This window comes from Enterobacter sp. BIGb0383 (assembly GCF_003751845.1).
GTDB lineage: Bacteria > Pseudomonadota > Gammaproteobacteria > Enterobacterales > Enterobacteriaceae > BIGb0383.
In genome coordinates this window covers 1,434,149-1,490,840 of the sequence record NZ_RJKQ01000002.1, presented here as the reverse complement: position 1 = coordinate 1,490,840, position 56,692 = coordinate 1,434,149, and the positions used below count along the sequence as shown (strand labels likewise).

At 54.9% G+C, this 56,692-nt stretch carries 55 protein-coding genes and 1 pseudogene (1 of these 56 only partly in view); 35 read left to right on the top strand and 21 right to left on the bottom strand.

Annotated features, from left to right (window positions below; translation table 11 throughout):
• Positions 1-888, top strand: the 3' portion of a protein-coding gene (locus EDF81_RS15435; protein ID WP_123348984.1) for a carbohydrate-binding protein. Its footprint begins 219 nt before the window's first position; only the last 888 of its 1,107 coding nucleotides appear in the window; its start codon lies beyond the left edge, outside the window; it ends in the stop codon at positions 886-888.
• 105 nt (positions 889-993) lie between these two features.
• Positions 994-1,299, top strand: coding sequence for a putative holin (locus EDF81_RS15430; RefSeq protein WP_123348983.1), 306 nt, complete (start codon positions 994-996; stop codon positions 1,297-1,299).
• Between the two features lie 69 nt (positions 1,300-1,368).
• Here EDF81_RS15430 and EDF81_RS15425 read toward each other — a convergent pair whose 3' ends face one another.
• Positions 1,369-1,926, bottom strand: coding sequence for an Ail/Lom family outer membrane beta-barrel protein (locus EDF81_RS15425; RefSeq protein WP_123348982.1), 558 nt, complete (start codon positions 1,924-1,926; stop codon positions 1,369-1,371).
• 241 nt (positions 1,927-2,167) lie between these two features.
• Entirely contained in the window at positions 2,168-2,680 is a 513-nt protein-coding gene (locus EDF81_RS15420) for a GNAT family N-acetyltransferase (protein ID WP_123348981.1), read from the bottom strand.
• Positions 2,681-2,798: 118 nt separating this feature from the next.
• Between EDF81_RS15420 and psiE the strand changes: the two genes are divergently transcribed.
• Positions 2,799-3,209 carry a phosphate-starvation-inducible protein PsiE gene (gene psiE / locus EDF81_RS15415; protein ID WP_123348980.1) on the top strand — a complete coding sequence of 137 codons (411 nt, stop codon included), beginning with the start codon at positions 2,799-2,801 and terminating at the stop codon, positions 3,207-3,209.
• An 83-nt stretch (positions 3,210-3,292) separates the two neighbouring features.
• On the opposite strand, the gene malG is transcribed toward psiE, so the two are convergent.
• The 3 genes from malG to malE all read right to left on the bottom strand — a co-directional run bounded on the left by malG (position 3,293) and on the right by malE (position 7,002).
• On the bottom strand, positions 3,293-4,183 hold the full coding sequence (gene malG, locus EDF81_RS15410) for a maltose ABC transporter permease MalG (protein ID WP_123348979.1): 891 nt from the start codon (positions 4,181-4,183) through the stop codon (positions 3,293-3,295).
• Positions 4,184-4,195: 12 nt separating this feature from the next.
• Positions 4,196-5,740 (bottom strand): maltose ABC transporter permease MalF, encoded by a 1,545-nt coding sequence (malF, locus tag EDF81_RS15405; RefSeq protein WP_123348978.1) that lies wholly within the window; start codon positions 5,738-5,740, stop codon positions 4,196-4,198.
• A gap of 71 nt (positions 5,741-5,811) precedes the next feature.
• Positions 5,812-7,002, bottom strand: coding sequence for a maltose/maltodextrin ABC transporter substrate-binding protein MalE (gene malE, locus EDF81_RS15400; protein WP_123348977.1), 1,191 nt, complete (start codon positions 7,000-7,002; stop codon positions 5,812-5,814).
• Between the two features lie 370 nt (positions 7,003-7,372).
• On the opposite strand from malE, the gene malK reads away from it, so the two are divergent.
• The 6 genes from malK to EDF81_RS15365 all read left to right on the top strand — a co-directional run bounded on the left by malK (position 7,373) and on the right by EDF81_RS15365 (position 13,545).
• Positions 7,373-8,509 carry a maltose/maltodextrin ABC transporter ATP-binding protein MalK gene (malK, locus tag EDF81_RS15390; RefSeq protein ID WP_123349075.1) on the top strand — a complete coding sequence of 379 codons (1,137 nt, stop codon included), beginning with the start codon at positions 7,373-7,375 and terminating at the stop codon, positions 8,507-8,509.
• A gap of 13 nt (positions 8,510-8,522) precedes the next feature.
• Positions 8,523-9,860, top strand: coding sequence for a maltoporin (locus EDF81_RS15385; protein WP_123348976.1), 1,338 nt, complete (start codon positions 8,523-8,525; stop codon positions 9,858-9,860).
• A 99-nt stretch (positions 9,861-9,959) separates the two neighbouring features.
• Positions 9,960-10,871 carry a maltose operon protein MalM gene (gene malM, locus EDF81_RS15380; protein WP_123348975.1) on the top strand — a complete coding sequence of 304 codons (912 nt, stop codon included), beginning with the start codon at positions 9,960-9,962 and terminating at the stop codon, positions 10,869-10,871.
• A gap of 189 nt (positions 10,872-11,060) precedes the next feature.
• On the top strand, positions 11,061-11,558 hold the full coding sequence (gene ubiC / locus EDF81_RS15375; protein ID WP_123348974.1) for a chorismate lyase: 498 nt from the start codon (positions 11,061-11,063) through the stop codon (positions 11,556-11,558).
• Positions 11,559-11,571: 13 nt separating this feature from the next.
• The gene (gene ubiA / locus EDF81_RS15370; RefSeq protein ID WP_123348973.1) at positions 11,572-12,441 is read left to right on the top strand and encodes a 4-hydroxybenzoate octaprenyltransferase; all 870 of its coding nucleotides are present in this window, start codon (positions 11,572-11,574) and stop codon (positions 12,439-12,441) included.
• 150 nt (positions 12,442-12,591) lie between these two features.
• Positions 12,592-13,545, top strand: coding sequence for a DKNYY domain-containing protein (locus tag EDF81_RS15365; RefSeq protein ID WP_123348972.1), 954 nt, complete (start codon positions 12,592-12,594; stop codon positions 13,543-13,545).
• Between the two features lie 48 nt (positions 13,546-13,593).
• Here EDF81_RS15365 and plsB read toward each other — a convergent pair whose 3' ends face one another.
• The gene (gene plsB, locus EDF81_RS15360; RefSeq protein WP_123348971.1) at positions 13,594-16,017 is read right to left on the bottom strand and encodes a glycerol-3-phosphate 1-O-acyltransferase PlsB; all 2,424 of its coding nucleotides are present in this window, start codon (positions 16,015-16,017) and stop codon (positions 13,594-13,596) included.
• A 129-nt stretch (positions 16,018-16,146) separates the two neighbouring features.
• Here plsB and EDF81_RS15355 point away from each other — a divergent pair, with 129 nt between their 5' ends.
• From EDF81_RS15355 to EDF81_RS15345, 3 genes are all read left to right on the top strand, one after another.
• Entirely contained in the window at positions 16,147-16,512 is a 366-nt protein-coding gene (locus tag EDF81_RS15355; protein WP_123348970.1) for a diacylglycerol kinase, read from the top strand.
• A 90-nt stretch (positions 16,513-16,602) separates the two neighbouring features.
• The gene (lexA, locus tag EDF81_RS15350) at positions 16,603-17,217 is read left to right on the top strand and encodes a transcriptional repressor LexA (RefSeq protein ID WP_123348969.1); all 615 of its coding nucleotides are present in this window, start codon (positions 16,603-16,605) and stop codon (positions 17,215-17,217) included.
• Positions 17,218-17,449: 232 nt separating this feature from the next.
• Positions 17,450-17,659, top strand: coding sequence for a CsbD family protein (locus tag EDF81_RS15345; protein ID WP_123348968.1), 210 nt, complete (start codon positions 17,450-17,452; stop codon positions 17,657-17,659).
• 85 nt (positions 17,660-17,744) lie between these two features.
• On the opposite strand, the gene zur is transcribed toward EDF81_RS15345, so the two are convergent.
• Positions 17,745-18,260: a zinc uptake transcriptional repressor Zur gene (gene zur / locus EDF81_RS15340; RefSeq protein WP_123348967.1), complete on the bottom strand. Its 516-nt coding sequence runs from the start codon at positions 18,258-18,260 to the stop codon at positions 17,745-17,747.
• Between the two features lie 335 nt (positions 18,261-18,595).
• Here zur and traF point away from each other — a divergent pair, with 335 nt between their 5' ends.
• The 4 genes from traF to dusA all read left to right on the top strand — a co-directional run bounded on the left by traF (position 18,596) and on the right by dusA (position 21,697).
• Positions 18,596-19,813 carry a conjugal transfer protein TraF gene (traF, locus tag EDF81_RS15335; RefSeq protein WP_404851476.1) on the top strand — a complete coding sequence of 406 codons (1,218 nt, stop codon included), beginning with the start codon at positions 18,596-18,598 and terminating at the stop codon, positions 19,811-19,813.
• A gap of 183 nt (positions 19,814-19,996) precedes the next feature.
• The gene (locus tag EDF81_RS15330; protein WP_123348966.1) at positions 19,997-20,314 is read left to right on the top strand and encodes a type II toxin-antitoxin system RelE/ParE family toxin; all 318 of its coding nucleotides are present in this window, start codon (positions 19,997-19,999) and stop codon (positions 20,312-20,314) included.
• Between the two features lie 34 nt (positions 20,315-20,348).
• Positions 20,349-20,645, top strand: a complete 297-nt coding sequence (nadS, locus tag EDF81_RS15325; protein WP_123348965.1) for a NadS family protein — start codon at positions 20,349-20,351, stop codon at positions 20,643-20,645.
• A 26-nt stretch (positions 20,646-20,671) separates the two neighbouring features.
• Positions 20,672-21,697 (top strand): tRNA dihydrouridine(20/20a) synthase DusA, encoded by a 1,026-nt coding sequence (gene dusA, locus EDF81_RS15320; protein ID WP_123348964.1) that lies wholly within the window; start codon positions 20,672-20,674, stop codon positions 21,695-21,697.
• Between the two features lie 298 nt (positions 21,698-21,995).
• Here dusA and EDF81_RS15315 read toward each other — a convergent pair whose 3' ends face one another.
• Positions 21,996-22,982, bottom strand: coding sequence for a quinone oxidoreductase (locus tag EDF81_RS15315; RefSeq protein WP_123348963.1), 987 nt, complete (start codon positions 22,980-22,982; stop codon positions 21,996-21,998).
• 60 nt (positions 22,983-23,042) lie between these two features.
• On the opposite strand from EDF81_RS15315, the gene dnaB reads away from it, so the two are divergent.
• The 6 genes from dnaB to EDF81_RS15285 all read left to right on the top strand — a co-directional run bounded on the left by dnaB (position 23,043) and on the right by EDF81_RS15285 (position 29,755).
• Positions 23,043-24,449, top strand: a complete 1,407-nt coding sequence (gene dnaB / locus EDF81_RS15310) for a replicative DNA helicase (RefSeq protein ID WP_123348962.1) — start codon at positions 23,043-23,045, stop codon at positions 24,447-24,449.
• Positions 24,450-24,601: 152 nt separating this feature from the next.
• Positions 24,602-25,681, top strand: coding sequence for an alanine racemase (gene alr / locus EDF81_RS15305; protein ID WP_123348961.1), 1,080 nt, complete (start codon positions 24,602-24,604; stop codon positions 25,679-25,681).
• Between the two features lie 114 nt (positions 25,682-25,795).
• Positions 25,796-26,989: an aromatic amino acid transaminase gene (gene tyrB, locus EDF81_RS15300; RefSeq protein ID WP_123348960.1), complete on the top strand. Its 1,194-nt coding sequence runs from the start codon at positions 25,796-25,798 to the stop codon at positions 26,987-26,989.
• Positions 26,990-27,205: 216 nt separating this feature from the next.
• The gene (aphA, locus tag EDF81_RS15295) at positions 27,206-27,919 is read left to right on the top strand and encodes an acid phosphatase AphA (RefSeq protein WP_123348959.1); all 714 of its coding nucleotides are present in this window, start codon (positions 27,206-27,208) and stop codon (positions 27,917-27,919) included.
• A gap of 13 nt (positions 27,920-27,932) precedes the next feature.
• Positions 27,933-29,315: a Xaa-Pro peptidase family protein gene (locus EDF81_RS15290; RefSeq protein ID WP_123348958.1), complete on the top strand. Its 1,383-nt coding sequence runs from the start codon at positions 27,933-27,935 to the stop codon at positions 29,313-29,315.
• 86 nt (positions 29,316-29,401) lie between these two features.
• Positions 29,402-29,755 (top strand): MmcQ/YjbR family DNA-binding protein, encoded by a 354-nt coding sequence (locus EDF81_RS15285; RefSeq protein WP_123348957.1) that lies wholly within the window; start codon positions 29,402-29,404, stop codon positions 29,753-29,755.
• Between the two features lie 9 nt (positions 29,756-29,764).
• On the opposite strand, the gene uvrA is transcribed toward EDF81_RS15285, so the two are convergent.
• A complete protein-coding gene (gene uvrA, locus EDF81_RS15280) occupies positions 29,765-32,593 on the bottom strand; it encodes an excinuclease ABC subunit UvrA (protein ID WP_123348956.1) in 2,829 nt (942 codons plus the stop codon).
• Between the two features lie 243 nt (positions 32,594-32,836).
• Here uvrA and ssb1 point away from each other — a divergent pair, with 243 nt between their 5' ends.
• The 7 genes and pseudogenes from ssb1 (at position 32,837) to EDF81_RS15245 (ending at position 38,929) form a co-directional block, all read left to right on the top strand.
• The gene (gene ssb1 / locus EDF81_RS15275) at positions 32,837-33,379 is read left to right on the top strand and encodes a single-stranded DNA-binding protein SSB1 (protein WP_123348955.1); all 543 of its coding nucleotides are present in this window, start codon (positions 32,837-32,839) and stop codon (positions 33,377-33,379) included.
• Positions 33,380-33,776: 397 nt separating this feature from the next.
• Complete coding sequence (locus EDF81_RS15270; RefSeq protein WP_123348954.1) at positions 33,777-35,153, top strand: hypothetical protein; 1,377 nt, start codon at positions 33,777-33,779, stop codon at positions 35,151-35,153.
• Between the two features lie 9 nt (positions 35,154-35,162).
• The gene (locus EDF81_RS15265) at positions 35,163-35,567 is read left to right on the top strand and encodes a hypothetical protein (RefSeq protein WP_123348953.1); all 405 of its coding nucleotides are present in this window, start codon (positions 35,163-35,165) and stop codon (positions 35,565-35,567) included.
• 2 nt (positions 35,568-35,569) lie between these two features.
• Complete coding sequence (locus EDF81_RS15260; RefSeq protein ID WP_123348952.1) at positions 35,570-35,917, top strand: hypothetical protein; 348 nt, start codon at positions 35,570-35,572, stop codon at positions 35,915-35,917.
• A gap of 980 nt (positions 35,918-36,897) precedes the next feature.
• Complete coding sequence (locus tag EDF81_RS15255) at positions 36,898-37,233, top strand: type II toxin-antitoxin system PrlF family antitoxin (RefSeq protein ID WP_123348951.1); 336 nt, start codon at positions 36,898-36,900, stop codon at positions 37,231-37,233.
• A 17-nt stretch (positions 37,234-37,250) separates the two neighbouring features.
• Positions 37,251-37,702: pseudogene (locus tag EDF81_RS15250) on the top strand (type II toxin-antitoxin system YhaV family toxin).
• 102 nt (positions 37,703-37,804) lie between these two features.
• Positions 37,805-38,929, top strand: coding sequence for a cupin domain-containing protein (locus EDF81_RS15245; protein WP_123348950.1), 1,125 nt, complete (start codon positions 37,805-37,807; stop codon positions 38,927-38,929).
• Between the two features lie 2 nt (positions 38,930-38,931).
• On the opposite strand, the gene EDF81_RS15240 is transcribed toward EDF81_RS15245, so the two are convergent.
• From EDF81_RS15240 to EDF81_RS15230, 3 genes are read right to left on the bottom strand one after another with little or no spacing between them, the layout of a single operon-like run.
• Complete coding sequence (locus EDF81_RS15240; protein WP_123348949.1) at positions 38,932-39,693, bottom strand: inositol monophosphatase; 762 nt, start codon at positions 39,691-39,693, stop codon at positions 38,932-38,934.
• A 10-nt stretch (positions 39,694-39,703) separates the two neighbouring features.
• Positions 39,704-40,717 carry a LacI family DNA-binding transcriptional regulator gene (locus EDF81_RS15235; RefSeq protein WP_404851493.1) on the bottom strand — a complete coding sequence of 338 codons (1,014 nt, stop codon included), beginning with the start codon at positions 40,715-40,717 and terminating at the stop codon, positions 39,704-39,706.
• 8 nt (positions 40,718-40,725) lie between these two features.
• The gene (locus EDF81_RS15230) at positions 40,726-41,496 is read right to left on the bottom strand and encodes an MBL fold metallo-hydrolase (protein WP_123348947.1); all 771 of its coding nucleotides are present in this window, start codon (positions 41,494-41,496) and stop codon (positions 40,726-40,728) included.
• 163 nt (positions 41,497-41,659) lie between these two features.
• Here EDF81_RS15230 and EDF81_RS15225 point away from each other — a divergent pair, with 163 nt between their 5' ends.
• The 4 genes from EDF81_RS15225 to EDF81_RS15210 all read left to right on the top strand — a co-directional run bounded on the left by EDF81_RS15225 (position 41,660) and on the right by EDF81_RS15210 (position 45,579).
• Entirely contained in the window at positions 41,660-42,673 is a 1,014-nt protein-coding gene (locus tag EDF81_RS15225; protein WP_123348946.1) for an ABC transporter ATP-binding protein, read from the top strand.
• Positions 42,674-42,705: 32 nt separating this feature from the next.
• Positions 42,706-43,854: an extracellular solute-binding protein gene (locus EDF81_RS15220; RefSeq protein ID WP_123348945.1), complete on the top strand. Its 1,149-nt coding sequence runs from the start codon at positions 42,706-42,708 to the stop codon at positions 43,852-43,854.
• A gap of 70 nt (positions 43,855-43,924) precedes the next feature.
• A complete protein-coding gene (locus EDF81_RS15215; RefSeq protein WP_123348944.1) occupies positions 43,925-44,758 on the top strand; it encodes an ABC transporter permease in 834 nt (277 codons plus the stop codon).
• A complete protein-coding gene (locus tag EDF81_RS15210; RefSeq protein ID WP_123348943.1) occupies positions 44,755-45,579 on the top strand; it encodes an ABC transporter permease in 825 nt (274 codons plus the stop codon). The genes EDF81_RS15215 and EDF81_RS15210 overlap by 4 nt, the downstream gene beginning before the upstream one ends.
• 142 nt (positions 45,580-45,721) lie before the next feature.
• Here the strand turns inward: EDF81_RS15210 and fecE are convergent, their stop codons facing one another.
• The 8 genes from fecE to EDF81_RS15170 form a co-directional block, all read right to left on the bottom strand.
• A complete protein-coding gene (gene fecE, locus EDF81_RS15205) occupies positions 45,722-46,489 on the bottom strand; it encodes a Fe(3+) dicitrate ABC transporter ATP-binding protein FecE (RefSeq protein ID WP_123348942.1) in 768 nt (255 codons plus the stop codon).
• Positions 46,490-47,446, bottom strand: coding sequence for a Fe(3+) dicitrate ABC transporter permease subunit FecD (fecD, locus tag EDF81_RS15200; RefSeq protein WP_123348941.1), 957 nt, complete (start codon positions 47,444-47,446; stop codon positions 46,490-46,492).
• The gene (gene fecC, locus EDF81_RS15195; protein ID WP_123348940.1) at positions 47,443-48,441 is read right to left on the bottom strand and encodes an iron-dicitrate ABC transporter permease FecC; all 999 of its coding nucleotides are present in this window, start codon (positions 48,439-48,441) and stop codon (positions 47,443-47,445) included. Before fecC ends, fecD begins: the two co-directional genes overlap by 4 nt.
• A complete protein-coding gene (locus tag EDF81_RS15190) occupies positions 48,438-49,340 on the bottom strand; it encodes a Fe(3+) dicitrate ABC transporter substrate-binding protein FecB (protein ID WP_123348939.1) in 903 nt (300 codons plus the stop codon). Before EDF81_RS15190 ends, fecC begins: the two co-directional genes overlap by 4 nt.
• A 46-nt stretch (positions 49,341-49,386) precedes the next feature.
• The gene (fecA, locus tag EDF81_RS15185) at positions 49,387-51,705 is read right to left on the bottom strand and encodes a TonB-dependent Fe(3+) dicitrate receptor FecA (protein ID WP_123348938.1); all 2,319 of its coding nucleotides are present in this window, start codon (positions 51,703-51,705) and stop codon (positions 49,387-49,389) included.
• A gap of 89 nt (positions 51,706-51,794) precedes the next feature.
• Positions 51,795-52,748, bottom strand: coding sequence for a ferric citrate uptake sigma factor regulator FecR (gene fecR / locus EDF81_RS15180; RefSeq protein ID WP_123348937.1), 954 nt, complete (start codon positions 52,746-52,748; stop codon positions 51,795-51,797).
• A complete protein-coding gene (fecI, locus tag EDF81_RS15175) occupies positions 52,745-53,266 on the bottom strand; it encodes a ferric citrate uptake sigma factor FecI (protein WP_123348936.1) in 522 nt (173 codons plus the stop codon). Before fecI ends, fecR begins: the two co-directional genes overlap by 4 nt.
• 168 nt (positions 53,267-53,434) lie before the next feature.
• Positions 53,435-53,716 (bottom strand): YjcB family protein, encoded by a 282-nt coding sequence (locus EDF81_RS15170; RefSeq protein ID WP_123348935.1) that lies wholly within the window; start codon positions 53,714-53,716, stop codon positions 53,435-53,437.
• 499 nt (positions 53,717-54,215) lie between these two features.
• Here EDF81_RS15170 and EDF81_RS15165 point away from each other — a divergent pair, with 499 nt between their 5' ends.
• Positions 54,216-55,793 carry an EAL domain-containing protein gene (locus tag EDF81_RS15165; RefSeq protein ID WP_123349073.1) on the top strand — a complete coding sequence of 526 codons (1,578 nt, stop codon included), beginning with the start codon at positions 54,216-54,218 and terminating at the stop codon, positions 55,791-55,793.
• Here the strand turns inward: EDF81_RS15165 and soxS are convergent.
• The gene (gene soxS / locus EDF81_RS15160) at positions 55,780-56,127 is read right to left on the bottom strand and encodes a superoxide response transcriptional regulator SoxS (RefSeq protein ID WP_123348934.1); all 348 of its coding nucleotides are present in this window, start codon (positions 56,125-56,127) and stop codon (positions 55,780-55,782) included. The two genes, EDF81_RS15165 and soxS, sit on opposite strands and share 14 nt — an antisense overlap.
• An 80-nt stretch (positions 56,128-56,207) precedes the next feature.
• On the opposite strand from soxS, the gene soxR reads away from it, so the two are divergent.
• Positions 56,208-56,666, top strand: a complete 459-nt coding sequence (soxR, locus tag EDF81_RS15155; RefSeq protein ID WP_123348933.1) for a redox-sensitive transcriptional activator SoxR — start codon at positions 56,208-56,210, stop codon at positions 56,664-56,666.
• The last annotated feature ends 26 nt before the right edge of the window (positions 56,667-56,692 follow it).

Genomic DNA, 56,692 nt, shown 5'->3' with positions numbered 1-56,692 from the left:
GAAGTACTGCACAATCAGGGGCGCAAGGTCATCATCTCTTTGGGCGGTGCAGAAGCGCATATCGAATTACATGCCGGAGATGAGCTGGCGCTGGCGACGCGGATTAAGGCGCTGGTCGATAAATTCAGCTTTGATGGTCTGGATATCGCTCTCGAGAAAAAGGCGATGACTGCGGCGGACAACAGGACGGTGATCCCTGCTGCTTTGCGGATGGTCAAGGATTACTACCGCGCCCTTGGGCAACGTTTTATGATCAGCATGAGCCCGGCATTTCCTTTTCTGACCCTTGAGAGTGAGTATGTGTCCTGGATTAATGCGCTGGAAGGGTATTATGACGTTATGGTGCCGCAATATTATAACCAGGGCGGTGAGGGTGTGCTGGTTGATGATGTGGGCTGGATTGTACAAAACAGCCATGCCACGAAGGAAAATTTCCTCTACTACCTGACCGAAAGTCTGCTTACCGGGACCCGCAATTTTATTCAGATCCCTCATGAAAAACTGATTATCGGATTGCCAGCAAACAGTGATGCAGCGGCAACGGGCTATGTTGTCGAGCCTCAGGATATGAAAAACGCACTGGCGCGCCTGAAAGCGAAAGGCCTATCGATTCGTGGATTAATGGCATGGTCGGTCAACTGGGATGCGGGCACAAGCGCCGGTGGCGAGGCCTATAGCTGGGAATTTATCCGACGTTACGGCGGCCTGATGGGGGGAAAAATGACTCCGCCTCCGGTGCCGGATGTGCCTGAATGGAGGCCGGGATTGTACTACACCGATGCCGACGTTGTTTGCTGGAACGGGAAAGAGTGGATCTGCGTCATGCCGCACGACTCCGATATCTTCTGGACCCCGGAAAGAGCGAGCAGACTCTGGAATCCCTGCTGATCCTCCTGCCTTGATCCCTCAGCGTTTTCTGCGCCAGATGAAGCACAGGGTTGCTGTTTGTACTCATTTTCCTGGCCGTTTTATATAAAGCGAAGGGGCCCTAAGATGATTCACTCTTTTGATAAGTTTTATGATTCGGTTATCGCTGCCGCTTTCTCAGGGGCTGCGCTTTATACGCTTATCCAGCGTAATTTTGATGGTCGAAAAAAATGTATTATTTTTATGACTTCATTTTTTATGGGGATTGAAGGTGCGGACACCGCCGTATCGCTGCTGGATTCATACCTGCCAGGCTCTGTCCATATTGGTCGATCGATGGGGGCGTTTATTAGCAGTGTGCTGATCGTCAAGATTGCCATGATTGCAATCTCGCAGGCGGAAAATTTCTTGAATAAAAAGGACAAGAAATAATCTATTTCCTCGATTCGACACACAGGCATATATCAATGCAGCCGGGCACATTAGCCCGGCTGAAATTTATCAGAAACGATAGCCCACGCCGACATTAAAGCCATTGATGCTGTGGTTACCATCGAGGTTGGCTTTAGTGCCTTCATATCCTGCAGTGATGGATAAGTTTGTCATCGGGTTCACGATAATACCGGCGCCCCAGGCGAAGTTGGTTGATTTCCCGTCAAGGCTTCCGCCTTCGGTGAAGCCATCATCGTAATCCACCCGGTAAGAGCCGCTGGCTTTGGTATGTGCAACACCGCCGAGGGCATAGAAGGACACATAGTCATTAACGCGGTAAGCCGGGCCGGCCATCAGTGAGTAATAGTCCACGTCAACCTGACTGCTGATAAGGTCCTGCTCATCGTACTCGCTGACACTCTCATCCCCTTTCATCCAGGTAAAAGAACCGACGATGCTAACCGGAGAGTCAAATTCATAGCGATACTGCAGATTCACACCACGAATATTTTTAAAGTCCTGGACTTTGCTCTGCGCATAGCCGACAGAGAATGTATGGTCATCAGCCAGCACCGCGCCGCTGCTCATTCCTGCGGTCAGCAAGATAGCGAGAGTGATTTTTTTCATTGAGTCAGTTCCTTTTGGACGGGGAATAATAAATTAATAACGTAAGGTCGAAATAGTTTTCTCGATCGTGGTCCGCACGTAAATATTTTGACAGCGTGCCGACGCGGGCGGCGATAATAATATATCGATGTCCGCGTCAGCAACTGCCAATATTGGGCCGGAATTTACTATTATTCCTATTGTTTTGTCGTTGGCATTTATTTATTACTAAGGATAATCTTAATTATTGGCGGCGCCGTCGCTAAATTTCCATTCCCAGAATATGTAGCGTGCTTTGTTGTGAGGCGGTGCTGAATAGGGTGTCTTTTAGATGCACCATGCCCTGGCGCTGGTAAAAACGCCTGGCCTGGGGATTGCTGGACAGGACTTCCAGCCATAGCCAACTATCGCCCTCGATTTTGGCCCGCTGAATGACCCCGGTGATGATCTCTTCGCCATAACCTTTTCCCGTCTCATCGGGCAGAAGATAGAGCTTGTGGAGTAGGGTGCCGGTTGGCCCCTGTGGATCAATCGGCTGATGGCAGGAATACTTCGCAAAACCCACCGGTCGCTCATTATCTGCAGCGATAAGCCAGTGACTGGTACTTCCGGCGAGGCTGTGCACAAGGGCATCAACGCCATACTCCTGACTCAGAAAGGTAGCCAGCTCAGCGGGCGAAACCCATAAATGGGCAAAATGGTGGCGGTAGCTGGTAAAGCCCATTTCACTGAGCAGCGGGGCATCTTCCGGCCGTGCATCGCGGAGCGTCATCATAGTTTTTCATCCCTGGGTAAGCGAGTGAGCAGCATGAACAAGATATAAGCAAAAAATGTAGATCTGGATCACATCTTTGCGCTATACAGAAGGCTAGCCACAGAGAATGAGGTGTTTTATGACGTCGCTGCCCCGTCCACGCGTTGAGTTTATCTCAACGATTCTACAGACCGTGCTCAACCTTGGCCTGCTGAGTCTGGGGCTGATCCTGGTCGTCTTTCTCGGCAAAGAGACGCTGCATCTGGCGGACGTACTGTTTGCGCCGGTGCAGACCAGCAAGTATGAGCTGGTGGAAGGACTCGTGGTTTATTTTCTGTACTTTGAGTTCATCGCGCTGATTGTGAAGTATTTTCAGTCAGGCTATCACTTCCCGCTGCGCTACTTTATCTATATCGGTATCACGGCGATCGTCCGACTGATCATCGTCGATCACACCTCACCGATGGATGTGCTGATCTACTCCGGAGCGATCCTGCTGCTGGTGATCACGCTCTGGCTATGTAACTCCAAACGCCTGAAACGTGAATAAAAAAAGGGCGGCCCGTAGGCCGCCTGAAAACGATCACAAGTTAGGGATAAAAGTTGAGGGTTACCGCTTTCTAACGATGAAACTTAACCTTTCACACCGCCTGCCGTCAGACCATTAACCAGCCAGCGCTGGGCCAGCAGGAACACCAGGGTTATCGGAATGGCAGAGAGTACCGCCGCAGCGGCAAAATCGCCCCACAGGTAGTTTTGTGGGTTCAGATATTGCTGCATCCCGACCGCCAGGGTGTAGCTGTCCACGTCCCGCAGCAGCAGCGAGGCCACCGGGACTTCGGTGATGGCGGCGATAAACGACAGAATAAAGACGACAGCCAGGATCGGCACTGACAGCGGCAGCAATACCAGCCTGAAGGCCTGCCACGGCGTTGCGCCATCCAGCGCCGCCGCTTCTTCCAGCGAACCGTCAATAGTTTCGAAATAGCCCTTAATCGTCCATACATGCAGCGCGATACCGCCAAGATAGGCGAAGATCACCCCACCGTGCGTATTAAGACCAATAAACGGAATGTACTGGCCAAGCCGGTCGAACAGGGCATAGAGCGCCACCAGGGAAAGCACCGCCGGGAACATCTGGAAAATCAACATCCCTTTCAGCAGGGTCGCCTTGCCGGAAAAGCGCATACGGGCGAAAGCGTAGGCACAGGTGGTGGAGAGGGTGACGATACCCGCCGCGGTGATCCCGGCGATTTTTACCGAGTTCCACAGCCACAGCAGAACCGGGAAGGGCGGCGGGGTGACCCGCCCGTCAGCGTGCTCAACGCTAAAACCTAATGCCAGACGCCAGTGCTCCCAGGAGATCTGCTCCGGGATCAGGCTTCCGGTCGCAAAGTTCCCGCTCCTGAGCGAGATAGCAATCACCATCAGCAGCGGGAACATGATGGCCGCAATAAAGAGCAGCAGGCCCAGATGCGTCAGCAGCAGGCGCAGCTTCTGCGATTTTGGTCTCACCATAGCCATTGTCTTTTCCCCTTAATCAAACTTCATGCGCGTGGCTTTAAGATTGACGATAGCCAGGGCGCCAACCAGCAGGAAGATCAGCGTGGCGATCGCCGCCGCCAGCCCGAAGTCCTGTCCGCCACCGCCTTCGAAGGCGATACGCCAGGTGTAGTTCACCAGCAGGTCCGTATAGCCTGCGGGCGTGGTTGTGCCGAGACGATCCGGTCCGCCGTTGGTCAGGAGCTGGATAAGCACGAAGTTATTAAAGTTAAAGGCGAAGCTGGCAATCATCAGCGGCGTCAGCGGCTTGATCAGCAGCGGGAAGGTGATGCGGAAAAAGTTTTGCAGCGGCCCGGCGCCGTCCATTGCCGAAGCTTCATACAGATCGTCGGGGATCGCCTTCAGCAGGCCCATGCAGAGGATCATCATATAGGGGTAACCCAGCCAGGTATTGACGATCACGATCATGCTGCGGGCGGTGGTGGGATCGCTAAACCAGGCCGGTTTGATCCCGAACAGCGTGCCCAGCAGCATATTGATCTCACCGAAACTCTGGTTGAACAGTCCTTTAAACACCAGAATCGAGATAAAGGCAGGCACGGCATAGGGCAGGATCAGCAGCACCCGATAGACCGCCTTGCCGCGCAGCGCTTCCCACTGTACCAGGCAGGCCAGCACCATGCCGACGGCGACGGTGAGCACCACCGTCAGCACCGAGAACACTATCGTCCAGGCAAAGATGGCGAGGAAGGGCTTCTGGATCCCTTCGTCAGTAAAGACGCGGGTAAAGTTATCCCAGCCGATGCTGACCGTATAGCCGGGGCTGAGTTTTTCGCTGGCCCAGCTTTCATCCGCGGCCAGCGCCTGATAGAAGCCGGTGGTGTTATTTGGGCGATATTGCACGCCGCTCTGGTTGTTGGTCAGGGTTCCGTTCTCCGCCAGCTGGTAGAGCGGCCGGGTGCCGGAAAACTGACGCAGAGAACTCATCACCACGTTGCTGTCGTCGGGCAGCACGGCGGTTATCTGATTCAGGGCCTGTCGATTCTGGGTGATTACGCGAAGGTTAGCGCGCTCTCCTTCAGGCACGGCTGCGGATTCGCGTAACGGGAGTTTTTGCTCGCCGCCGAAGGTAAAAGCGTCGGAGATATAATTTTTACCGCTCTCTCCATCGCTCAATGCCAGCCGCCATTTATCCCGCTCGGGCCAGATCCCAAAGTTGTAAGTCTTGCCCGCCTGATAAGTGCGGTCCAGCAGCACCTGCTGCGCGCGCTCGAAAGTCAGCTGGTTGGTACTGCTGTAGTTGGTGAAGGCGATGGCGATGGTACAGATCAGCGGGAAGATGACGAACAGCCCCATTCCGGCGACGCCGGGATAAACATAGCGCCATGCGTAGGCCTTACGACGGGCAAAAATGTAAAGGCCAACCGAGCTTAAAATCAGCGTCATGATGGCAAACAGGTATTCCCCCTGGGCGTACATCAGCACCACAAGATAGCCTACTAACAGGCCGAGCAACGCTATCACTGACCACTTCAGCCTCTCGCTTTGCCACCAGCGCATCTTTTTAACGACATCCATGGGGATAATCCTCTACCGCGATTTAACAATCCTCACCCCGCCTTACGGGAAGGCGGGGGAACAACATATGATTACTTCTTGATACGACCCTGCGCATCCTGCAGCGCGGCATCGACGGTCTGGCGACCGCTTGCTGCGTTGATGACCGCGGTCTTCACGGCATACCAGAAGGCGGACATCTGCGGAATATTCGGCATGATTTCGCCTTTCTGGGCGTTATCCATGGTGGCGGCAATCCGCGGATCTTTCGCTAACTGCTCCTGGAACGATTTCAGCGCCACGGCGCCCAGCGGTTTGTCCTTGTTCACCACGTCCAGCCCGGCATCGGTCAGCAGGTAGTTTTCGAGGAACTCCTTCGCCAGCTCTTTGTTCGGGCTGGCGGCGTTGATCCCCGCACTCAGCACGCCAACGAAGGGTTTAGAAGGCTTGCCCTTAAAGGTTGGCAGCAGCGCAACGCCGTAATTCACTTTGCTCTTCTCGATATTTGCCCACGCCCAGGGACCGTTAATGGTCATGGCCGTCTCACCTTTGTTAAAGGCCGCCTCGGCAATGGAGTAGTCGGTGTCGGCATTCATATGCTTGTTTTTAATAAGATCGACCAGGAAGGTGAGACCCGCTTTTGCCCCGTCGCTGGCCACGCCGACGTCTTTGACGTCGTATTTACCGTCGGCGAATTTAAAGGCGTAGCCACCGTCAGCGGCGATCAACGGCCAGGTGAAGTACGGCTCCTGCAGGTTAAACATCAGGGCGCTCTTACCTTTTGCCCTCAGGGTTTTATCCAGAGCAGGGATCTCTTCCCAGGTTTTAGGCGGTTCCGGCAGCAGGTCTTTGTTGTAAATCAGCGACAGGGCTTCGACCGCCACCGGGTAGGCAATCAGTTTGCCGTTGTAGCGCACCGCGTCCCAGGTGAAGGGATAGAGTTTGTCCTGGAAAGCCTGGTCGGGTGTGATTTCGGTCAGCAGGCCGGACTGGGCGTAGCCACCAAAGCGGTCATGGGCCCAGAAAATAATGTCCGGGCCATCGCCGGTGGCGGCAACCTGCGGGAATTTCTCTTCCAGTTTATCCGGGTGCTCAACGGTGACTTTAATCCCGGTATCTTGCTCAAACTTTTTACCAACCTCGGCCAGGCCGTTATAGCCTTTATCGCCGTTGATCCAGATAACCAGCTTACCCTCTTCAATTTTGGCGAGGGCCGAGGCGGAAAACATCATCGTAGTCAGTGCCGACAGCGCAAGGATGCGAGCGCCAGTGGTGATTTTCATTTATCCCGTCCTTCTTGGTGATGTGCTCGTGGATACACAGGGAGTGCTTAACGTTACCCAGTTTGCGGATTTCGCAAGCCCTTTCCATCCTCCTGAACCCTACGCCCCACCGCCTGTTTATGTGATCTCCGTTGCATAACGGGGAGTTATGCGTATCAGCGCACAGAAATACGCGGCCATTTTTGCCACTCCCATCACGAAACTCCCCCGTCAACATCCGAGCCGGTGGCAGAGCCCGTGCCGTCATCCTCCCGTCTCCTCCCCCATTAAAAACCCCGGGGCGGAGGATTTGCCCGGCCGGACAATCGCCCATAGTCGGCCCATCTTGAAAGTTTCTGTCGACGACAGGTTGTCACGAAGGGAGAAAGGCATGGCGAGCGTACATCTGCGGAATGTCACCAAGGCCTGGGGAGACGTGGTGGTATCGAAAGATATCAACCTCGATATCCAGGAAGGGGAGTTTGTGGTGTTTGTCGGGCCATCCGGCTGCGGCAAATCGACCCTGCTGCGCATGATCGCGGGCCTGGAAACCATCACCAGCGGTGACCTGATGATTGGCGACAAGCGGATGAACGACATTCCTCCTGCGGAACGCGGCGTTGGCATGGTGTTCCAGTCCTACGCCCTCTATCCCCATCTGTCGGTGGCGGAAAATATGTCCTTTGGCCTTAAGCTGGCCGGCGCGAAAAAAGAGGTGATTAACCAGAAGGTCAATCAGGTGGCCGAAGTCCTCCAGCTGGCGCATCTGCTGGAGCGTAAGCCGAAAGCGCTATCCGGCGGTCAGCGCCAGCGCGTTGCCATTGGCCGGACGCTGGTGGCGGAGCCGCGTGTTTTCCTGCTGGATGAGCCTCTCTCCAATCTTGATGCCGCCCTGCGCGTTCAGATGCGCATTGAAATCTCCCGGCTGCATAAGCGGCTGGGGCGCACGATGATTTACGTTACCCACGATCAGGTCGAGGCGATGACCCTGGCCGACAAGATTGTGGTGCTGGATGCCGGTCGGGTGGCCCAGGTGGGCAGGCCGCTGGAGCTGTATCACTATCCGACCGATCGCTTTGTCGCCGGTTTTATCGGTTCGCCAAAGATGAACTTCCTGCCGGTTAAGGTCACCGCTACCGCTATTGACCAGGTCCAGATTGAGTTGCCCAACCGCCAGCAGGTCTGGCTCCCGGTAGACAGCAGCCGGGTACAGGTCGGCGCCAATATGTCGCTGGGGATCCGCCCCGAGCATCTTCTGCCGAGTGAGATCGCCGACGTCACGCTGGAAGGCGAGGTGCAGGTCGTCGAACAGCTTGGTCATGAAACACAAATCCATATTCAGATCCCCGCCATTCGTCAAAACCTGGTGTACCGCCAGAACGACGTGGTGTTGGTAGAAGAGGGTGCCAGCTTCGCTATCGGCTTGCCGCCAGAGCGTTGCCATCTGTTCCGTGAGGATGGCACAGCCTGCCGTAGGCTGCATAAAGAGCCGGGCGTCCAGGCACCCCATAACAACGAAAAGCAATGACTCAGGAGAGAGAATGATGATAACTCTGCGCAAACTTCCGCTGACGGTTGCCATCGCCGCGGGCATTTTGTCTGCTCAGGCTGGCGCGCTGGATTTTAAAGGCTATGCCCGTTCCGGCATCGGCTGGACCGGCAGCGGCGGTGAACAGCAGTGTTTCCAGGCCACCGGAGCACAAAGTAAATATCGTCTCGGTAACGAGTGTGAAACCTACGCCGAACTGAAGCTGGGCCAGGAAGTCTGGAAAGAGGGCGATAAGAGCTTCTATTTCGATACCAACGTCGCCTATTCCGTCGCGCAGCAGAACGACTGGGAAGGCACTGACCCTGCGTTCCGTGAAGCGAACGTCCAGGGTAAAAACCTGATTGAATGGCTGCCGGGCTCCACCATCTGGGCCGGTAAGCGTTTCTATCAGCGTCATGATGTCCACATGATCGACTTCTACTACTGGGATATCTCTGGTCCCGGTGCCGGTATCGAAAATATCGATCTCGGTTTCGGTAAGCTCTCTCTCGCCGCGACCCGCTCCACCGAAGCCGGTGGCTCCTCCGCATTTAACAGTAATGATGTCCGCGACTACGTGTCCAAAACCGCCAATGACGTCTTTGACGTGCGTCTGGCCGGGCTGGAAACCAACCCGGGCGGTACCCTGGAACTGGGTATGGGCTATGGTCGCGCCAATACGCGTGACGACTATCGTCTGATCGACGGGGCGGCGAAAGATGGCTGGATGTTTACCGCCGAGCATACTCAGAGCATGCTGAAGGGCTTTAACAAATTCGTGCTGCAGTATGCGACCGACTCGATGACCTCCCAGGGTAAAGGGCTGTCTCAGGGCTCCGGCGTGGGCGTCAGCGACGATATTGCCTATGACGTGAACAACAACGGTAGCCTGTGGCGCGTGATCGATCACGGCGCAATTTCGCTGGGTGAACGCTGGGATCTGATGTACGTCGGCATGTACCAGAACGTCGACTGGGATAATAACAACGGCACCAAATGGTGGACCGTCGGCGTGCGCCCGATGTTTAAATGGACGCCGATCATGAGCACCCTGCTGGAAGTGGGCTATGACAACGTTAAGTCCCAGCGTACCAATGACACCAACAATCAGTACAAAATCACCCTTGCCCAGCAGTGGCAGGCGGGCGACAGCATCTGGTCCCGTCCGGCCATTCGCGTCTTTGCTACCTACGCCAAGTGGGACGAGAAGTGGGGCTATGCGCCAGCCGGTAACAGCACTATCGCCGGTTTCGATCCGGGTAAAGCCTACAGCAACACCTCCGCCAACACCTTTAGCCGTGGCGACAACGATGAGTGGAGCTTCGGTGCCCAGATGGAAATCTGGTGGTAAGACACGTTTAACCGAGAGAGGGGCGTAAGCCCCTCATTTCCGGGAGGCGCGCGCTATTGCCTGGCTACCGCTGCCCCCGCGCTATTAAGGGTGATAACAATGAAAATGAAAAAACGTCTCGTTGCTCTCTGTTTGTCTGCGAGCCTGCTGGCCGTCGTGCCCATCGCCAGCCTCGCCGACGTTAATATCGTGCCGCAGAATACCAGCGCGGCGCCCGCGATTCCGGCTGCGGCGCTACAGCAGCTGACCTGGACCCCGGCCGATCAATCCCGTAGCCAGACGGCGAATTTAGCCACTGCTGGTCAGCGGCTGGATATCTCCGGCATAACCGGGCCTGTCGCCGCCTGGAGCGTGCCCGCCAATATTGGCGAGCTGACCCTCACGCTTGCCAGCGAGGTTCAGAAACGTAGCCAGGTCTTTGCGCCCAACGTACTGATTCTCGATGAGAATATGCATCCGGCGGCCTTTTTCCCCGCCAGCTATTTCACTTACCAGCAGCCCGGCGTGATGAATGCTGACCGTCTGGAAGGGGTGATGCGTATGACTCCAGCCCTGGGGCAGCAAAAAATCTATGTGCTGGCGTTTACCACCGACAAGGATTTACAGCAGACCACGACCCTGATTGACCCGGCCAAAGCCTATGCTCAGGGCGCAGGAAACGCGGTACCGGACATTCCCGATCCGCTGGCCCGCCATGTCACCGACGGCGTGCTGACGCTGAAAGTGAAAGCCAGCAGCAGCTCAAGCGTGCTGGTGGGGCCGCTCTTTGGCTCTTCCGCACCGGGGCCGGTGACCGTGGGCAATACTGCTGCTCCGGTGGCTGCGCCTGCGCCGGCCTCGAAGCCTGCGCCGGTGCTCAACGATACCGAAAGCTATTTCAACCAGGCGATTAAGCAGGCCGCCAGCAGCGGCGATATTGATAAGGCCCTGAAATTGCTGAATGAAGCCGAGCGCCTGGGCTCAACCTCTGCCCGTTCGACATTTATCAGCAGTGTAAAAGGCAAGGGGTAAACTCTCCCCGCAGTGCTGATTTTCAGGCTCTGGCCTTTCGGTGCGCCCGGTGTGGCGCATCTTTTTTCCTCTTTCCGACCCCGCTGTTGCATCTCTGTTGCGCTTTTGATCGCCAATCGACGTTTGCCCGCACCCACTCAGGCTTTTCTGCGATACAATGCTGTTACCTTATGTTCCGGAGAGTCATCGATGTCACACCCTGCGCTTAAGCAGCTGCGCGCGCTACGCTATTTTGATGTTGTCCCCGACCTGGATCCGCAATTGCTGGAGTGGCTGTTGCTGGAGGACTCAATGACCAAACGGTTTGAGCAGCAGGGGAAACGGGTTAGCGTGACGGTGGTGCAGGAAGGGTTTGTGACCCGCGATGAGGCGACGGAAGCGCTGGCGCTGCTTCCCGATGAGCCGCGATACTGGCTACGGGAAATTATCCTGTGTGCCGACGATGTGCCCTGGCTGGCCGGGCGTACCCTGGTGCCAGCCTCAACGCTTTCCGGCCCCGAACTGGCGCTGCAACAGCTGGGAAAAACGCCGCTGGGGCGCTATCTTTTTACTGCCTCCACGTTAACCCGGGATTTTATTGAGATTGGCCGCGAGGGCGAGCTGTGGGGACGACGTTCCCGTCTACGGCTGAGCGGTAAACCGCTGCTGCTGACCGAACTGTTTTTACCCGCGTCGCCGTTGTACTGAGAGGAAGAAGAAAATGGAGTGGAGTCTGACGCAGAACAAGCTGTTGGCGTATCACCGCCTGATGCGTACGGATAAGCCGATTGGCACCTTTTTGCTGCTGTGGCCGACGCTGTGGGCGCTCTGGCTGGCAACATCTGGCGTGCCGCCGGTGTGGATCCTGGTCGTATTTGTGGCGGGCGTCTGGCTGATGCGCGCGGCGGGCTGCGTGGTCAATGACTATGCGGATCGCAAGATTGACGGCCATGTGAAGCGTACCGCCAATCGGCCAATGCCCAGCGGCGCGGTAACGGAAAAAGAGGCACGCAACCTGTTTGTGCTGCTGGTGGTGCTGTCATTTCTGCTGGTGCTGACTCTCAATACCATGACCATCCTGCTCTCCGTCGCGGCGCTGGCGCTGGCCTGGGTTTATCCGTTTATGAAACGCTACACCCATTTGCCGCAGGTGGTGCTGGGCGCGGCGTTTGGCTGGTCGATTCCGATGGCCTTTGCGGCGGTGGGTGAAACCGTGCCGCTGAGCTGCTGGCTGCTGTTTCTGACCAATATTCTGTGGGCCGTTGCCTACGATACGGAATATGCGATGGTCGATCGCGACGACGATCTGAAGATCGGCGTCAAATCGACGGCAATCCTCTTTGGTCGCTACGACAAGCTTATCATCGGCATTCTTCAACTGGCGGTACTGGTCCTGATGGTGCTGGTGGGCTGGCTGAACGCGCTGGGTGGGATATTTTACGCGGCTGTCGCGGTCGCCGGGGCGCTGTTTATCTGGCAGCAGAAGCTGATTGCCGGACGCGAGCGTGACGCCTGCTTTAAAGCCTTTATGAATAATAACTACGTGGGCCTGGTGCTATTCCTCGGCCTGGCGATAAGTTATCTGCACTAATTATTGATTCTCGGGGCTGCTCCTCTGCGGCCCCAGCCTTCCTTTGTTCATACTACCCATCCTGATAGTGTGGTTTTTTGCGCTTATTGTTTAAAATCAGCTCAATATCAAACGGCGCAGTCATCGCCTCAACACAGAAAAGGACATTCAATGAGCACTTCCCCTTTCGCCCGCGCTTTGACGCTGGGTGCCTTTACGTTACTCACCGCACAGCATGCGTTTGCCGCAGAAGACGATAACGTCAAGCCTCCCTATAAGGCCGCGGGTGATATCGTGGTATACCAGCCTTCCAGCAATGTCGATCCCGAGCTGGTACCCTATGCCGAGTCCGGAGATTTTAAGATCCTCTATCGCGAAGGAAGCACCGCCGTGGCGCGCTCCGGCAATAATTACTACTGCAATGCGGTAAAATTACCGGCGGGATTCGATCCTGCCTCTGCCCGGATGGTCGACGACTTTGTGCTCTTTGAGGGCAAGGCCTGGGCCGATTGTAAACCGCTGGATTACTCCCTCGATGCCGGGAAGTTTGCAGCGCTCGACTTCCCTTTCTATAGCGACGGCAAAGTTGTACTCACCGTGACGGGTGAGCGCATAAAGGACGCTGATGGCGCCAGCTTTGAGACCCTGGCGCGTAATCAGGCCAAAGATAAAAATCACTACTATTTTATGGCCAGTGAAGATGTGATCCTGCCGTATAAGCGTAGCGCCAGTGCCTATGCGCCATGCTATGGCTGGGGAAATGTCGATGGCACGATGCACTATGAAGGTAAGCCTCGTCCTGATGTCGACAGTGAAAGCTTTACCTGTTTTTCATTCAGTACTGCCGCAGATAAGCACGGTTTTTACGCCGGTGGCAAACCACCGCAGGCCGTTATCCCGGCAGGTGTAAATGTACGGGCGATCAAACCGCTTGCTGAAAATATTCTGAGTGACGGCAAGCATGTCTGGTTTGTGGGTATTGAAGCCACGCTGCTGACCGGAATCAATGCCGGGAAAGTCAGCTGGAAGGAGACAATGGACGGGAAAAAAATTACTGACGGCGTTAACAGCTGGGAATGTACCTCGTCGCAAACCAATGACGAGCCGACATGTAATAAGCTGTAAGCCCTATCGAAAAGAAAAGGGCGGGTTCGTAACGACCCGCCCCTTTTTTTACTCTTCTGCCTGGGTGGCACTCTCGATGGTCAGGCGCACATCAGACGTCACCAGCTCGGCCAGCATCTGATATACCCTCATGGTTTCACCCGGTTCGGCATCGCCGGTATCGCTGATAAAGCCTTCGTCACGCAGGGTCAGCACCAGGGTGCTGAAGACCGCTTTATCAAAGAACTCCGGCGCGTTGATACCGTGCAGCACCGACAGGCGCTGTGCGACCGTGCGGCTTTCTTTCTCAAGGGTGCTGCGGTTCATCGACGGGTTCGCGCTCAGCAGCCAGAAGGTGATGGCGTAGCGCTGCAGGGTTTCACGTGCGCCTGCGGCCAGCAGCTGCAGGGTACGTGAATGGGCCGGATTAACGCGTAGCTCATCATCGCGGACGGACACCAGCCCCTGACGTAGCATCTCTTCGGTCAGCGCATCAATCACCGCCGGCAGCTCGCTCTTGTCCCAGCGCAGGAACAGCTCGGCCTTCAGCATCGGATACAGCTGCTCAATATGGCTGAGTATCTGCTGGCGGGAGATCGCCCGATACTGGGTGACAATCGCCGCCATCAAGGACGGCAGCATCAGCATATGGGCGATATTGTTGCGGTAGTAGGTCATCAGAACCGCCTGCTCACGCGGCAGAACGATGATCTCGCCGATGGTATCCTGCTCAACCTCAAACTTGTTCATCTGCAGGGCATGATCGATCAGCTGATCGGCGCTGGCGGTCGGTGCCGTGGCGTCTGCCGCGTAAGGCACGTTGCGCATCAGCTCCAGGTAACAGTTCAGCTGTTCGGTCAACTGCTCACGCGTCAGAGAACGCTGGCGAGAGGCCAGCAGCGCGGTACAGCACAGGTTCATGGCGTTGGCCGCGCCTGCGTTGTTGATGCGCACCATCAAATCGGCGGCGATACGGTTAACGGTAGGCGTTAACCAGGCCGGGCGAATGGCTTCAATCGGGTCGATGGATTCGCGCCACTCCGGGACATGATGGTTCAGATACGCCATCAGCGGCATCGGTTCGCCGAAGTTAACGTAGCCCTGGCCGAGGTTACGCAGCTTGCTTAAGCCGCGCACCATCTGCAGGAAGCTCTCTTTCTCTTTGGTCGCTCCGCGCAGCTCTTTGGCGTAGGTGCCGACTTCCATCACGTGCTCATAACCGATATAGATCGGCACCAGCGTGATAGGGCGGGTACCGCCGCGCAGCATGGCCTGGATGGTCATCGACAGGGTGCCGGTTTTCGGATCCAGCAGTCGACCGGTGCGCGAGCGCCCGCCTTCGACAAAGTATTCGACGGAGTAGCCGCGGCTGAACAGCTCGCCGAGGTATTCGCGGAACACGGTAGAGTAGAGCTTGTTGCCTTTAAAGCTACGGCGAATGAAGAACGCGCCCAGGCGGCGGAAAATCGGGCCGGCTGGCCAGAAGTTCAGGTTGATACCGGCGGCGATATGCGGCGGAACCAGCCCCTGATGATAGAGCACATACGACAGCAGCATATAGTCCATATGACTGCGGTGGCAGGGAACATAGACGATCTCATGACCGTCATGGGCCAGCTGGCGCACGCGCTCTGCGTTATGCACGTTAATCCCCTGATAGAGCCGGTTCCAGGTAAAGCCCAGAATACGGTCGGTCAGGCGGATCATCTCGTAAGAGAAGTTAGCGGCGATCTCTTCCATCAGGGCGATAGCGTTCTGCTGTGCCTTTTCATGAGAGATTTTTTTGCTGCGCGCTTCGTCTTCTACCGCACGGGCGATGGCTTTCGACGCCAGCAGCTTATTAAACAGGTCCTGGCGGGCAGGCAGGCGCGGACCGACGGCGGCAAGACGCTGACGGGCGAAGTGCATACGCGCTACGCGAGCCAGTTTTTGCGCGATGATTTTGTCGGTGCCGTGCTCGGTCGCCATTTTACGCAGCGAAACCGGCGGCGAAAAACGCACGAAGCTGTCGCGGCCAAGCCAGGAGACGGCGAAGAATTTCTGTACGCCGTTAAGCATCCGCAGCGGCGGGTTGACGTCGCCTTTTTCCCGGCCCGGAGAGCGGCCGAACATGATGGAAACCGGCACCATCTGCACATCCAGATCCGGATGATTGCGATGCAGGTCAAGGTAGTCGTGGAACAGCTTGATCGACTCTTCTTTCGGCGTGTAGTAGGTAAACACGCGCGGACCGCCGTGGATAAAGACATAGCGCGGCAGCAGGGTGCCGTCGACTTCCAGCGGTTCAAGCGGGTCGGGCAAATCATGCGCCAGGCACTGGGCGCGCAGGGTCAGCAAGTCCGCCTTCGAATTGTACGGTAAGACGTACATAATCGGGCGTGAGGTATCAAGCCCCAGCTCCTGCGCAGGTTCAGCAGGGATAGACTTGCTTTTTACCAATATGCTTAATGGTAAATTAAGTAATTTGTAGTAAATTCGTGGCCAGCCAGACATAAACGATGTAAAGCCTCTGGTTAATAATGCAAATGCGCGGCAAGAATATCAGAAAGTGCACAGAATATCTTTGTACCGCACTCGACCTGTACAGACATTGACGCTAATTACGTAAAAAGGTTCTTTTTCATGGCTAATAATACCACTGGGTTAACCCGAATAATTAAAGCTGCCGGCTACTCCTGGAAGGGATTTCGTGCCGCCTGGGTCAACGAGGCCGCCTTTCGCCAGGAATCTGTCGCGTCGCTGATTGCCGTGATTGTTGCCTGCTGGCTGGACGTTGACCCCATTACCCGGGTGCTGCTGATTGGCTCGGTCCTGATGGTGATGATAGTGGAAATCATCAACAGCGCCATTGAGGCGGTGGTCGACAGGGTCGGGACTGAGCATCATGAGTTGTCCGGTCGGGCAAAGGATTTGGGTTCTGCCGCCGTGCTGCTGTCGATAGGCGTTGCGGTGATGACCTGGGTTCTTTTACTGTGGAACGCGTTTTAACCCTCTGGTTTTTTGTGCGAATTATGATTCCAAAGTCGCCTTTAACTGTATATACTCACAGCATAACTGTATATCCATTCAGGGGGCGGAATGAAAGCGTTAACGACCAGGCAGCAAGAGGTGTTCGATCTCATTCGGGATCATATCAGCCAGACGGGCATGCCACCGACGCGTGCGGAAATCGCACAGCGACTCGGCTTCCGTTCCCCGAATGCGGCGGAAGAGCACCTCAAAGCACTGGCGCGTAAAGGCGTCATTGAAATCGTCTCCGGCGCTTCCCGTGGCATCCGGGTGCTGCTTGAGCAGGAAGAAGACATCGGTCTGCCGCTGATTGGCCGCGTGGCCGCCGGTGAGCCTCTGCTGGCGCAGCAGCATATCGAAAGTCATTACAAGGTTGATGCGGCGCTGTTTAAACCTCATGCGGATTTTCTGCTGCGGGTCAGCGGCATGTCGATGCGAGACATCGGTATTATGGATGGCGACCTGCTGGCGGTGCATAAAACCCAGGATGTCCGTAATGGCCAGGTTGTGGTGGCGCGCATCGAAGACGAAGTTACCGTAAAACGTCTGAAAAAACAGGGCAATACCGTACATTTACTGCCTGAAAACAGCGAATTCTCGCCCATCGTTGTTGACCTGCGCGAGCAAAACTTCTCTATCGAAGGGCTGGCCGTAGGCGTTATCCGCAACGGCGACTGGCTGTAACTCTCTGCCGTATCCGGTGGCACGTCCGGTGTCACCGTTTTCCTCTTGCTTCACCTTCTCCCCGCCTTGATAGCTCCTGTTCCCTCAGCGTTTGCCGCTTCGTTTATGGTTAAAGATTCTGAATATTGTCTGTTTACCGAAATCCTTAACTACAATAAACATTAAGTCCAGCAGCGACATGCTGACTGGTTTGATGGAAAACGGATCACAACCGAACGATGAGGACTTGACGATGAATAAAGACGAAATCGGCGGTAACTGGAAACAGTTCAAAGGTAAAGCGAAAGAACAGTGGGGTAAGTTAACCGACGACGATATGACGATTGTTGAAGGTAAACGCGACCAGCTGGTCGGGAAAATTCAGGAACGTTACGGCTACGCGAAAGACCAGGCCGAGAAAGAAGTTGTCGACTGGGAAACCCGTAACAACTATCGCTGGTAGTTTTTCCAGCGTAATGAATGCTTCTACCCATGGTACACGGAAGTACCACCCCTACGGGGGAAGATAATCCATTCTGAAGCCGCGCTTAGCGCGGCTTTTTCTTTACCTGAATGCTGTGATCGTGATGGCAATTATCGTGATGGCTACAGGCTTCCACTTCTGAACACTGGGTGCACAGACCGTGCGCTTCGATCACGTTGTGACGCAGGGCAAAACCGAGTTTTGCCGCCAGCGAATGCATTATATCCTCCACGCCTTCCGCCTGCTCTTCCCGAACGACGCCGCAGCGGTCGCAGATAAACATGGCCGAGGTATGGGTTGGCTGATCGAACAGATGACACAGCACGTAGCTGTTAGTGGATTCGACTTTGTGAACGAAACCCTGTTCGAGCAAAAACTCCAGCGCCCGGTAGACGGTCGGTGGTTTTGCCTGCGGTTCGGCCTCACGAAGCAGGTCAAGCAGATCGTAGGCGCTAATCGCTCCGTTCTGCAGGCTCATCAGGCGCAGTACCTCCAGACGCTGTGGGGTCAGGCGCACATTACGCTGTACGCAAAGCTGTTCAGCCTGCGCCAGCATCTCTTGCGAAGTGGTCTTATCCATGGGCAGCCTCTGGTTGCATTGGGGATCGTGCCCACACTTTACCATGTTCTGCGCTAAACGCCGAGTTTCGGGCGGCAAGGCATGAACGACGCATTCATCGCTCCCGGAAATACCTCTGCAAATTTTTTTAGCCCACGCTTATGGAAAAGTTGGGCGAAAATAACATCTTCTTCTATAAATATTGAGGATTGTCACAATTATAACAAGCCGGAAGCTTGCGTAGTCATTCTGGAGAAATGCGGACTTTTCTCACCTCTTTTCACAGCAACGGTTCTCCTCTGTTTGAGCGATAAAGGGCAGAGGATATTCATTACCTGAAAAAAAACGGGCGAACAGTGAAAACAAACATCAAACTTTTGGCTGTGACTATCGGCGCAACCTTGTTTATGGCACAACAGGCGGGCGCAGCTAATACCTGGGCAGAGGCGCGCAGTGATGCGATGGGGGGCACGGGGGTGGCTTCCGCACATTACGGCAGTGGCGTATTGATTAACCCCGCACTACTGGCAAAGGCAAAGCCGGACGATGATATTACGGTGATCCTGCCTGCGATCGGTGCGCAGATCAGCGATAAAGACAATCTGGAAGACGAAATCGATAATTTCAGTAATACGCTGAATAGCTATCGCGACTCCATCGGCTTCCCTCCTAATCTGCCGCAGATCTCAGCGGCAGCGGGCGATCTTGCCGACAAGCTTGAATCCTTAAAAGGCAAAACGGCCCATGCTAAAGCGGCGGGCGGTATTGCCGTCAGTATCCCGAACGACGTGCTTTCCGTGGCGTTTGTCACTAAAGCCTGGGCCAGAGCGAACGTCAGTTCTTACATCGATCAGGGGGATATTGACCAGATACGTCTGGTTGAAGCTAACCCGATCGCAGCGATTGGTATCGATCCTGACAACTTCAACTCTACCGGATTTGGTCGTGCGGCCATCGTTTCTGACTATGGTGTTGCCGTTGCCCGTCAGTTTGATTTCGGCGGCGTGCCGGTTTCGATAGGCGTCACACCAAAGCTGCAAAAAACCTGGCTCTATAACTACAGCGTGCCGGTCTACAACTACGACAGCGGGGATTTGAGAAACAGCCGCTACCGTAACGACGATACCGGTTTTAACGTGGATGCCGGTGTGGCCGCTGACCTGAGCGAAAACTTCAGCGTCGGCCTGACCGGGCACAACCTGATCTCGCGTGATATCGACACCAAAGTGGTCAACGGCTTCCGCGATACCTTCCAGATTTCACCGGTCGTCACCGCCGGTGTCTCCTGGCAAAATGACCTGGTTACCCTCAGCGCCGATGGCGATCTGACCGAAACCAAGGGCTTTAAAAGCGAATCGAATTCCCAGTACGTTGGCGTCGGTGCCGAAGTGCGCCCCCTGGACTGGCTTGCCGTTCGCGCCGGTTACCGTGCGGATGTTAAAGACAACGACAGCAACGTCTTTACCGGCGGTGTTGGCTTTGCGCCGTTCAACCGCGTTCATCTCGACCTGATGGGTCTGGTGGGTGAAAACGAAACCTGGGGGGCCGGGGCACAGCTTAGCCTGACCTTCTAATCGGTTTAACCGGAGGCGATAAGCCTCCGGTTTTTCTTTGTAATCTCATCACATCAATTCCTTCCTCTTCTTCCCCACATCCCGTGCTAAAACTTCAAAGTGTACCCGGTACTTGAAATGCCTTGATTGCTGTACCCTGTACACGTAAAATCCCGTGTAAGTTGCATCGTATCAGGGAATGATATGCTTACTTTTATTGAGCTACAGGGTTTCAGTAAACAGCGACAGGCGCTTTTACCGGATGATGAGTTTCGGGCTTTCCAGGAATTGCTTATCGACACTCCTGCTGCCGGAGACATCATTATCGGAACCGGAGGGTTTCGAAAGATCCGCTGGGGCAGGCAAGGAATGGGAAAGCGCGGTGGCGTTCGGGTTATCTATTATAGCCTTGCCCAAAAAGGCCGAATTTATCTGGCGCTGATCTATCCAAAGAATGAGCAGGATGAGCTAACGGAAGAGCAGAGAAAAGCGCTGAAGCAGCTATCTGACAGGCTGGCTTAGTGGATACGGTGCGAATGAGTGGAATGAGGTACAGATGAAAGACGAGTTATTTGCTGACCTTCTGGCCAGCGCGGAAGAGATGGTCCGGATTGAAAAAGGTGAACTGACGCCGCAACCGGAGCACGTCCACACATTTAGCGAGATTGACGTAAAAGCGATTCGCGAATCAACCGGGTTAAAGCAGCAGGATTTTGCTGTTGCTGTCGGCGTCAGCTATGACCTGGTGAAAAGCTGGGAAACAAAACGACGGCATCCAACGGGCGCAACGCGAAAATTACTGCTGCTGTTACAGGCTAACCCCTTTATCATCAACCAGCTAAAAACCATTTAATGCACGACCACATAAAAAGTTTAAACATGTATCCAACACAGTCTCCAGACAAAGCTTTAGAAAACAACGTTGTTACCGCTTTCCCCGCCCACCGTTTTTCCATCGCGCCTATGCTCGACTGGACGGACAGGCACTGCCGTTACTTCCTTCGTCTGCTGTCGCGCCACACGCTGCTGTACACGGAGATGGTGACGACCGGCGCGATTATTCACGGCAAGGGCGATTATTTAGCATTCAGCGACGAAGAGCATCCCATCGCACTTCAGCTTGGCGGCAGCGATCCGCAGGCTCTGGCCCACTGCGCCCGACTGGCCGAACAGCGCGGCTATGATGAAATCAACCTGAACGTCGGCTGCCCGTCTGACCGCGTGCAGAATGGTCGTTTCGGTGCCTGTCTGATGGGCGAGGCGCAGCTGGTTGCCGACTGCATCAAAGCGATGCGCGACGTGGTCTCTATTCCGGTGACGGTAAAAACCCGTATCGGGATTGATGACCAGGATAGCTACGAATTCCTCTGCGACTTTATTAATACCGTGGCCGGTAAAGGCGAGTGTGAGATGTTTATTATCCACGCCCGCAAGGCCTGGCTTTCCGGCCTGAGCCCGAAAGAAAACCGTGAGATCCCACCGCTGGACTACCCACGCGTGTACCAGCTTAAGCGCGATTTCCCGCATCTGACCCTTTCCCTTAACGGCGGTATTAAATCGCTGGAAGAGGCGCAGACCCATCTGCAGCATCTGGATGGGGTGATGGTCGGGCGCGAGGCTTACCAGAACCCGGGGATCCTGGCGACGGTAGATCGCGACATCTTTGGCGTCGAAAGCCCGATCGCTGACCCGGTTGAGGTGGTGCGCGCCATGTATCCCTATATTGAACGCGAGCTGAGCCAGGGGGCTTATCTCGGACACATTACCCGACACATGCTGGGCCTGTTCCAGGGCGTTCCCGGTGCACGCCAGTGGCGTCGTCATCTGAGTGAAAATGCCCATAAGCCAGGCGCCGACATCCAGGTTGTAGAGCAGGCGCTGAGCCTCGTTGCTGATAAGCGTTAAACGGGTACTGTGGTCTGTTTTCGGCGGTAAAGTGCCGTAATATCAGCGGTGTAAGATCGGGTGCAATTGACGGAAAAGGCGTGGGAGAATCGGCATCCTCCCACTTTCGGGTTATTGTGGTGTCCGTCACAACCCGATAACTTTCCCTCAGGCTTGCTTAGAACAACATAGGATTTGCTTATCAAATCTGTCACTATGGCGCCGTCAACAGATTCATCGCGCTGTACCCTACATACAGCCGAACTAAAAAAAGAAAAGGGCTTCCCATGTGGAGGCCCTAATTCTTTCTGCCGCCCGATCAGCCCGGGATCAGCAAACTCGAACCCTGAGTGGCACGGCTCTCCAGCACCTCATGCGCGCGCTGCGCGTCATGCAGCGGGAATTTCTGGCTTGCCGCCACGTCAACTTTAATCACCCCGCTGGCGATCAGTGAAAAGAGCTCGTTACTGGCTTCGGTCAGTTCATCACGGTTAGTGATATAGCCCTGCAGGGACGGGCGGGTCACAAACAGAGAACCTTTCTGATTCAGTATGCCGAGGTTTACGCCGGTCACCGGACCGGAGGCGTTACCAAAGCTCACCATCAGGCCGTGACGCTGGAGGCAGTCCAGCGACGGCTCCCAGGTATCTTTACCTACCGAGTCATACACCACCGGGACTTTCTTGCCGTTGGTGATGGTTTTCAAACGCTCGACCAGATTCTCCTCGCGGTAGTTAATCACCTGCCAGGCTCCGGCCTCCAGCGCTCGCTGCGCTTTCTGGGCGCTACCCGCGGTGCCGATCAGTTTGGCGCCAAGCGCTTTGGCCCACTGGCAGGCGATAAGCCCAACGCCACCGGCAGCGGCATGGAACAGGAAGGTCTCATCCGGTTTGATTTCATAGGTTTTGCGCAGCAAATAGTAGACCGTCAGCCCTTTGAGGAAGGAGGCTGCCGCCTGTTCGAAGCTGATAGCGTCAGGTAAAATTGCCGCTTTATCCGCCGGGACGTTATGCACCGAACTGTAGGCACCCAGCGCTGACTGAGCGTAGACCACGCGATCGCCTTCTTTAATATGGCTGACGCCGTGGCCGACCTTGCTGACGATGCCTGCGGCTTCTGTTCCTAACCCGCTCGGCAGCGACGGCGGCGGATAGAGGCCGCTGCGGATATAGGTGTCGATATAGTTGATGCCGATGGCTTTGTTTTCCACCTGAATTTCGTTTTCGCCAGGCGCTGCGGGCGTAAACTCCACCGCTTTCAGGACGTCAGGACCGCCGTGCTTGTGAAATTCTATTCGTGTTGCCATGCTTCCTCCAGAATGTGGTAATCTTTCGACCCAATCTCTATCTCGGTAACTCCATTCACTATGGCAGGAAATAAACCCTTCAACAAACAGACTGAACCCCGCGAGCGCCAGTTCGAAGGGATGAAAATGCCCCCGCACTCGATTGAAGCGGAACAGTCGGTGTTGGGCGGTTTAATGCTGGATAACCAACGCTGGGACGACGTCGCCGAGCGCGTGGTGACGGAAGACTTTTACGCTCGCCCACACCGTCATATCTTCACGGAAATGGCGCGCCTGCAGGAATCGGGGAGTCCGATTGACCTGATTACCCTCGCGGAATCGCTGGAGCGTCAGGGGCAGCTCGATGCCGTCGGCGGCTTCGCCTATCTGGCGGAGTTATCGAAAAATACGCCAAGTGCAGCGAATATCAGCGCTTACGCCGATATCGTGCGCGAACGTGCGGTTGTACGCGATATGATCTCGGTGGCCAATGAGATTGCCGAAGCCGGTTTCGACCCGCAGGGCCGCAACAGCGATGAACTGCTGGACCTCGCTGAATCCCGCGTCTTTAAAATCGCCGAGAGCCGCGCCAATAAAGACGAAGGCCCGAAGAATATTGCCGATGTGCTGGATGCGACCGTCTCGCGTATTGAGCAGCTGTTCCAGCAGCCCCACGACGGGGTCACGGGCGTGAACACGGGCTATGACGATCTCAACAAAAAAACCGCGGGCCTTCAGCCGTCGGATTTGATTATCGTCGCCGCGCGTCCGTCGATGGGTAAAACGACATTTGCGATGAACCTCGTCGAAAATGCGGCGATGTTGCAGGATAAGCCGGTTCTTATTTTCAGTCTTGAGATGCCCTCCGAGCAGATTATGATGCGCTGCCTGGCGTCCCTGTCGCGTGTCGATCAGACCCGTATTCGTACCGGTCAGCTGGATGATGAGGACTGGGCGCGGATCTCAGGCACCATGGGGATCCTGCTGGAAAAACGTAATATCTATATTGATGACTCCTCCGGCCTGACGCCAACGGAAGTGCGTTCCCGTGCGCGGCGTATTGCCCGTGAACACGGCGGCATCGGTCTGATTATGATCGACTACCTTCAGCTGATGCGCGTGCCGTCCCTGTCGGACAACCGTACCCTGGAAATTGCCGAAATTTCCCGTTCTCTGAAGGCGCTGGCCAAAGAGCTACACGTGCCGGTGGTGGCGCTGTCCCAGCTTAACCGCTCCCTTGAACAGCGCGCCGATAAACGCCCGGTCAACTCGGACCTGCGTGAGTCCGGCTCCATCGAGCAGGATGCCGACTTAATTATGTTTATCTATCGTGATGAGGTTTATCACGAGAACAGCGACCTGAAAGGCATTGCCGAAATTATCCTCGGCAAGCAGCGTAACGGCCCGATTGGTACGGTGCGTCTGACCTTTAACGGTCAGTGGTCGCGTTTTGATAATTATGCGGGCCCCCAATACGACGACGAATAAATCGCCTTCATCCTTCACGCCGCAGGTGCGTTGACTGCGCCCGCTCACCCCGGTCACTTAGTTGGCTAAGCTCCCGGGGATTCGCGGGCTTGTCGCCTTCCTGCAACGTGAATGATTTTGGCGATTCTTTATTAAGGATCTAAGGAATATAAATGCAAGCGGCAACTGTCGTAATCAACCGCCGCGCTCTGCGACACAACCTGCAGCGTCTGCGTGAGCTGGCGCCCGCCAGCAAACTGGTTGCAGTGGTGAAAGCGAACGCCTATGGACACGGTCTGCTGGAGACCGCGCGAACGCTCCCCGACGCTGACGCCTTTGGCGTTGCCCGCCTGGAAGAAGCCCTTCGTTTAAGAGAAGGGGGAATTACCCAGCCGATTTTACTGCTGGAAGGTTTCTTTAACGCCGCCGATCTGCCAACGCTCGTCGATAATCAACTTCAGACCGCTGTGCACAGTCCTGAACAGCTGGTAGCGCTGGAAGCGGCGGATTTACGTCAGCCGGTTACCGTCTGGATGAAACTCGACACCGGTATGCACCGTCTCGGCGTGCGCCCGGACCAGGCCGAAGCGTTTTATCAGCGCCTGTGCCAGTGCAAAAACGTGCGTCAGCCGGTCAACGTGGTGAGCCACTTTGCCCGGGCCGACGAGCCGGAATGTGGCGCGACCGAAAAACAGCTGGATATTTTCAGTAGCTTTACCGACGGCAAACCCGGGATGCGCTCTATTGCTGCATCGGGCGGGATCCTCCTGTGGCCTCAGTCCCACTACGACTGGGTGCGCCCGGGGATTATTCTTTACGGCGTCTCGCCGCTGGACGGCCATCCCTGGGGTAGCGAATTCGGCTTCCAGCCAGCAATGTCTCTTACCTCCAGCCTGATTGCCGTGCGCGAACATCTTGCCGGGGAACCGGTGGGCTATGGCGGCACCTGGGAGAGCGACCGTGACACGCGGCTTGGCGTCGTGGCAATGGGCTACGGTGACGGCTATCCGCGTGCGACACCGTCGGGAACGCCGGTACTGGTCAACGGTCGGGAAGTGCCCATTGTCGGTCGCGTGGCGATGGATATGATTTGCGTCGACCTGGGGCCTGAGTCGCAGGATAACCCCGGCGATCCGGTGGTGATGTGGGGTGAAGGGTTGCCCGTTGAGCGTATTGCCAGCGTTACCGGCGTCAGCGCCTATGAATTGATTACCCGTCTGACCTCAAGGGTCACGATGCACTATCTCGACTGACGCGCTCTGGCCCTTGCTCTCCCGGTGAGGGCCAGAAAAACATCCTCTCGATCTTCTTCGGTATCCGGTTTATTGTGTGGTTTCATCTTGACCGTAAACCTGGAGAACCACCGCGTGTTTCAAAAAGTTGACGCCTACGCTGGCGACCCCATCCTCTCCTTAATGGAGCGTTTCAAAGAAGATCCGCGCAGCGACAAGGTCAATCTCAGTATCGGCCTCTATTACAACGAAGAGGGCATTATTCCTCAGCTGCAGGCGGTGGCGGAAGCCGAGGCGCGTCTTAACGCCCAGCCGCACGGGGCTTCACTCTATCTGCCGATGGAAGGGATGAATACCTATCGCCAGGCGGTTGCGCCGCTGCTGTTTGGTGCCGATCATCCGGCTCTGGCTGAGAAACGCGTGGCTACCATCCAGACGCTGGGTGGTTCCGGTGCGCTCAAGGTGGGGGCTGATTTTCTTAAGCGCTATTTCCCTGCGTCAGGTGTGTGGGTCAGCGATCCGACCTGGGAAAACCATATCGCCATCTTTGAAGGGGCTGGATTCGAAGTAAGTACTTACCCCTGGTTTGATAACGAGAGCAACGGTGTGCGCGTTGACGCGCTGCTGGAAACGCTCTCCGGCTTACCGGCGCGCAGTATTGTGCTGCTGCACCCGTGCTGCCATAACCCGACCGGAGCCGACCTGACTAACGCTCAGTGGGATGCGGTGATTGAGGTGCTGAAAGCCCGCGACCTGATCCCGTTCCTCGATATCGCCTACCAGGGCTTTGGTGCCGGAATGGAAGAGGATGCTTACGCCATTCGCGCCATCGCCGATGCAGGCCTGACGGCGCTGGTCAGCAACTCATTCTCGAAGATTTTCTCTCTGTATGGCGAGCGCGTCGGTGGGCTGTCCATTCTTTGTGACGACGCCGCAACGGCAGAGCGCGTGCTGGGCCAGCTTAAGGCAACCGTACGTCGCAACTACTCCAGCCCGCCGCACTTTGGCGCGCAGCTGGTGGCGACCGTGCTTAACGATGCGACGCTTAAAGCCTCCTGGCTGGCGGAAGTCGAAGCGATGCGCACCCGTATTCTGGCGATGCGTCAGGCGCTGGTTAACGTGCTGAAAGAGACGCTGCCAGGGCATAACTTTGACTATCTGCTGAAGCAGCGCGGGATGTTCAGCTATACCGGCCTGAGTGCGGCCCAGGTCGATCGCCTGCGGGATGAGTTTGGCGTCTACCTGATTGCCAGCGGACGTATGTGCGTGGCCGGGCTGAACAGTCGCAACGTTCAGCGCGTGGCCCAGGCTTTTGCTGCCGTAATGTAAGCACTCACTATCATTTTTAAATCATCCTCTTCTTCGGAAGAGGATTTTCCCCACCGTTTTGCCTCGCGCCTTTTTCAGAATGTGATCATCACCGTTTTCTATGACTTCAGGGCGACATATTCCTTTCCTTCGTCCGTTACCGGGGGTAATGTCGGAATGCTTTTTGAGCATTTATAGATGACATAACAATAACTAAATGATTGTTAAGGGATATATATGCGCAAGACGATCCGTATTATGAGCGCCGCCTGTCTGCTATTAACGCTGAGCAGCACGGTTCTCGCCCATGCCTCCACTCCAATGCCGCTCTATAGCGGGACCAATACGGCAAAACTGGCCGAGCAGGCTCCGATTCACTGGGTATCGGTCGCACAAATCGAACACAGCCTGCAGGGGCAGCCGCCCATGGCGGTAGGCTTTGATATCGATGATACCGTTCTGTTCTCCAGCCCGGGCTTCTGGCGCGGCAAAAAAACATACTCCCCGGATAGCGAGGAGTACCTTAAAAACCCGGCTTTCTGGGAAAAAATGAATAACGGCTGGGACGCGTTTAGCGTGCCGAAAGAAGTGGGTCGCGCTCTGATTGCCCTGCACGTTCGTCGCGGCGACAGCATCTGGTTTGTCACCGGCCGCAGCCAGACGCGGACCGAAACGGTATCGAAAACGCTGCAGGATGATTTTGCGATCCCGGCTGCCAATATGAACCCGGTGATTTTCGCCGGAGATAAGCCGGGTCAGAACAGCAAAACCCAGTGGCTTGAGTCGAAACAGATCAAAATCTTCTACGGTGACTCGGACAACGATATGACCGCTGCTCGCGAGGTCGGAGCCAGAGCCATACGCATCCTGCGCGCCTCAAACTCGACTTACCGTCCGCTGCCGCAGGCGGGAGCGTTGGGTGAAGAGGTGATTGTTAACTCTGAGTATTAGAGAGCCTATAGCGATGAATATTGAACTGGTCAGCATCAGTGCGCCTGTCATCCACCGCCAGGTCAGCCCGGTGACGCTGACGGATGCCACGCTCGCAGAGCGTAAAAGCAAACTGCTCTCCAGGATGCAGCAGCATCGTCTCGATGCGGTGATTATCTATGCCGATCGCGAGCATGGCGCGAATTTCGAGTATTTTACCGGGTTTATCCCTCGTTTTGAGGAAGCCTGTCTGGTAGTGCAGGCGAACGGTGAGAGCCGTTTACTGCTGGGCAATGAAAACCTGAAAATGGCCAGTCACGCACGTATTGTGGCCGCCGCCGTGCACGTGCCCTTTTTCTCTCTGCCCAACCAGCCGATGGCGGGTGAACGTCCTTTTGCGGACTACTTCCACGATGCGGGACTGTCACCCGACAGCCGTATCGGCGTGATTGGCTGGAAGCTGTTTACGGCTAAGACCCTGGATAATACCGCGTTGTTTGACCTTCCTTCCTTTGTTGTCGATGCGCTGCGGGAATTTGTGGGTGAACAGGGATCGCTGGTGAATGCGACCGGCATACTGATTTCCCCGCAGGAGGGGATCCGCACCCTCAACAATGCCAATGAGATCGCCCACTATGAGTACGGTGCGACCCTGGCCGGCGCGGCGATGTTTGATGCGCTTCAGGCGATTGAACCCGGCAAGGGTGAAAGAGAGGTCGGGGCGCTGCTGGCGAGAGAGGGGCAGCCCAACTCCGTCACCACCATCTGTGCCACCGGGGATCGCTTTTCCCATGCGACGCTCTATCCCCGCGACAAGGCCATTCAGCACCAGGATAAGTTCGCTATGACGGTGGGCTACAAGGGTGGGCTGAGCAGCCGGAGCGGCTTTGTTATCGAACGCACCGACCAGCTTCCCGACGAGCAGAGAGAGTATCTGGATCGCGTCGCAAAACCCTATTTCCGGGCGTATCTGACCTGGCTTGAAACGATTGCCGTTGGGCTGAGCGGGCAGGCGATGTACGCGACCATTGAGTCGGTTCTCCCCCGTATGGACTATGGCTGGACGTTAAATCCGGGCCATTACACTGCCGATGAAGAGTGGCTGGCGTCGCCTTTCTTCGAGGGCTCGACCGCCGTCGTGCAAAGCGGCCAGCTTTTTCAAATTGATATTATTCCGTCGGTGAAGGGCTATGCCGGGGCCAGCTGTGAAGAGCCGGTGGCTATTGCTGATGCGTCGCTGCGAGCGGAAATCAGCAGACTCTATCCGGAACTCTGGCAGCGCATTCAGCGGCGACGGGCCTGGCTGAAAGAGGCGATTAACGTTGATTTGAGAGAAGAGGTTTTGCCTTTAAGCGACACGGTCGCGTTTCTGACGCCCTTCCTGCTCAGCAAACGTCAGGCACTGGTGAAACGCTGAAACGCGCTCTTTTGTACAGACCACTATACTGATCCGGCAGCGAATCATTTTTCCAGTAAGGCGTATCTCATTCACGGGGGAGACTGATGACCAGTTCGGAGTTATTACAGTACTGCATGGCGAAGCCCGGGGCGGAACAGAGCGTTCACAGCGACTGGAAAGCCACGCAAATTAAGGTGGCGGACGTGCTGTTTGCGATGGTGAAAGAGGTGGACGGCAGGCCGACGGCTTCGCTGAAAACCAGCCCGGAACTGGCGGAGCTACTGCGTCAGCAGCATGATGATGTTCACCCCTGTCGGGATCTGAACAAGGCGCACTGGAGCACCGTTTTTCTTGATGGCGCGCTGCCCGATTCACAAATTTACTATCTGGTGGATGCGTCGTATCAGCAGGTCACAGAGCTGCTGCCTGACTCTGTCAGACAGCAGCTTTTATCATGACCGTGTGGGTCACGCTTTCAGCAGTGGCTTAAGGAAGCGGGCGGTGTGCGAGGCTTCACACTCTGCGACCGTTTCCGGCGTGCCGGAGACGAGGATTTCGCCGCCGCCGCTGCCGCCTTCCGGACCGAGATCGACAATCCAGTCGGCGGTCTTGATCACATCGAGATTGTGCTCAATCACCACGATGGTATTGCCCTGATCGCGTAGCTGATGCAGCACTTCCAGCAGCTGCTGAATATCCGCAAAGTGCAGACCGGTGGTCGGCTCATCGAGAATATACAGGGTCTGACCGGTCCCACGTTTCGACAGCTCACGCGCCAGCTTCACGCGCTGGGCCTCGCCGCCGGAAAGGGTCGTGGCGGACTGACCGAGACGAATATAGGTCAGGCCAACGTCCATCAGCGTCTGTAGCTTACGCGCCAGTGCCGGAACGGCATCAAAGAACTCACGCGCCTCTTCGATAGTCATATCCAGCACTTCGTGGATAGTCTTGCCCTTGTACTTAATCTCCAGCGTTTCGCGGTTATAGCGTTTGCCTTTGCACTGGTCGCAGGGAACGTAGATATCCGGCAGGAAGTGCATCTCTACCTTGATCACGCCATCGCCCTGGCAGGCTTCACAGCGGCCGCCGCGCACGTTAAAGCTGAAGCGACCCGGCGTATAGCCGCGAGAGCGTGACTCCGGCACCCCGGCAAACAGCTCGCGCACCGGCGTAAAGACGCCGGTATAGGTCGCCGGGTTGGAGCGCGGGGTACGACCAATCGGGCTCTGGTCGATGTCGATAACCTTATCGAAATGCTCCAGTCCCTGAATATCACGGTACGGAGCCGGTTCAATAATTGTCGCGCCGTTCAGCTGACGCTGGGCAAGCGGGAACAGAGTATCGTTGATCAGGGTCGATTTACCGGAGCCGGAGACGCCGGTAACGCAGGTAAACAGCCCGACTGGCAGGGTCAGGGTCACGTCCTTCAGGTTGTTCCCACGTGCGCCGGTCAGCTTCAGGACCTTTTTCGGGTCGGCTTTGACGCGGTTTTTCGGCACGCCGATCTGACGCTTGCCGCTCATAAACTGGCCGGTCAGGGACTCCGGTACCGCCATAATGTCGTCAAGCGTGCCTTCTGCCACCACCTGGCCGCCGTGCACGCCCGCGCCCGGTCCGATATCGATCACGTGATCTGCCGCACGGATCGCGTCCTCATCGTGCTCAACCACAATCACCGTATTGCCGAGATTACGCAGGTGGATAAGGGTGCCCAACAGGCGTTCGTTATCGCGCTGATGCAGGCCGATGGACGGCTCATCCAGCACGTACATGACACCCACCAGGCCTGCACCGATCTGGCTTGCCAGACGGATACGCTGGGCTTCACCGCCGGAAAGCGTTTCTGCCGAACGGGAAAGAGAGAGGTAGTTCAGGCCGACGTTCACCAGGAACTTAAGGCGATCGCCAATCTCTTTCAGCACTTTCTCGGCGATTTGCGCCCGCTGGCCGGACAGCTTCAGGTTATTGAAGAAGTCCATCGCATGGCCGATGCTCATATCGGAGATGGTTGGCAGCGGCGTGTTCTCAACGAACACGTGGCGTGCTTCGCGACGCAGACGGGTGCCGTCACAGCTGGCACACGAACGGTTGCTGATAAACTTCGCCAGCTCCTCGCGTACCGCGCTGGACTCGGTCTCTTTATAGCGACGCTCCATATTATGCAGCACGCCTTCAAACGGATGGCGGCGCACGGAGGTGTCACCACGATCGTTCATGTATTTGAATTCAATAGACTCTTTACCGGATCCGAACAGCACCACTTTGTGCACGCTGGCATCAAGGCTGCCCCAGGGGGCGTCGACGTCGAACTTATAGTGGTCCGCCAGCGATTTCAGCATCTGGAAATAGTAGAAGTTGCGGCGATCCCAGCCGCGGATGGCACCACCGGCCAGGGACAGCTCCGGGTTCTGGATCACGCGGTCAGGGTCGAAATACTGCTGCACGCCCAGACCATCACAGGTCGGGCAGGCACCCGCCGGGTTGTTGAACGAGAATAGACGCGGTTCCAGCTCGCGCATACTGTAGCCGCAGACCGGGCAGGCAAAGTTGGCGGAAAATAGCAGCTCTTCCGCTTTCGGGTCGTCCATATCGGCGACGATCGCGCTGCCACCGGAGAGATCCAGCGCGGTTTCAAAGGATTCCGCCAGGCGCTGGGTCAGGTCTTCGCGCACTTTGAAACGGTCAATCACCACTTCGATGGTGTGTTTCTTCTGCAGTTCCAGCTTCGGCGGATCCGACAGATCACACACTTCGCCGTCAATACGGGCGCGAATATAGCCCTGGCTTGCCAGGTTTTCCAGGGTTTTGGTGTGCTCGCCTTTACGCTCTTTGATGATCGGTGCCAGCAGCATCAGGCGTTTGCCTTCCGGCTGGGACAGTACGTTATCTACCATCTGGCTGACGGTTTGCGCCGCCAGCGGCACGTCGTGATCCGGGCAGCGTGGCTCACCGACGCGGGCGAACAGCAGACGCAGATAATCGTGAATCTCGGTGATGGTGCCCACGGTAGAACGCGGGTTATGGGACGTCGATTTCTGCTCAATGGAGATCGCGGGCGAGAGGCCCTCGATATGGTCGACATCCGGCTTTTCCATCAGCGACAGGAACTGCCGCGCATAGGCGGAAAGCGACTCGACATAGCGACGCTGCCCTTCGGCATAGAGGGTGTCAAACGCCAGCGAGGATTTGCCTGAACCCGACAGCCCGGTAACGACGATGAGCTTGTCGCGTGGGATGACGAGATTAATATTTTTAAGATTATGGGTACGTGCGCCCCGGACTTCGATCTTATCCATTCTCATTCCCGGTAGATAACGGTTTGCCTGCAAGACAACCGATGGTCATAAACGGCTAATTATGACACAATTGAACCTGAGTGGATATACAGTATTCGAAGGCGCATTCCAGGTTCTGCTGTAAAAATGTCGTATGATGAACCATTTACTGGAATACGGCCCTCAAGCTATCAAAACGGCGCTTTGTGATGATACAATCGCCCGCTAAAATTTATTTTGTATACGTATTCAGGAGACTCGATCATGGCCAGCAGAGGCATCAATAAGGTGATTCTCGTCGGTAATCTGGGCCAGGACCCGGAAGTTCGCTATATGCCGAGTGGTGGCGCGGTCGCCAACATGACGCTGGCTACTTCCGAATCCTGGCGTGACAAGCAGACCGGTGAAATGAAAGAGCAGACCGAGTGGCACCGCGTTGTGATGTTCGGCAAGCTGGCAGAAGTGGCCGGCGAGTATCTGCGTAAAGGTTCCCAGGTTTACATCGAAGGCCAGCTGCGCACGCGCAAATGGACCGATCAAAGCGGGCAGGAGCGTTACACCACCGAGATCAACGTTCCGCAGATTGGCGGCGTGATGCAAATGCTCGGCGGTCGTCAGCAGGGTGCAGGCGCGCCGGCCGGCGGTGGTCAGCAGGGTGGTGGTAGCTGGGGCCAGCCTCAGCAGCCGCAGGGCGGCAACCAGAACCAGTTCAGCGGCGGCGCACAGTCCCGTCCGCAGCAGCCTCAGTCTGCACCGGCACCGTCCAACGAGCCGCCGATGGACTTTGACGACGATATCCCGTTCTAAATTGACTTTAGATATTACACAATAACTTTATTAAAAACCTCCGAATTATCGGAGGTTTTTTAATTTAAATATATAACGATGATTTTAGTAATTCTCTATAGCTATCATTTCTAAACTTACCTTGAGTTATGCGATAATATATTCTATTAAAATGAAAATACTTCTCCTAATGTTAATGATATAATTTTTATATCCCGCTGAAATACGAGTGTTTTTTTGAGTTTAAAACTTTCTATTGATATGTGAAAAGTCATCGTGGTAAACGAGATGATTAATAATTTTTAATTTTTCTTGAATTCTTCTTTTCATTAATGATAATATCCTACTTGAATTTATAATTACTCACTTTTCCATAATTCATTATTGTGATGATATTTAGATAGTAAGTTGAGGATATATGGATTTATTTAGACCTAGATTAACTGATTACCATGGCATCCTTAAGTCTCAAGCCGATTTAGATTTTGCAATTCAATTTTTTGACGAAGATATACCACTCTATATCGACCCATTTTTATTGTGGAAGTCACCATCTTTACAAGATCAAGCATTGCATACAACGATCACTAATTCATTTAATTACCTTAATTTTTTGATAAAAAAAGGTAAAGAAGATGAAGCGATTAAGGTCTTAGTTAATGTCTCTGAATGCTCAGAGATAGGGCTTGGGGTATCAAAATCTCGGAAAGGGCTTAGAATTGGTGATAAACAAGCAAATCAGATTTTAAACTTGTTTCGGGATATTCCTGAGTATAGTAATTTTGGTTTTACACATTTTGAGGTTATTCAGCTTTACATCTCTGGTATTTCAAAAGATAGAATAAGTGATATTGCTTGTAATTATATTAAATCTTTTTTGATAGACTACACAGTCGAGCAATGTCAAATCCATGGAATACCTACTGAGGGTGTTATCCTTGATTCACTTTATAACTATAAAAAACATGATTTTTTGTATAATGAAAAATTATTCCTTCCTGTGAATCCAAAGACTAGAGAACCGATCATATTTACTCCGAAAAGATGGCTTAGATTTAATCCATGGATAAATTTTGACGATTACTTCAAATCACATTGTCCAAGGGATGATATATTCAACCCCAATGAGCCAGAGGAAAGAGTTAAGGTTTTAAATTACAATAGAGAGAATTATGGTATAGTCGAAGAGTATGTTAAATATAAGGATAGAAGTTCTCAAGACTGCCATAATGATCCACTCTTTAGTCAGATCCCGGTTTTATCTGCGAAAAGAAAGCTTAATCAACTTTTAAAACTAAATTCAGGGAAAGAAGATGGGGCCGATATGGAATATGAAGAACTGGCCGCAGAGCTTTTAGCTACATTGTTCTATCCACATCTTGATTTTGCTCAGACTCAAAGTAGAACTGAGTCAGGAAGACATATCAGAGATTTGATCTTTTATAATAATCGTGATGTCGATTTTCTTGATGAAATTTTCACTGATTATGAAAATAGACAGCTTGTTATTGAAATGAAGAATGTTAAAAAAATAGAAAGGGATCACATAAATCAACTTAATAGATACCTTCAGCCAAATATTGGTAGGTTTGGTGTTTTTTTAACTAGAAATCCCCTTCCCAAAGCAATGTTTACTAATACTATTGATTTATGGTCATCCCAAAGGAAATGTATAATTGCAATTACTGATGATGATTTAAAGCTAATGGTAGATGTTTATGAGAGCAAACAAAGAGCTCCGATAGAAGTTTTAAAAAAGAAATACATAGAATTTAGACGTTCGTGCCCATCTTGAGGATACTATATGAATAGAAGTAATGTGGATATGTTTGAAAAATTGTCTGGGCAATTACTAAGTGTTTATGAAGAAATATCTCTTCTTTCTAAAAAAAATCCTAATGATGCGGTTAATAAATTTAAACTTAACTTTGTTAACAAGTTGCTATGTCAGAGCAATGATTATCTTATTGATAAGTATAAACCATTTGATGATTTTGAGGTATTTGATGAGGATGGCATACCACAAAACAGTGACGTTGTTTTTATACTATCTCAGTATCTTCAATGCTTTGAGAAACTGAGGGCAGATAATGTAGTTATTAGAAATGGATCTTGGTATTGGCGTGTTGAGGGTGGTGAAGGCGATAAGACAGATGAAGAAGGTATGATGTTAATACGTACAGTGAAACCTAAGAAACTTAAGGATTAACGATGGAAAGAGAAAAATTTTATACTACTAAGGAAATAGCGGAAACATATGATAATATGACTCCATTGCTTAGTGCTATGTACTTGGAATTCAAAGAGTTATCCAAGAAAAAACCTGATGCTGCTTTAAGTAAAAGGAAGATACAGATAGTAAACCGCTTAATAGAAAAAATAAGAGTTATACTTTCAACTGAAGAAAACATTGCATATTTAGATGTTTTAGATGAGGATGATGTACCACAAACCAGTGATGTCGTATTAATACTTTCTCAGTATGTTGCAGCAATGAAGGCTTTTCATGAAAAGCACTATGGCTGGGATGGGGCTAATCACAAATGGTTCATAGGGTAATAAATTAACTGGACTCTATGTTAATTATGTTTTTAATGTGCATTTTTCGGGCTTAATTAAATTAAGCCCGTTTATGTTTCTTTGATATTATACTTTCAAGGTTATGGTAGCCATTTAAACATATTTTTTGTGCGGGATGTTTCTGGTGTTATAATATTAAAAGAGTACAAAAAAATCCTGTTTCAGTGTCCCCGGGAATATTCCCATTACCGCATTAAAATGGCTGTTTTCTTTGCGTGATATAGCTCTGGTATAACTGTAACTATTTTATTTTGAGTCCTGCACGGTGTCACCCACTAGTAAAATGTACTTCTGGATACTTCTGCTCTAAATTATTCATGAAAGGCAATTTATCCTGCATGTGGTGAGTTCTTTTTAATTGGTGTAAAGCCTGTAACTTTGTTACATAATCGAATTCAATACGGAGTTTTTCATACTCATTCTAATTGATTGAAGACTAGACGAGTTGGTAGGTTTTATATGAGATTACTTGGATGTCATTTCCTTACTCGATGATTATTTCTGAGTGCGCCATATCCTCCCTTATAATACAACGTATCCACTGATAAAACGTGGGAAGAGCATAAATATAAAAAATTGTACAGGTTTCTCGTAGAGATTGGCGATGTTTACGCATATGCAGAATGACGAGGACTTTAAAACCAAGAGAACAGTCAACATTTTAAGAGGTCAGCTTTACCACTAATTTTCCTAGCTGCGGTCCATTTTCGTACTGTGTTCTTTATAACACCAAATCGGCTAATTTCTTCCAAAAAATAATATTGCAAAAATAAATGTCAAGATGAAGACTGATTCACTCATAAAATAACCATTTTCATAATGATGAGATGCTATTTACAAAAAAAATTATTAATTTTTCGTGCGCCAAAATGCGATGTGATGCAATTGCATTATTATTGCTCGCCATTATAATTAGCCACAAGATGTCTGTTTTTTTAATGGCTAAGACCAGGTGATATATGCCGGCTTTTGCTCGTTATGATACGGCCCTGATGGTGGATTCGAAGGTGACTAGTCGTGGCCAGACGACTCTTCCGACGTCGGTACGTGAAGCCCTGAATCTGGAACCGGGTAAGGATCATATTCAGTACGAGATCCTGCCGGGGGGCAAGGTATTGCTCAGTCGTCTTGAGGACGAACAGGAGGATCCTGCTATGAATGCATTTCTGCAATTTCTTGATACGGATATTCAGCGCAATCCGCAGAATGTTCGCCCATTCGACATGTCCCGTGGTCGCGACCTGGCCGCGGGTATGGACGTGAACATTGATGATGAGATTAGCGACGACGAATAATGTAATTTCCGGGAACGATCAATGGGTGGACGCTCTATGCGCACCCTTGCTTTCTGGATACTTATAACGCACTGGTCAATGATGTCGAGGCGTTAAAAAGGAAGGATCCTGAAGGCTATCAAAAAAAAGCGCTGACTAAGCTGCTGGCCGTCGTCCATAAGGTCATGGAATCCTAAATCGCGGTGGATCCCGCATCGCCCTCGTTTCGTCATGGCACGACCCTTGGGTGCGGGAAAAAGAAAGACTGGTCCCGGGCAAAATTTGGCGCGGGCCGGTATCGGCTTTTTTCCGCTACAGCGAGAAAGAAAAGGTCATTGTTCTGGGATGGATGAACGATGCTAATACTCTCCAAACTTATAACAGTAAAACCGACGCCTATGCTGTGTTCGGTAAAATGCTGGACAAGGGCCATCCTCCCGCTGACTGGCTGACCTTACTCGACGAAGCAAAAGCTGCCTCTCGCCGCTAACGATCTCCGAAGAGAATACCTGCCCTTGACCCATGACAAAGCAGAGTCACCCCGCACCTCTTTATAATCATGCCCGTTTTGTCTTCTCACTGGTGTGAATCCATGGCGTATCAGCTCAGCATTAACTGGCCCGAATTTTTAGAAAAATACTGGCAAAAACAGCCAGTTGTATTAAAAAATGCCTTCCCCGGCTTTGTTGACCCGATCACGCCGGATGAGCTGGCGGGTCTGGCGATGGAGGCCGAAGTCGACAGCCGTCTGGTCAGTCATAAAGACGGTCAGTGGCAGGCCAGCAATGGTCCCTTCACCGACTTCGACGGGCTGGGCGAGACCGGCTGGTCGCTGCTGGCCCAGGCGGTAAACCACTGGCACGCGCCTTCTGCGGAGCTGGTGCGTCCGTTCCGCGCGCTGCCGGACTGGCGTCTGGACGATCTGATGATCTCCTTCTCGGTGCCGGGCGGCGGCGTGGGTCCGCATATCGATCAGTACGACGTGTTTATTATTCAGGGGATGGGCAGCCGTCGCTGGCGCGTAGGCGACAAGCTGCCGATGCGTCAGTTCTGTCCGCATCCGGCGCTGCTGCATGTCGATCCCTTCCCGCCGATTATCGATGAAGACCTGGAGCCGGGCGATATTCTCTATATTCCGCCAGGATTCCCGCACGACGGCTTTACCCATGAGACGGCCCTCAACTACTCGGTGGGTTTCCGTGGTCCGAACGGTCGGGATCTGATCAGTAGCTTCGCCGACTATGCGCTGGAAAACGATCTCGGCGGCGAGCACTACAGCGATCCGGATTTAACCAGCCGCGAACATCCGGGCCGGGTTGAAGAGTATGAACTCGATCGTCTGCGCAGCATGATGATCGACATGATCAAACAGCCGGAAGATTTTAAGCAGTGGTTTGGCCGTTTTGTGACGACGCCGCGTCACGAGCTGGATATTGCCCCGGTTGAACCGCCGTATACGACAGACGAAGTGGTTGATGCGCTGCAGGCCGGTGAGATGCTGAATCGCCTGAGCGGCCTGCGGGTACTGGAGATTGGCGGTAGCTTCTTTATCCACAGCGAGCGTCATGACACTGTCGATGCGCAGGCGATGGACGTGCTGTGTCGTTTTACCGAAGTTGCCCCGGAACAGCTTGGCGAAGCGCTTAACAACCCGGCGTTCGTCGCCGAACTGACCGGGCTGATTAACCAGGGCTACTGGTTCTTCGACGAAGAGTAAGGCTACCCCAGCAGCAGCGGCGTTAGTCGCTGCTGCACCTCAGGACATGCCGCCCATACCGGATTTCCCTGCAGCAGATTCGCATCGGCGTGGGACAGGTTATGTACGCCTCCGGCCTCGGCGATCAGCAGCAGCCCGGCAAGGGCATCCCAGCAGTTTAAATGCGCCTCGTAGTAGCCGTGAACCTGGCCCGCCGCAACGTGGGCCAGCATCAGCGCACCCGCGCCGAATCGGCGATACTCAATCCCTTTATCCAGCAGCGCCTCAAGGGTCTGGACATAGCTGTGCGCCGACGTGCGGCTGGAGCGACCCAGGCCAATCACCACCGCATCGGGGGAGGGCTCTTTGACGATTAGCCGCTGGTCGTTTAGCCAGGTACCCTGACCGGCTGCGGCAAAAAAGAACTCGTCGCGATCCGGGGCGAAAATAATACCCAGTTCAATTCGATTCTGTCGAACGTAGGCGACGGAGATACACCAGTAGTCCATCCCCAGAATAAAATTACTGGTGCCGTCGATGGGATCGATCACCCAGACGCCTTCTTCACCCTGCGTCAGGCCGCTCTCTTCCCCGAGAAAACCGTCCTGCGGCCGATGGGTACGCAGCCAGACTTTAAGCTCCTGCTCAACGTACAGATCGGCTTCTGAGACAAAATCCTGGCGCGCTTTCTGATCGATGCGCAGTCCGTTATCGCGCAGACGCTGCGCCTCTGCGCCAAGCCTGCGGATAAGCTCGCACAGGGCGCGCTGTTGTTCTGCTGTCATGGTCTGTTCCTTAGCGTATTTGCGGTGACGTCCGGCGATGGATTAATGACACCTTAACCCATTCCGTGACCGAAGGCTGCTGCGGGTGCATGGCCCGATCCAGTACCCGGATCAGCGCCAGACGGGAAATCTCCGCGATATCCTGATCCAGGGTGGTGAGCTGGTAGCTGTGCTGGGCCGTGGTCGGCGTATTGTCAAAACCGATCAGGTGAAAGTCGTCCGGGGCCTCTTTTCCCTGCTGGCGCATCCCGTCAAGAAAACCGCAGGCCAGCTGGGCGTTGGCGCAGAAAATGCCCTCCAGCGCGTCACCGGGAGGTGAGACAAGCGCGGCCTGTCGCCCGCCTTCGTAGCCTTCCTGTTCCGCTACCCGATGATGCAGGTCGCGGTCGGTATCGACTCCGGCGCCGCACAACGCGGCCTGAAACGCCTCGCCGCGCATCAGACCGGCCCAGGTGGAATCCCGATTATTCAGCCAGCCAAAGCGACGGCAGCCCACACGCAGAAGCTGTTCCGCCGCCAGATCTGCACCGGTCTGGTTGTCGGAGCAGATAAAATCGACAAACGGAATATCCGGCTGGCGGTTAATGCCGACAACGGGGATTTGGTGCTGGACGCACTCGTTCACAATCGCCGCCGGGGGTTTGCCGGAGGTGACGATAACGCCGGAAACGCGAAACTGAGTAAAGCGGCGCAGGGTCTGAGCCAGATCCTCTTCGCCGGTAATCTCCGTCACCAGCGCCTGGTATCCCCGACGCTGGATCTCCTTCAGCAGTCCATCAAGCAGCGCGCTGCGAAAGGGATCGCCGATGCGGGCGACGATCACCCCGATCAGATGGCTGCGCTGGCGGTTAAGTCCCTGTGCCAGAAAATTGACCTGGTAGCCCAGATCCTGCGCGGCTTTTAATACCTTTTCCCGGGTCGCCGGAGATATGCTGCCGTTATTGCTTAATGCCCGGGACACCACGGCGCGCGAGACGCCTGCGCGGGTGGCGACGTCCTGAGCCGTGACCGTCTGTTTACGCAGTGGCGGGGTCAAAATGCGCTTACTCCCGTGACCGGATTTGTCAGGCTTAGATCGCATTGCAGCCCGTCCTTGCTGACAAACAGACCGGCGTGGGCCAGGCAGGCATTTTCGAGAGAAGGGATTGCCGCATCATAGCAGTGATACAGCCCAAGCGCCGGAAGCGCGAGCTGGTTAAACAGCGCCAGGCAGCCGGGGAAATCACCGTGAGAGGCATCATTCGCCAGCGGCTCCAGGGAGGCACACTCCTGGAAGGCCAGGCTGGCGTTATGCATGAGCGCCACAGAGGCCGGGGTCGGGCGACCATCGCCGCTGTAAAACAGGCTCTGTTCGCCCTGAGTAATACGTATCGCACGGTTAGGGATCTCATGCTGCGACAGTGCGGTCTGGATCTGCCAGCCGCACCATGTCCAGGCGTCCTGCGTATCCTGCCAGTCGATGGCAAAGCACAGGTCGATGTCTGGCCAGTTGGCAAGCGATGCGAGCTGCATCAGTACCGGGCGCTGTTCCGGCTGGGAGTAGATGGTCAGCGGCTTGCTGCGACCAAAGCTTTTCCACTGGTTCAGCAGAGCGGTCAGGCCAGTACAGTGATCCGGGTGAACGTGGGTAAAGTAGACAGCGTCAATGGCGTTGACATCCAGCCGACGCTGCCAGAGCGCACGCGGGATCGTCGGCCCACAGTCGATTAACCACTGGTTATTTTCATCGTCGCTAATTCGTATCGCCGAGGTATTTTGCCGTAAAGAGAACGCGCTACCGCAGCCCAGCACATCGATTTTCATTTGTGTCACCAAAATTATCGCTGACTTAATCAAATTGTCACAAATACCCGACAAAGTAGGCTCACATAATGTCGATGCAACGTTGCATTTTTTTTACAGCAGGATGAACACGTGTTCATCACTTTAAAAATGTAGCCCAACAGTGAAGATTCGGGTGCCGCAGATGAGTTATTTACAGATCCAGCAGTTAAAAATCAGCTATGGCGATAACGTGGTGCTTCACGATATCGATTTAGCGGTCAATAAAGGGGAAATGATCGCCCTGCTGGGACCATCCGGCTGCGGAAAAACCACGCTTCTCAATGCATTATGCGGTTTTATCCCGGTGCGTTCCGGTTCTATTGCTATTGACGGACGGAATATCACCACTTGTGCGCCGGAGCAGCGAAATATCACGATGGTATTTCAGAGTTATGCGCTGTGGCCCCACTTTACGGTGGCACAGAATATTGGCTACGGCCTGAAGGTGCGTAAATGGAATAAGCCCGCCATTGCTAAACGGGTCGCGGAATTATTAGAGATCGTCAATCTGGGTGGCCTTGCTGATATTAAGGTTACCGCACTGTCCGGCGGCCAGCGTCAGCGTGTTGCGCTGGCCAGAGCTCTGGCTATCGAGCCGGATGTGCTGGTACTTGATGAGCCGCTTTCCAACCTCGACGCCAAAGTCAGGCTGAACGTGCGCCATGAAATCAAATCCCTGCAGAAAAAGCTCGGTTTCACCTCGCTTATCGTCACCCACGACCAGCAGGAAGCGCTGGTGATGGCCGATCGCATCGCCGTAATGCATCAGGGACATATCGAACAGCTGGGCACGCCGGAGGCGATTTATCACCGCCCGGCGACGCCGTTTATTGCCGATTTTATGGGGGCGGAAAACCGTCTTCACAGTGCCGGACTGGTCGCGCATCAGGCGACGAGTCTGGAAAAAGATAAAGTTATCTATTTCCGTAGTTCCGACGTCGCCATTCATAGCGCCTCCGACGCCTGTGCGTCGGAAGGGCTGCTGCTGGATGGCGTGGTTGAGCAGAGCGCGTTCCTGGGCCACCAGTACCGACACAGCGTGCGCTGCAATGACCAGACACTGCTGGCCGACTCCGTTCGTAGCTGGCCGGTGAATGCGCCGGTCAGGCTGCACGTGCCGACGCCCGCGCTGCATATTTTTGCTGCTTCCTTGTAACGACATCACCTTACTTAATCCTGGGGATAATCATGTTTGCGAAAACCAAAGCTGCCGTTATGGCCTCTGTGTGTCTGGGGTTTGCCGTTCACGCGGCACAGGCGGAAACCGTCTTAAACGTTGCCACTGCCGGTGACCAGAATATGGCGGACTACGTCAAAACCTGGCTGGGTCCGAAATTTGAAGCCGCGCATCCGGGCGTAAAAGTACAGGTTATCGGGACCGGACCGGGCGATGCCGGGTCCAATAAGATCATGGAAAAGCTGGTGGCGCAGAAAGAGAGCGGCGCGGCAACCTGGGATATTGACGTGGCCGTAGTGCACCAGAAAACCGGTGGCGACCTGGTCGAAAAAGGCCTGCTGGCGAAATACCGCCAGGATATTAAAACCGGTTCGCTCGTCTCCTCTGAAAACGCCAAAAATGCGCTTGGGGTGAACGTTGACGGCTATGTGATGCCGATGTTCCTCAGCCAGACGGCGATTGCCTGGAACAGCGATCTGATGAAAACGCCGCCGGCTTCTTACGATGAGCTGGTGAAGTGGGCGGAGAAAAATCCAAAAGCCTTCGGTTACAACGGTATTAAGAACGGTATGTCCGGCGTCAGCTTTGTAGTGGGCTGGATGTACGCTTACGGCACCGATGCGGAGCGCCTCTCTGCGCTGCCTTACGATAAAGGCGTGGAGAAAAACTGGGGTGAAGCCTGGACGAAGCTGAAAGCCTTCAATAACAACGTGACCTTTACGCCAGGTAATGCCGGAACCCTGGATATGCTTAGCCGCGGTGAAATCGCGATGGGGCCGGTCTGGGTTGATATGTTCTATAGCTGGAAAGATCAGGGCAAGCTGCCGCCGTCCATCAAGCTGACGCTGATTGCGCCAGGGATGCCCGGCCAGCCGATGTACTACGTCACCCCGACAAAGGCCGCTCAGCCAGAACTGGCACGCGAATTTATTGCGCTGGCAACCAGCCCGGAAGTGCAGGCGGAAGGGATTGTGAAGCAGTTTAACTGGTATCCGGGTATCGATGCGGAGCAGGTGAAAGGTCATCTTGATGCGGCAAGCTGGCAGAAACTGTTTGCTGAAATCTCGCCAGAAGCACTGACCAAATACGGCAAAAGTTTCCCAATCGCTCCTTACTTTGATGACATCAAAGAGGGTTATGAGCGTCAGGTTTCCAACTAATTGTTCGTCTGCTCAGGCTAGCCGCTGGCTGGCCTGAGCGTTTTCTGTCTTTTACTCAATCAGGTAGTCCATGCGTCTGTCGATAAAATATTATCTGCTGGTGGGGCCGGCCGCGCTGATGACGGCGGTGTTGTTTTTATATCCGCTCGCGTTTTCGCTGATATCGGCCTTTACCACCGATAGCCAACGGTTCACCTTTGCCAACTTCCGTAAAATGGCTGAGCTTTACTCCACCGATATCCTGTTTACGGTGGTGATTGTGCTGGTCTCGGTGGCGCTGCTGGCCTGCCTGTCGATTCTGCTCTCGGCCCTGATTGTGCTGTCACCCTATCGCGGCATTGTCCGCTGGCTGGCCTTTTTATACCGCCTGCCGCTGTTTATTCCCTTTATTGTCGCGGCGCAGATGATGCGCACTTTCCTGGCAAAAAACGGCCTGATGAACAATGCCCTGGTGGCAACGGGCCTGCTGACGCCGATGGATACCGTCTCCTGGCTGGGCTGGACAGGGATTATTATTACCTTCGTCTGGAAACAGCTGGCCTTTGCCACGCTGCTTATCTCCGGCGCGATGGCCGCGCTCGATCAGTCCCAAATCCTGGCGGCGAAGAATCTGGGCGCGTCCGGCGTGCGTATTCTGTTTGATATTATTCTGCCCCAGGTGCTGCCAACGGTGGGCGTGGCGCTGGTGCTGTCGACCGTGACCATGATGTCGGTGCTGTCGGTGCCGATGATGATTGGCACCGGCACCCCGACCATGATGACCGTGGATATGGCGTTCCGCGTTAACTCCTACGGCGATTACGGCGTGGCGAATGCGATGGGGATTGTCTCTTACCTGATCTGCGCCGGGCTCTCCTGGTTTTATCTGCGCCACAGCCTGCGCCAGAAAGGAGCTCAGGCATGACGGTATCGATTTTCAAACGCCTGCGGGCCAGTCTGTTTTTCCAGACGCTCTTTCTGATCCTGCTGGTGCTGGCGCTGTTCGGACCGATCCTCAACCTGCTGATCTGGACCGTTGCCGAAAGCTGGTTCTTCCCGAATACGCTGCCGAGCCAGTGGGGACTGAAGTACTGGTATCAGGTCTTCAGCCCGTATAGCGATGTGTCCGGCTCGCTGTTGACCAGTATCCTGATCGCGCTGCTGGTGGTGGTGGTATGCCTGCTGATTTCGATCCCGGCGGGCTACGCCCTGTCGCGAAAAGCGATGCCGTTTCGCGTCTTCTTTATGCTGCTGTTCCTGATCCCACAGGCCTTTCCGAACCTGACGGTGTATATGAATATTGCCCGTCTGTTCTATCAATGGGGGCTGAACGGCACCATCGCAGGCGTGGTGCTGGTCCACAGCGTTCACGGGCTGATGTTCTCCATCTGGATCTGCGTTGCCGCATTCTCCTCCGTCGACCCGCTGCTGGCGCGCGCCTCGCGTAATCTGGGTGCCGGACCGGTTTACACCTTTTTCCACATCGTACTGCCACAGGCGATGCCGGGAATAGTGGCCGCCAGCATCTTTGTCTTTCTGGAATCGCTGGATGAGTTTACCGGCACCTTCTTTGTCGGTGCGCCGGACGTCACCACGCTGCCGATTCTGCTGTATAACGCCAGTATGTCGGGCAACTACCAGGTCTCATCCATTACTGCGCTGATCCTGCTGGTGCCGTCGATTCTGTTTATGCTGGTGATCCATAAATTTATGCGCCCGGAAATGCTGGCGAAGCTGGGGAAATAGAGGCCTTTGACATCCCCCCGATGTCAGGGGTAAATTGCCTTGGTTAGATGCGAACTGTTTTACCCCGCCAGAGTTACCTGCTCTGCCACGGGACATAAAAAGACCGACCTCACCCGTCGGTTTTTTTATGTCTGTATCTTTGTTACTCCACCACGCACATCGGCCTGCCGGACACCGGCTCGGGGTGGATCTGCGCCTCGATACTGAAGACCTGACGCAGCAGCGCGGGCTGCATCACCTGCTCCGGCGTGCCCTCGGCCATCACCTTCCCGCCGGACAGCACCACCAGGTGGTCGCAGTAGCGGCTGGCCTGATTAAGGTCGTGCAGCACGGCAACCACCGTTTTTCCGGCGAGATTCAGCTCGCGCATCAGCTTCATCAGCTCGACCTGGTGATTGATATCGAGCCAGGTGGTGGGCTCATCCAGTAGCACAATTGGTGTATCCTGGGCCAGGATCATGGCCAGAAAAGCGCGCTGGCGCTGGCCGCCGGAGAGGTCGGTTAGCCGCTGTTCGGCCAGGTGTAGGGTCTGGGTTTTATCCAGCGCCGCGTCCACTCGCTGCCAGTCATCCGCCGATAATCTGCCCCACAGCGGCAGCCAGGGGCTGCGTCCGTAGGAGACCAGCTCGCGAACGGTGATCCCCTCCGGGGTCATATGCTGCTGCGGTAGCAGGGCCAGATGCCGGGAAAGCTGGCGCTGACTCAGATCGGCTAATTTACCGTTATTGAGCATTATCGTGCCTGATTCAGGCGTGATTAGCCGCGAAAGACACTTCAATAGCGTCGATTTCCCACAGCCGTTGGGGCCAAGCAGGGCGGTAATTTTCCCGGCGGGCAGGGTCAGCGACAGCCCGTCAAGGATGCGCGTCTTGCCGTATCCGGCGGTCATGTTTTCTGTTTTCAGTTCCATTTAACGCATTCTCACTAACAGCCAGATAAACCAGGGCGCGCCAATAATGGCCGTCAGCACACCGGCAGGCAGCTCCATGGGCGGGCGCAGGGTGCGTGCCAGTAGATCCGCCAGCAGTAGGACCGCGCCGCCCATCGCCGCCGACATTGGCAGGAGCCAGCGATGACGTCCACCGACCAGACGGCGCACCAGGTGCGGGACCACCAGGCTGATAAAGCCAACCGGGCCGCAGATGGCAACACAGGTAGCCGACAGCGCCACCGCCAGTACGATCCCGCCGATTTGTACCCGCTGGAGTCGTACACCCAGCGTGCTGGCCCGTTCGTCGCCAAGCGCCAGCAGATCCAGATCGCGGCACAGGCGCAGACTTAGGGGAAGCAGCAGCGCCAGTACAGGCAGGGCAACGACGACAAATGACCAGTCGCGTCCCCACAGGCTGCCCGTCAGCCACAGCAGGGCATTGTTTACATCCTGCGGGCGCGACAGCATCAGGTAATCCGTCAGGCTGGCCCAGGTGGCCGACAGGGCCACGCCGGTTAAGGCCAGCCGCATTGGACGCGCGGTTCCGGCAAGCACAAACAGCAGCAGCATCGCTGCCATTCCACCGACAAAGGCCAGCAGCGGCAGCCAGAATAACGACAGACCTGGTAGCAACAGCAGGGCGCTGACGGTGGCCAGACTGGCGGCATGATTGACGCCGAGAATATCCGGCGAGGCCAGCGGATTGCGGACAATCCCCTGCACCAGCACGCCGGAGACCGCCAGCGCCGCGCCGACAAAAAGGGCCAGCAGCACGCGCGGTAGCCGGTACTGCATCAGGACATAGTGATGTTCATCGCCAGGCTGCCAGCCGCTGACCAGCGCCGACCAGGGGAGCGGTATCGCCCCCATTTGCAGAGACAGAGCCACTAGCAGTGCCAGCGTGAGAAGCAACGCATACGGCATCAGGGTTTTCATCCGCGCCTCCTGACCAGCCAGACAAAACAGGGCGCGCCGATCAGCGCCAGCACCGCACCGGCGGGCAGTTCGCCCGGCCAGGCCAGCGCCCGCGACAGGACATCGGCCAGCAGCATGACGGTCGCACCAAGCAGCATACTCATCGGCAGCATCCGACGCTGGTCATGGCCCACCCACAGACGCGCCAGGTGCGGCATTAGCAGGCCGAGAAAGGCCACCGGCCCGGCGACGCTCACGCAGGTGCCGACCAACAGCAGAACAGCCAGATTAACGGCGATCCGTAGCCGGGTGAGATTAACGCCCAGGGTGTGTGCGGCAGCATCGCTGACGTTAAGCAGATTCAGCTGATTCGCCAGCAGCAGCATGGCGGGCGCGAGGACCACCACAAAGGGAAACAGCTGCCAGAACTCGGCCCAGCGCACGTGAGAAACGCCGCCCGCCAGCCAGTAAAAGATGCCAAAGGCGTGATCTTCTGCCAGCAGCAGCGTAATACGGGTTAAAGCCATGCAGAGCGCGGAGAGGGCGATCCCGGCCAGGATCAGTCGATGACGATCCCAGGTCTGGCGCCAGGCACCGCCGGCCATCATCACCAGCAGCCAGCTGATGCCGCCGCCGCAGGCGGCAATGACCGCAATAGAGTAGCCCGCCAGCGGCGCAGGGCTGAGGGCGCTGGTCAAGGCCATCGCCAGCGCGGCACCGCTGTTGATCCCCACCAGGGACGGCGAGGCCAGCGGATTATGGGTCAGGGTTTGCAGCAGGGCACCGGCCAGCGCCAGGCTGCCGCCCAGCAGCAGTGCGACCAGGCTGCGCGGCAGACGCAGGTTTTGCACCAGCGCTTCGGGCAGCGGCGGTGACGGCTGAAACAGCAGGGCGTGTAGCGCGTTTAGCGGCGGGATAGGGATTGCCGACCAGCTAAACAGGCTTAGCCAGAACGCACCGGCCAGCGCCACAAGGGGTAATCCCCACCTCAGAAGTGGATGAAGCCTGGGTTTCATTTCACGGCATCAAGCGGCTGATGATGGACAATGTTAACCATATCCCCACCGATACGCTCGGCGGCAAAGATCCCGCGCATCCGGGCCCAGGTATTGCTGTCGACCGCGGCAACCTGCTGTTTCTGTCCGGCCTGCAGCATCTGCCACAGGGCGTCCTGCTGCCATTTTTTGACGATGCTCTCCTCGCGGTAGTGGGCGACAATCAGCCACTCCGGATTAATCGCCAGCAGCTGTTCCAGGTTAATGGACGGCATCGACGCCTGGCCTGTTGGTTCCGGTACTTTCAGCCCCAGCGCGGTAAGCACGCTGCCGGTATAGGTGTCGCGGGTATGCAGATTGAACTGCTGTTCGCGGGACGTGCCGAACACCACGTTTGTCCCGGCGGGCAGCTGGCGGGCGAAGTCGGCCATCCGCTGACGGTGCAGGGCCAGACGTTTCTGCATCTGTGCGTCTTTACCCAGTACCTTGCCGATAATCGCCGCCGACTGCAGGTTCTCTGCGTAGGTTTCATTGCGTGATTTGAGCAGCAGGACCGGGGCAATTTTCTTCAGCGCGTCGTAGATACCGGCATGCCGGCTGCTGTCGGCGATGATCAGGTCCGGCTTCAGGGCGCTGATCGCTTCCAGGCTTGGCTGGGCGCGGGTGCCGACCGACTGCCAGGGTTTCAGATGTGCGCGGACATCGGCAAGAATACGGGACGGATCGTTATCATCAGCGATGCCAACCGGGCTGATATCCACGGCGGCCAGGGCGTCGGCAAAGGAGAGCTCCAGCACCACAACCCGTGAAGGGGACTGCGCCAGGGTAAAGTCTCCCTTCTCGTCCTTTACCGTGACCGCCTGAACCTGGCTGGCGCTAAACAGCAGGGCCAGCAAAAGAGTACGAATCAGAATAAACATAGCTATCTCCAGAAACAGAAAGGCCGGGCAAATGCCCGGCACAGGTTCAGAACTTCACAGAGCCCTGCATATAGAGGGTGCGTGGCTGTCCGGCGTAGAGGCCTTTGTTGTTATCCTCGTACGAACGGGTGTAGTAGTCGTGATCGAAGATATTCTTCACGCCGAAGGCCAGATTGAGGTGGGCCATCTCCGGGCCGAAGTCGTAGGCTACGCGTGCACCCCACAGCATATAGCCCGGAATACGCCCGGTGCTGCCGTTTGCACTTTCGGCCCAGGTGTTGGCGTTATCGGCGAACTGGCTGGACTGGAAGTCGCTGTTCAGGTTGAAGGTCCAGCTTCCGGGCGTATAGTCAACGCCGAAGGTGCCTTTATGTTTCGGCGAGAACGGCACCTGATTGCCGTAGGTGTCTCCCTTTTCGCGGATCTTCGCATCAACATACGCATAGCTGGCGTACACAGAGACGTTTTCCAGCGTGTCCGTCATATCGCCGAGATCGTAACGCAGCTTGCTTTCCATCCCGGTATGGCGGGTTTTACCGCGTGCGGTGACGGTGTTATCGGTCTGGTTAGAGTCGTACTGGTGATCGAAGTTGATCAGGAACAGCCCGACTTCAGCACTTAGCGCCCCGTTGTCGTATCGGCTGCCGAGCTCCCAGGTTCGCGCTTTTTCCGGTTCCACATCGCCGCTTTGCACAGCCTTGCCAATTTGACTGTACTGTACGGTGCCGAACGAGCCTTCTGTGTTGGCATAGAGATTCCAGCTGTCAGTAACGTGATAAAGGATATTGAGGGCCGGAAGCGGAGCGTTATAGCTCACGTCCTGGCGTTTCTGTTTCCGCAGATCTTCCTGATAAGACTCAATATGTTCGAAACGCATGCCCGGCGTGATGGTCCAGTTGCCGACATCAATACGGTCATCAAGATACCAGGCGTGCGCTTCGGTGCCGGAACGGCTGTTGCGATCCCGGGCGCTGGAGGTATCGGGCAGCTGACCGCTGGTGGCTGCGGTGTAATAGCGCATTTCATGGGTGGATTCATTCACGTAGCGATAGCCGACGCCCACTTCATGCGCGGACGAACCGAGCATAAAGCTCTGGCTGTAGCGTGGTTCGATCCCGCGTACCCAGTATTCACGCGGTGACAGAGTGATAATGTCCTTTTGATCCAGATAGCCGCTGCGCAAGGTATGGGTATAGAAGCCCTGAACATTGAACTTATGCTGACTGTCCGGCGCAAACTGATAGCCGACGCTGGCGAGCTGACGACGGCCCCAGAAACGGTCATACGGGCGGGTGGATTGCCAGCGGTCGGCGTTGTAGTCGGCGCGTGACAGGCCGCCAGGCATATCCGCTTCCCCGTCGTAGTACTGCAGCAGGCTGTTAAAGGTATGCACCTCGTTCGGGGCATACTTGCTTTTCAGCATCACATCGTCGATACGGGTGGCGCTGTGCTCGCGCCAGTCGCTACCGCGGGTGCCGGAATAGAGCAGCGCGGTCCCGAAGCCGTTATCCGCCGTGCCGCCAATCAGCAGATTGTGCGTTTCTTTTGGATTGTTTTGCGACGAGCGCGGGCTGAGCTGACCTTCAACCCCGGCTTCAATACCGAAATCCTGCGGAATGGCGCGGGTCACGAAGTTCACCACGCCGCCAACGCTTTGCGGTCCGTAGCGCACGGCCCCGCCGCCGCGAACCACGTCGATGGCGTCCATATTACCCAGCGAGATTGGCGCCAGGGAGAGCTGCGGCTGGCCGTAGGGCGCAAAGGGAACCGGAATACCGTCCATCAGAACGGTTGAACGGCTGGCAAGACGCGGGTTGAGGCCGCGAATACCGAAGTTCATCGCCAGGTCATGGCTACCGGTGCCGTTATTTTCCGGGGCGTTAACGCCGGGAATACGGTGCAGCGCTTCGCGCATGGTGGCCGCGCCGGTTTTGGCGAAATCCTCGCGGCGGACCACATCGCGGGCGCCGGCGTGTTCGAACACGTCATTTTCGCGGGCTTCGCCCAGCCAGTCGCCGACAACCGTCAGGGATTCTTCCGCTGATTCAGGTGCAGGTTCCAGCGTCCAGCTGTTGTCACCCAGCGATTTAATCCGCAGACCGCTACCGGCCAGCAGCGCCTGTAAACCGTTGGCAATCTCATAGTCGCCGTGCAGGCCGTTGCTGTGTTTGCCCCGGGTCAGGCTGGCGTCCGACGCCAGAGCGATCCCGCTGGCGGCAGCATACTGGTTAAGGGCTTTATCGAGATCGCCTGCGGCGATGTCGTAGCGTATCGCGGCCAGGGCTGAGAACGAAGCCAGCCCGAGCAGCGGGAGCAGACTTAAGCGGATTGCCGTCACCAAAGGTGTTGTCTTACGAAGCGTCATTACGTCTCCATCATCATTTTTATTTGGTATTCAGGTATGAAGTCGTATGAGGGAAAGAAAAGGGACAATTGAAAATGAGAATTTTTTCGCTATCGCGGTGAAACCTGCACCCAGTAACGGGTAACCGACTGAATTCTTACGGGTAATGTCTGCGCAATAATGTTGAGGATGGCATCGGTGTCCTTCAGGGGAAAAGTGCCACTCAGGCGCAACCCGGCGACGGCCGGATCGCAGCGCAGTACGCCCCGGCGATAGCGGGCGAGCGTCGCAATCACCTCACCCAGCGGCCGATCGCTAACGCTCAGTAAGCCCTGCACCCAGCTTCCCGCTTCGTCATTAAGCGGCTGAATATCTTCAAAACCGCTGGCGCTAAAGCGCAGGCTCTGGCCCTGCTGGACCACCCGTTTCTGCGTGGGGTCGCTTGCCCGCGCCACTTCAACCGCATGTTCATGAACGTCGAGCCGGGTTTCACTCTCCTGCTGATGGACCGTAAAGCGGGTGCCCAGCGCCGTCAGCGTGCCGTCGTGGGTACGTACGCGGAAAGGCCGCTGCTGGCTATCTTTCCCGGTAGTCATGGCGATTTCGCCGTACCACAGGTGAATCAGGCGCTGCCGGGTATCAAAACGAACGTCTACCGCGCTGTCGGTATTGAGAGTCAGAAGGGTGCCATCATCGAGATGCTGCTGGCGAACCTCGCCTTTAGCCGTGCGGTAGTCTGCGCGCAGGCCGGTGCCGGTATCGGAGTGCCAGAGCTGCCAGCTGCTGCCGATGCCGAGCAACAGCACCAGTCCTTTAAGCACGTGGCGACGAGTGATGGCGGTATCCTGCAGGGCGCGGCTGGCGACGTTGCCCGGCACCCGGTCTATCTGATGGCGCAGGTTCTCTACCTGCTGCCAGGCCCACTGGTTATCCTGATGTCGGTCGATCCACTGCTGCCAGCGGGCTTCCTGCTGCGGGCTAACCTGACCCGCGCTTAAGACGGCGTACCACTGGGATGCGGAGCGTAACGCCTGCCGACGTGCATCGGTGAGCGGCGTCTTCACAGCCCCTGCTCCAGACGAAACAGCAGGCAGTGCTCGGTGGCTTTCGCCACGTATTTTTTCACCGAGCTGACCGAGACCGACAGACGCTGCGCGATCTCGTTATAGGTGAGTCCTTCCAACTGAGAGAGCAGAAACGCCTGCCGCGCCTTCGCGCTGAGCCCGTCGAGCATCCGGTCGATTTGCTGCAGGGTTTCCAGCTGGGATTGATGCAGCTCCGGCGACGGAGCCAGGGCTTCCGGCAGCTGAGCCAGCATCTCCAGATACGCTTTTTCCAGCGCGTGGCGACGGAACAGATCCACCATCACCCGTTTGGCAATGGTACAAAGAAAGGATTTGGGATCGCGAATGGCGGCCAGTGATTCGCCGTTCATCACCCGCAGAAAGGTATCCTGGGCCACGTCGTCCGCGTCAAAGGCAGAGTGTAGCTTGCGCGTCAGCCAGTGTTTCAGCCAGCCATGATGCTCGCCATAAAGCGATTCAAGCGTAAAGTGTGCGGACGCTGCGGAGTGGTCAGACATAGCCGGATAGTACTAAAAGTTAATAGTCACGGCGTTATGTTAATATGAGAATGGTTCTCATTACAATTGAAATGCAAACGTCGTTGCATTTATTAAAGGGTAAAAACGGCTAAGTGCTTACTTTGCATAAAAAAACAGCGCTTCATTTTTTGAAGCGCTGTTATACCCTCAGGTGATCACCATCGGCCAGTCGGGTGGTGTCTGGCTCATGATTTCTACCATCAGGACTTTCATATTTCCCCAGATCGCATCGACCTCGACCATATTGATGCCCAGCAGACCGGTGGCAAACCAGCAGGCGGCGGCAACGCCCAGCGTACTGCTGATGACCGCCAGGCCGATATAGTCGGATTTTCGAAACCGGATATTCAGGGTGCTGGCCAGAAACATCAGCACTGCGCTTAACAGCGGCCAGCGAAAGAGCAGAACGCCGGTCGTAATGGTAGCCATGAAACCTAACCTCAGAAGATAACAGGGGCCAGCAACAGCGCGGCACACGGCGGCTATCGGAGGCGTTAATCAGGGGAAGAATGAAACGATGTCTTTGCTTGTATCGTTTTGTGAACTCTATCACATTTGGTGTTTTATTAGCCAGTGAAAAGAGAGGGAGAAAGTCTGTTTTTTCATCATTTATGCCGTTCAACAGTTATTGCTCGACGGAAAACATTGCTCTTCTGTAAGATTGCCTGGCGAAAAGAGAATTCGGTCTTTTAAGGCTATTTAAAAAACGTTTTTTCCAGGATTATTCTCACCCTAATAAAAACTAAAGGCGTACTTTTAGTTTGCCTTACGGGCAAATATTATCGTCATAACCAAATATTAGGATGAGGTAGCGAAAAGTCGGTTGCTAATGTTGGGTGTTTCATGCAACGTAACCGTCTGTTTATGTATAGCAACGCGTGCAGCCTGTCGATTACAGGCACATTTAATGCAGGGATATTGGGCGAAAATGAATCGTAGCGCACTGCGCAGGCTGCTGAGAATCGTCGGGGTTATTCTGGTAACGTCCCTGCCGATAGTGCTGGCCTTATGGTTTGCCCAGTTACGAGCCGTAAGTGAAACCAGCAGTCAGTTAGGTTCATTTTCCGATCTGGTTTTGAATAAAACCGAGGCGGTTGTTCATCAGGCCGATCTGGCCCGCGAGGCGGCGGAAAAATATCAGGGTGATATTTGTTCTGAAGCCCATCAAGAAAACATGCTTAATATTATTCGTGGGCGTTTATATGTCGACGATCTTATTTATGCGCAGGGTCAGCATTTTATATGTTCGACGGTAAGCAAACCGTCACAGCCTTATATGATGGCGGAGCCGGATTATCGCCGCTCACCGAATATTTCGATCTATTATTATCGTGATATCCCCCTTTACCCCGGCTACCGGATGACGTATTTACAGCGGGGTCATTACGCGGTGGCGATTAACCCGCTCTCGTTTAGCGAAGTGATGACCAACGATCCTGCGCTGGTCTACGGCGTCTATGATACGGTTACCGGCGCTCTGTTTTCAGCCAGCGAATCCGCCGATGCCCGGCATCTGCGTGAACTGGCCCATCAGGAAGCCTCCGCTTTCCAGCAGGACGGGCGTTTTTACACCATTACCCGTTCGGCGAAGCGCCCGATTGCGGTCATTGTGGCCACCACGCAGGCCCGCTTTTATCAAAACCTCTGGCACCAGGTTGCCCTGACGCTACCGCTGGGCATTCTCTGCAGCATTTTACTGCTGCTGGTCTGGTCCCGAACACGGCGGGAGTTTAACTCTCCCCGGCGCAGGCTACAGCGCGCGCTTGATCGACGGCAGCTTCGGCTCCATTACCAGCCCATTATCGATATTAAAAATAATACCTGCGTGGGGGCTGAAGCATTATTACGCTGGCCGGGATTTAACGGCCAGGTGATGAGCCCGGCGGAATTTATCCCGCTGGCGGAAAACGAGGGAATGATTGAACGTATTACGGATTATGTGGTTGAAGAAGTCTTCACTGATTTAGGTAGCTATCTCTCCGCCCATCCCGGGATCTATATCTCCATTAATCTCTCCGCCGCTGATTTTCACTCTCCACGACTGATCTCTCTGATCACGGATAAAGCGCAGGAGTATTCCGTCCGTACTCAGCAGATCAAAATCGAAGTGACCGAACGTGGCTTTATCGACGTGCCGAAAACCACGCCGGTGATCCAGGCGTTCCGCCAGGCCGGGTATGAGGTTGCTATCGATGATTTCGGTACCGGCTACTCAAATCTGCACAACCTCTACTCGCTGAACGTGGATATCCTGAAAATCGATAAGTCATTTATCGATACGCTGGCGACCAACAGCACCAGCCATCTGATCGCTGAGCATATTATTGAGATGGCGCAGAGCCTGCGGCTGAAGACGATTGCGGAAGGGGTGGAAACCGCTGAGCAGGTGAACTGGCTGCTCAAGCGCGGTGTGCAGTATTGTCAGGGGTGGCACTTCGCCAAAGCGATGCCACCGCAGGACTTTACCGGCTGGCTATTACAGTACGCGGTGCTCAGTACGAAGTAGCCTGCATCGACGACGGATTATGGCGATAGTCGCTCGGCGTCCGGTCGAACTCCCTGCGGAATACCCGGGAAAAGGTTTGCTGCGATACGTAGCCTAAGTCCATCGCGATATCGAAAATCGGACGGCGGGTGGTGCGCAACGCTTCCGCCGCCAGCAGCAGCCGGCGCTGGCGAATGTAGTCGCCCAGCGTCTGGTGCATCACCGCACGGAACATCCGCTGCAGATACCATTTTGAATACCCGGATTTCGCGGCGACCACGTCAATGTTAAGGGGTTGATCGATATGTTCATCAATCCATTCAATAAGCGTTTGAATAATTGCCTGATGGGACATAAACCGGCCTCTTTACTGGATTCGTCGTTTTGTCTGCGGGCGAGTATAATTCCTCAAGTTAACTTGAGGTAAAGCGATTTATGGAAAAGAAATCAACGCGAATTAAAACCCTGCTGACGCCGGGCGAGGTGGCAAAACGCTGTGGGGTGGCGGTGTCAGCCCTGCATTTCTATGAAAGCAAAGGGTTGATCAAAAGTACGCGCAACGCCGGTAATCAGCGACGTTATCGACGCGATGTGCTGCGTTCTGTGGCGATCATTAAAATTGCCCAACGGATTGGCATCCCGCTGGCGACCATCGGCGAGGCGTTTGGCGTCCTGCCTGAAGGTCAGCCGCTGAACGCAAAAGAGTGGGCGAAGCTCTCCTCGCTCTGGCGCGAGGAGCTTGATCGGCGCATTCATACGATGGTGGCGCTGCGGGATCAGCTCGACGGCTGTATTGGCTGCGGCTGCCTGTCGCGGCGCGACTGTCCGCTGCGCAACCCGGAAGATAAGCTGGGTGAGCGCGGTACCGGTGCACGACTGCTGGAAGAGGATTAAGGGAATGTAAAAAAACTAAAGCGCCC

Coding starts and splice junctions, on each gene's coding strand:
- EDF81_RS15430 (WP_123348983.1), top strand. CDS start 994: ATGATTCACTCTTTTGATAAGTTTTATGATTCGGTTATCGCTGCCGCT.
- EDF81_RS15425 (WP_123348982.1), bottom strand. CDS start 1,926: ATGAAAAAAATCACTCTCGCTATCTTGCTGACCGCAGGAATGAGCAGC.
- EDF81_RS15420 (WP_123348981.1), bottom strand. CDS start 2,680: ATGATGACGCTCCGCGATGCACGGCCGGAAGATGCCCCGCTGCTCAGT.
- psiE (WP_123348980.1), top strand. CDS start 2,799: ATGACGTCGCTGCCCCGTCCACGCGTTGAGTTTATCTCAACGATTCTA.
- malG (WP_123348979.1), bottom strand. CDS start 4,183: ATGGCTATGGTGAGACCAAAATCGCAGAAGCTGCGCCTGCTGCTGACG.
- malF (WP_123348978.1), bottom strand. CDS start 5,740: ATGGATGTCGTTAAAAAGATGCGCTGGTGGCAAAGCGAGAGGCTGAAG.
- malE (WP_123348977.1), bottom strand. CDS start 7,002: ATGAAAATCACCACTGGCGCTCGCATCCTTGCGCTGTCGGCACTGACT.
- malK (WP_123349075.1), top strand. CDS start 7,373: ATGGCGAGCGTACATCTGCGGAATGTCACCAAGGCCTGGGGAGACGTG.
- EDF81_RS15385 (WP_123348976.1), top strand. CDS start 8,523: ATGATGATAACTCTGCGCAAACTTCCGCTGACGGTTGCCATCGCCGCG.
- malM (WP_123348975.1), top strand. CDS start 9,960: ATGAAAATGAAAAAACGTCTCGTTGCTCTCTGTTTGTCTGCGAGCCTG.
- ubiC (WP_123348974.1), top strand. CDS start 11,061: ATGTCACACCCTGCGCTTAAGCAGCTGCGCGCGCTACGCTATTTTGAT.
- ubiA (WP_123348973.1), top strand. CDS start 11,572: ATGGAGTGGAGTCTGACGCAGAACAAGCTGTTGGCGTATCACCGCCTG.
- EDF81_RS15365 (WP_123348972.1), top strand. CDS start 12,592: ATGAGCACTTCCCCTTTCGCCCGCGCTTTGACGCTGGGTGCCTTTACG.
- plsB (WP_123348971.1), bottom strand. CDS start 16,017: ATGTCTGGCTGGCCACGAATTTACTACAAATTACTTAATTTACCATTA.
- EDF81_RS15355 (WP_123348970.1), top strand. CDS start 16,147: ATGGCTAATAATACCACTGGGTTAACCCGAATAATTAAAGCTGCCGGC.
- lexA (WP_123348969.1), top strand. CDS start 16,603: ATGAAAGCGTTAACGACCAGGCAGCAAGAGGTGTTCGATCTCATTCGG.
- EDF81_RS15345 (WP_123348968.1), top strand. CDS start 17,450: ATGAATAAAGACGAAATCGGCGGTAACTGGAAACAGTTCAAAGGTAAA.
- zur (WP_123348967.1), bottom strand. CDS start 18,260: ATGGATAAGACCACTTCGCAAGAGATGCTGGCGCAGGCTGAACAGCTT.
- EDF81_RS15330 (WP_123348966.1), top strand. CDS start 19,997: ATGCTTACTTTTATTGAGCTACAGGGTTTCAGTAAACAGCGACAGGCG.
- nadS (WP_123348965.1), top strand. CDS start 20,349: ATGAAAGACGAGTTATTTGCTGACCTTCTGGCCAGCGCGGAAGAGATG.
- dusA (WP_123348964.1), top strand. CDS start 20,672: ATGTATCCAACACAGTCTCCAGACAAAGCTTTAGAAAACAACGTTGTT.
- EDF81_RS15315 (WP_123348963.1), bottom strand. CDS start 22,982: ATGGCAACACGAATAGAATTTCACAAGCACGGCGGTCCTGACGTCCTG.
- dnaB (WP_123348962.1), top strand. CDS start 23,043: ATGGCAGGAAATAAACCCTTCAACAAACAGACTGAACCCCGCGAGCGC.
- alr (WP_123348961.1), top strand. CDS start 24,602: ATGCAAGCGGCAACTGTCGTAATCAACCGCCGCGCTCTGCGACACAAC.
- aphA (WP_123348959.1), top strand. CDS start 27,206: ATGCGCAAGACGATCCGTATTATGAGCGCCGCCTGTCTGCTATTAACG.
- EDF81_RS15290 (WP_123348958.1), top strand. CDS start 27,933: ATGAATATTGAACTGGTCAGCATCAGTGCGCCTGTCATCCACCGCCAG.
- EDF81_RS15285 (WP_123348957.1), top strand. CDS start 29,402: ATGACCAGTTCGGAGTTATTACAGTACTGCATGGCGAAGCCCGGGGCG.
- uvrA (WP_123348956.1), bottom strand. CDS start 32,593: ATGGATAAGATCGAAGTCCGGGGCGCACGTACCCATAATCTTAAAAAT.
- ssb1 (WP_123348955.1), top strand. CDS start 32,837: ATGGCCAGCAGAGGCATCAATAAGGTGATTCTCGTCGGTAATCTGGGC.
- EDF81_RS15270 (WP_123348954.1), top strand. CDS start 33,777: ATGGATTTATTTAGACCTAGATTAACTGATTACCATGGCATCCTTAAG.
- EDF81_RS15265 (WP_123348953.1), top strand. CDS start 35,163: ATGAATAGAAGTAATGTGGATATGTTTGAAAAATTGTCTGGGCAATTA.
- EDF81_RS15260 (WP_123348952.1), top strand. CDS start 35,570: ATGGAAAGAGAAAAATTTTATACTACTAAGGAAATAGCGGAAACATAT.
- EDF81_RS15255 (WP_123348951.1), top strand. CDS start 36,898: ATGCCGGCTTTTGCTCGTTATGATACGGCCCTGATGGTGGATTCGAAG.
- EDF81_RS15245 (WP_123348950.1), top strand. CDS start 37,805: ATGGCGTATCAGCTCAGCATTAACTGGCCCGAATTTTTAGAAAAATAC.
- EDF81_RS15240 (WP_123348949.1), bottom strand. CDS start 39,693: ATGACAGCAGAACAACAGCGCGCCCTGTGCGAGCTTATCCGCAGGCTT.
- EDF81_RS15230 (WP_123348947.1), bottom strand. CDS start 41,496: ATGAAAATCGATGTGCTGGGCTGCGGTAGCGCGTTCTCTTTACGGCAA.
- EDF81_RS15225 (WP_123348946.1), top strand. CDS start 41,660: ATGAGTTATTTACAGATCCAGCAGTTAAAAATCAGCTATGGCGATAAC.
- EDF81_RS15220 (WP_123348945.1), top strand. CDS start 42,706: ATGTTTGCGAAAACCAAAGCTGCCGTTATGGCCTCTGTGTGTCTGGGG.
- EDF81_RS15215 (WP_123348944.1), top strand. CDS start 43,925: ATGCGTCTGTCGATAAAATATTATCTGCTGGTGGGGCCGGCCGCGCTG.
- EDF81_RS15210 (WP_123348943.1), top strand. CDS start 44,755: ATGACGGTATCGATTTTCAAACGCCTGCGGGCCAGTCTGTTTTTCCAG.
- fecE (WP_123348942.1), bottom strand. CDS start 46,489: ATGGAACTGAAAACAGAAAACATGACCGCCGGATACGGCAAGACGCGC.
- fecD (WP_123348941.1), bottom strand. CDS start 47,446: ATGAAAACCCTGATGCCGTATGCGTTGCTTCTCACGCTGGCACTGCTA.
- fecC (WP_123348940.1), bottom strand. CDS start 48,441: ATGAAACCCAGGCTTCATCCACTTCTGAGGTGGGGATTACCCCTTGTG.
- EDF81_RS15190 (WP_123348939.1), bottom strand. CDS start 49,340: ATGTTTATTCTGATTCGTACTCTTTTGCTGGCCCTGCTGTTTAGCGCC.
- fecA (WP_123348938.1), bottom strand. CDS start 51,705: ATGACGCTTCGTAAGACAACACCTTTGGTGACGGCAATCCGCTTAAGT.
- fecI (WP_123348936.1), bottom strand. CDS start 53,266: ATGTCTGACCACTCCGCAGCGTCCGCACACTTTACGCTTGAATCGCTT.
- EDF81_RS15170 (WP_123348935.1), bottom strand. CDS start 53,716: ATGGCTACCATTACGACCGGCGTTCTGCTCTTTCGCTGGCCGCTGTTA.
- EDF81_RS15165 (WP_123349073.1), top strand. CDS start 54,216: ATGAATCGTAGCGCACTGCGCAGGCTGCTGAGAATCGTCGGGGTTATT.
- soxS (WP_123348934.1), bottom strand. CDS start 56,127: ATGTCCCATCAGGCAATTATTCAAACGCTTATTGAATGGATTGATGAA.
- soxR (WP_123348933.1), top strand. CDS start 56,208: ATGGAAAAGAAATCAACGCGAATTAAAACCCTGCTGACGCCGGGCGAG.